The organism is Brevundimonas sp. (genome assembly GCF_035935935.1).
Lineage (GTDB): Bacteria > Pseudomonadota > Alphaproteobacteria > Caulobacterales > Caulobacteraceae > Brevundimonas.
Genome location: NZ_DASYWO010000004.1, coordinates 215,487 through 270,702 on the forward strand (window position 1 = coordinate 215,487; position 55,216 = coordinate 270,702).

53 protein-coding genes and 1 riboswitch (2 of these 54 only partly in view) are annotated in these 55,216 nt (G+C 69.8%); of the genes, 31 read left to right on the forward strand and 22 right to left on the reverse strand.

What is annotated here, in order from left to right; genetic code table 11:
- Window positions 1-1,438 carry the 3' portion of a S46 family peptidase gene (locus VGR32_RS04450; RefSeq protein WP_327448448.1) on the forward strand. The gene continues 629 nt to the left of window position 1, outside the view, so 1,438 of the gene's 2,067 nt are visible here — the last part of the coding sequence; its start codon lies off the left edge, out of view; its stop codon occupies window positions 1,436-1,438.
- A 62-nt stretch (window positions 1,439-1,500) separates the two neighbouring features.
- Window positions 1,501-1,875, forward strand: a complete 375-nt coding sequence (locus VGR32_RS04455) for a four helix bundle protein (protein WP_327448450.1) — start codon at window positions 1,501-1,503, stop codon at window positions 1,873-1,875.
- A 46-nt stretch (window positions 1,876-1,921) separates the two neighbouring features.
- Here the strand turns inward: VGR32_RS04455 and pgsA are convergent, their stop codons facing one another.
- Genes pgsA through VGR32_RS04480 form a run of 5 tightly spaced genes read right to left on the reverse strand, consistent with a single transcriptional unit; the run spans window position 1,922 to window position 5,897 of the window.
- Entirely contained in the window at window positions 1,922-2,560 is a 639-nt protein-coding gene (gene pgsA / locus VGR32_RS04460) for a CDP-diacylglycerol--glycerol-3-phosphate 3-phosphatidyltransferase (protein ID WP_327448452.1), read from the reverse strand.
- A gap of 43 nt (window positions 2,561-2,603) precedes the next feature.
- The gene (locus VGR32_RS04465; protein ID WP_327448454.1) at window positions 2,604-3,224 is read right to left on the reverse strand and encodes a carbonic anhydrase; all 621 of its coding nucleotides are present in this window, start codon (window positions 3,222-3,224) and stop codon (window positions 2,604-2,606) included.
- The gene (locus VGR32_RS04470; RefSeq protein WP_327448456.1) at window positions 3,221-3,523 is read right to left on the reverse strand and encodes a YdeI/OmpD-associated family protein; all 303 of its coding nucleotides are present in this window, start codon (window positions 3,521-3,523) and stop codon (window positions 3,221-3,223) included. Before VGR32_RS04470 ends, VGR32_RS04465 begins: the two co-directional genes overlap by 4 nt.
- A gap of 9 nt (window positions 3,524-3,532) precedes the next feature.
- A complete protein-coding gene (gene uvrC, locus VGR32_RS04475) occupies window positions 3,533-5,428 on the reverse strand; it encodes an excinuclease ABC subunit UvrC (protein WP_327448458.1) in 1,896 nt (631 codons plus the stop codon).
- A 22-nt stretch (window positions 5,429-5,450) separates the two neighbouring features.
- Window positions 5,451-5,897, reverse strand: coding sequence for a DMT family transporter (locus VGR32_RS04480; RefSeq protein WP_327448460.1), 447 nt, complete (start codon window positions 5,895-5,897; stop codon window positions 5,451-5,453).
- A 150-nt stretch (window positions 5,898-6,047) separates the two neighbouring features.
- Here VGR32_RS04480 and VGR32_RS04485 point away from each other — a divergent pair, with 150 nt between their 5' ends.
- Genes VGR32_RS04485 through VGR32_RS04495 form a run of 3 tightly spaced genes read left to right on the forward strand, consistent with a single transcriptional unit; the run spans window position 6,048 to window position 7,838 of the window.
- Window positions 6,048-6,800: an SDR family oxidoreductase gene (locus VGR32_RS04485; protein WP_327448463.1), complete on the forward strand. Its 753-nt coding sequence runs from the start codon at window positions 6,048-6,050 to the stop codon at window positions 6,798-6,800.
- A 3-nt stretch (window positions 6,801-6,803) separates the two neighbouring features.
- The gene (folB, locus tag VGR32_RS04490; RefSeq protein WP_327448465.1) at window positions 6,804-7,175 is read left to right on the forward strand and encodes a dihydroneopterin aldolase; all 372 of its coding nucleotides are present in this window, start codon (window positions 6,804-6,806) and stop codon (window positions 7,173-7,175) included.
- Between the two features lie 57 nt (window positions 7,176-7,232).
- Window positions 7,233-7,838, forward strand: a complete 606-nt coding sequence (locus VGR32_RS04495; protein WP_327448467.1) for a hypothetical protein — start codon at window positions 7,233-7,235, stop codon at window positions 7,836-7,838.
- Window positions 7,839-7,851: 13 nt separating this feature from the next.
- Here the strand turns inward: VGR32_RS04495 and VGR32_RS04500 are convergent, their stop codons facing one another.
- The 3 genes from VGR32_RS04500 to VGR32_RS04510 form a co-directional block, all read right to left on the reverse strand.
- On the reverse strand, window positions 7,852-8,412 hold the full coding sequence (locus VGR32_RS04500; RefSeq protein ID WP_327448469.1) for an HNH endonuclease: 561 nt from the start codon (window positions 8,410-8,412) through the stop codon (window positions 7,852-7,854).
- Between the two features lie 104 nt (window positions 8,413-8,516).
- Window positions 8,517-9,161, reverse strand: coding sequence for a trimeric intracellular cation channel family protein (locus tag VGR32_RS04505; RefSeq protein ID WP_327448471.1), 645 nt, complete (start codon window positions 9,159-9,161; stop codon window positions 8,517-8,519).
- Window positions 9,158-9,799, reverse strand: coding sequence for a DNA-3-methyladenine glycosylase 2 family protein (locus tag VGR32_RS04510; RefSeq protein ID WP_327448473.1), 642 nt, complete (start codon window positions 9,797-9,799; stop codon window positions 9,158-9,160). Before VGR32_RS04510 ends, VGR32_RS04505 begins: the two co-directional genes overlap by 4 nt.
- A gap of 94 nt (window positions 9,800-9,893) precedes the next feature.
- Here VGR32_RS04510 and gluQRS point away from each other — a divergent pair, with 94 nt between their 5' ends.
- A complete protein-coding gene (gluQRS, locus tag VGR32_RS04515; RefSeq protein WP_327448475.1) occupies window positions 9,894-10,748 on the forward strand; it encodes a tRNA glutamyl-Q(34) synthetase GluQRS in 855 nt (284 codons plus the stop codon).
- On the opposite strand, the gene VGR32_RS04520 is transcribed toward gluQRS, so the two are convergent.
- From VGR32_RS04520 to VGR32_RS04535, 4 genes are read right to left on the reverse strand one after another with little or no spacing between them, the layout of a single operon-like run.
- Window positions 10,745-11,404 (reverse strand): aspartate/glutamate racemase family protein, encoded by a 660-nt coding sequence (locus tag VGR32_RS04520; RefSeq protein ID WP_327448478.1) that lies wholly within the window; start codon window positions 11,402-11,404, stop codon window positions 10,745-10,747. The genes gluQRS and VGR32_RS04520 overlap by 4 nt on opposite strands.
- Window positions 11,405-11,441: 37 nt before the next feature.
- The gene (locus VGR32_RS04525) at window positions 11,442-11,960 is read right to left on the reverse strand and encodes a hypothetical protein (protein ID WP_327448480.1); all 519 of its coding nucleotides are present in this window, start codon (window positions 11,958-11,960) and stop codon (window positions 11,442-11,444) included.
- Between the two features lie 10 nt (window positions 11,961-11,970).
- Entirely contained in the window at window positions 11,971-13,116 is a 1,146-nt protein-coding gene (locus tag VGR32_RS04530) for a zinc-dependent alcohol dehydrogenase (RefSeq protein ID WP_327448482.1), read from the reverse strand.
- 55 nt (window positions 13,117-13,171) lie between these two features.
- Complete coding sequence (locus VGR32_RS04535; RefSeq protein ID WP_327448484.1) at window positions 13,172-14,188, reverse strand: D-cysteine desulfhydrase; 1,017 nt, start codon at window positions 14,186-14,188, stop codon at window positions 13,172-13,174.
- Window positions 14,189-14,273: 85 nt separating this feature from the next.
- Here VGR32_RS04535 and VGR32_RS04540 point away from each other — a divergent pair, with 85 nt between their 5' ends.
- The 4 genes from VGR32_RS04540 to VGR32_RS04555 all read left to right on the forward strand — a co-directional run bounded on the left by VGR32_RS04540 (window position 14,274) and on the right by VGR32_RS04555 (window position 19,310).
- Window positions 14,274-15,089 (forward strand): TIGR02587 family membrane protein, encoded by an 816-nt coding sequence (locus VGR32_RS04540; protein ID WP_327448486.1) that lies wholly within the window; start codon window positions 14,274-14,276, stop codon window positions 15,087-15,089.
- Window positions 15,089-15,478, forward strand: coding sequence for a hypothetical protein (locus tag VGR32_RS04545; RefSeq protein ID WP_327448488.1), 390 nt, complete (start codon window positions 15,089-15,091; stop codon window positions 15,476-15,478). Before VGR32_RS04540 ends, VGR32_RS04545 begins: the two co-directional genes overlap by 1 nt.
- Before the next feature lie 16 nt (window positions 15,479-15,494).
- Window positions 15,495-15,601, forward strand: a riboswitch (TPP riboswitch).
- A 54-nt stretch (window positions 15,602-15,655) separates the two neighbouring features.
- Complete coding sequence (thiC, locus tag VGR32_RS04550) at window positions 15,656-17,566, forward strand: phosphomethylpyrimidine synthase ThiC (protein WP_327448490.1); 1,911 nt, start codon at window positions 15,656-15,658, stop codon at window positions 17,564-17,566.
- A gap of 175 nt (window positions 17,567-17,741) precedes the next feature.
- Entirely contained in the window at window positions 17,742-19,310 is a 1,569-nt protein-coding gene (locus VGR32_RS04555) for a reverse transcriptase domain-containing protein (RefSeq protein WP_327448492.1), read from the forward strand.
- A gap of 315 nt (window positions 19,311-19,625) precedes the next feature.
- Here VGR32_RS04555 and VGR32_RS04560 read toward each other — a convergent pair whose 3' ends face one another.
- Window positions 19,626-20,315, reverse strand: coding sequence for a DsbA family oxidoreductase (locus VGR32_RS04560; RefSeq protein WP_327448494.1), 690 nt, complete (start codon window positions 20,313-20,315; stop codon window positions 19,626-19,628).
- A 27-nt stretch (window positions 20,316-20,342) separates the two neighbouring features.
- Window positions 20,343-20,741 (reverse strand): very short patch repair endonuclease, encoded by a 399-nt coding sequence (locus VGR32_RS04565; RefSeq protein WP_327448496.1) that lies wholly within the window; start codon window positions 20,739-20,741, stop codon window positions 20,343-20,345.
- A 41-nt stretch (window positions 20,742-20,782) separates the two neighbouring features.
- On the opposite strand from VGR32_RS04565, the gene ligD reads away from it, so the two are divergent.
- Window positions 20,783-23,374, forward strand: coding sequence for a DNA ligase D (gene ligD / locus VGR32_RS04570; RefSeq protein WP_414642892.1), 2,592 nt, complete (start codon window positions 20,783-20,785; stop codon window positions 23,372-23,374).
- Here the strand turns inward: ligD and dapF are convergent.
- Window positions 23,371-24,201 carry a diaminopimelate epimerase gene (gene dapF / locus VGR32_RS04575; protein WP_327448500.1) on the reverse strand — a complete coding sequence of 277 codons (831 nt, stop codon included), beginning with the start codon at window positions 24,199-24,201 and terminating at the stop codon, window positions 23,371-23,373. The genes ligD and dapF overlap by 4 nt on opposite strands.
- A gap of 58 nt (window positions 24,202-24,259) precedes the next feature.
- Here dapF and VGR32_RS04580 point away from each other — a divergent pair, with 58 nt between their 5' ends.
- The 6 genes from VGR32_RS04580 (at window position 24,260) to VGR32_RS04605 (ending at window position 32,798) form a co-directional block, all read left to right on the forward strand.
- Window positions 24,260-25,063, forward strand: a complete 804-nt coding sequence (locus VGR32_RS04580) for a potassium channel family protein (RefSeq protein ID WP_327448502.1) — start codon at window positions 24,260-24,262, stop codon at window positions 25,061-25,063.
- Window positions 25,064-25,123: 60 nt separating this feature from the next.
- The gene (locus VGR32_RS04585) at window positions 25,124-27,283 is read left to right on the forward strand and encodes a prolyl oligopeptidase family serine peptidase (RefSeq protein WP_327448504.1); all 2,160 of its coding nucleotides are present in this window, start codon (window positions 25,124-25,126) and stop codon (window positions 27,281-27,283) included.
- A 64-nt stretch (window positions 27,284-27,347) separates the two neighbouring features.
- A complete protein-coding gene (locus tag VGR32_RS04590) occupies window positions 27,348-29,564 on the forward strand; it encodes a prolyl oligopeptidase family serine peptidase (RefSeq protein ID WP_327448506.1) in 2,217 nt (738 codons plus the stop codon).
- 84 nt (window positions 29,565-29,648) lie between these two features.
- Window positions 29,649-30,377: a DUF1223 domain-containing protein gene (locus VGR32_RS04595; protein ID WP_327448508.1), complete on the forward strand. Its 729-nt coding sequence runs from the start codon at window positions 29,649-29,651 to the stop codon at window positions 30,375-30,377.
- Between the two features lie 76 nt (window positions 30,378-30,453).
- Complete coding sequence (locus tag VGR32_RS04600; protein ID WP_327448510.1) at window positions 30,454-31,089, forward strand: hypothetical protein; 636 nt, start codon at window positions 30,454-30,456, stop codon at window positions 31,087-31,089.
- Window positions 31,089-32,798 carry a CHAT domain-containing protein gene (locus VGR32_RS04605; protein WP_327448512.1) on the forward strand — a complete coding sequence of 570 codons (1,710 nt, stop codon included), beginning with the start codon at window positions 31,089-31,091 and terminating at the stop codon, window positions 32,796-32,798. The genes VGR32_RS04600 and VGR32_RS04605 overlap by 1 nt, the downstream gene beginning before the upstream one ends.
- A gap of 18 nt (window positions 32,799-32,816) precedes the next feature.
- On the opposite strand, the gene VGR32_RS04610 is transcribed toward VGR32_RS04605, so the two are convergent.
- Window positions 32,817-33,896, reverse strand: a complete 1,080-nt coding sequence (locus VGR32_RS04610) for a phosphotransferase family protein (RefSeq protein WP_327448514.1) — start codon at window positions 33,894-33,896, stop codon at window positions 32,817-32,819.
- Window positions 33,893-35,383 (reverse strand): glycerol kinase GlpK, encoded by a 1,491-nt coding sequence (glpK, locus tag VGR32_RS04615; protein WP_327448516.1) that lies wholly within the window; start codon window positions 35,381-35,383, stop codon window positions 33,893-33,895. Before glpK ends, VGR32_RS04610 begins: the two co-directional genes overlap by 4 nt.
- A gap of 45 nt (window positions 35,384-35,428) precedes the next feature.
- Here glpK and VGR32_RS04620 point away from each other — a divergent pair, with 45 nt between their 5' ends.
- The 3 genes from VGR32_RS04620 (at window position 35,429) to VGR32_RS04630 (ending at window position 38,577) form a co-directional block, all read left to right on the forward strand.
- Complete coding sequence (locus tag VGR32_RS04620) at window positions 35,429-36,415, forward strand: threonine/serine dehydratase (RefSeq protein WP_327448518.1); 987 nt, start codon at window positions 35,429-35,431, stop codon at window positions 36,413-36,415.
- A complete protein-coding gene (locus tag VGR32_RS04625) occupies window positions 36,412-36,864 on the forward strand; it encodes a MaoC family dehydratase (RefSeq protein WP_327448520.1) in 453 nt (150 codons plus the stop codon). Before VGR32_RS04620 ends, VGR32_RS04625 begins: the two co-directional genes overlap by 4 nt.
- A 63-nt stretch (window positions 36,865-36,927) precedes the next feature.
- The gene (locus VGR32_RS04630) at window positions 36,928-38,577 is read left to right on the forward strand and encodes an MHYT domain-containing protein (RefSeq protein WP_327448522.1); all 1,650 of its coding nucleotides are present in this window, start codon (window positions 36,928-36,930) and stop codon (window positions 38,575-38,577) included.
- Between the two features lie 77 nt (window positions 38,578-38,654).
- Here the strand turns inward: VGR32_RS04630 and VGR32_RS04635 are convergent, their stop codons facing one another.
- The 3 genes from VGR32_RS04635 to VGR32_RS04645 are packed head-to-tail and all read right to left on the reverse strand — an operon-like array spanning window position 38,655 to window position 41,311.
- A complete protein-coding gene (locus VGR32_RS04635) occupies window positions 38,655-39,146 on the reverse strand; it encodes a hypothetical protein (RefSeq protein WP_327448524.1) in 492 nt (163 codons plus the stop codon).
- A 50-nt stretch (window positions 39,147-39,196) separates the two neighbouring features.
- Window positions 39,197-40,129, reverse strand: a complete 933-nt coding sequence (locus tag VGR32_RS04640; protein ID WP_327448526.1) for a Gfo/Idh/MocA family oxidoreductase — start codon at window positions 40,127-40,129, stop codon at window positions 39,197-39,199.
- Between the two features lie 9 nt (window positions 40,130-40,138).
- Window positions 40,139-41,311, reverse strand: coding sequence for a DegT/DnrJ/EryC1/StrS aminotransferase family protein (locus tag VGR32_RS04645; RefSeq protein WP_327448528.1), 1,173 nt, complete (start codon window positions 41,309-41,311; stop codon window positions 40,139-40,141).
- 139 nt (window positions 41,312-41,450) lie between these two features.
- Here VGR32_RS04645 and VGR32_RS04650 point away from each other — a divergent pair, with 139 nt between their 5' ends.
- Together VGR32_RS04650 and VGR32_RS04655 are read left to right on the forward strand one after the other, a co-directional pair.
- Window positions 41,451-41,984 (forward strand): D-glycero-alpha-D-manno-heptose-1,7-bisphosphate 7-phosphatase, encoded by a 534-nt coding sequence (locus VGR32_RS04650; RefSeq protein ID WP_414642890.1) that lies wholly within the window; start codon window positions 41,451-41,453, stop codon window positions 41,982-41,984.
- Window positions 41,985-42,016: 32 nt separating this feature from the next.
- Complete coding sequence (locus VGR32_RS04655; RefSeq protein WP_327448532.1) at window positions 42,017-42,892, forward strand: alpha/beta hydrolase; 876 nt, start codon at window positions 42,017-42,019, stop codon at window positions 42,890-42,892.
- On the opposite strand, the gene VGR32_RS04660 is transcribed toward VGR32_RS04655, so the two are convergent.
- On the reverse strand, window positions 42,889-44,943 hold the full coding sequence (locus tag VGR32_RS04660) for an NAD(+) synthase (RefSeq protein WP_327448534.1): 2,055 nt from the start codon (window positions 44,941-44,943) through the stop codon (window positions 42,889-42,891). The two genes, VGR32_RS04655 and VGR32_RS04660, sit on opposite strands and share 4 nt — an antisense overlap.
- Before the next feature lie 86 nt (window positions 44,944-45,029).
- Between VGR32_RS04660 and ftsY the strand changes: the two genes are divergently transcribed.
- From ftsY to VGR32_RS04675, 3 genes are all read left to right on the forward strand, one after another.
- Window positions 45,030-45,971: a signal recognition particle-docking protein FtsY gene (gene ftsY, locus VGR32_RS04665; RefSeq protein WP_327448536.1), complete on the forward strand. Its 942-nt coding sequence runs from the start codon at window positions 45,030-45,032 to the stop codon at window positions 45,969-45,971.
- The gene (locus VGR32_RS04670; protein ID WP_327448537.1) at window positions 45,968-46,600 is read left to right on the forward strand and encodes an inner membrane-spanning protein YciB; all 633 of its coding nucleotides are present in this window, start codon (window positions 45,968-45,970) and stop codon (window positions 46,598-46,600) included. Before ftsY ends, VGR32_RS04670 begins: the two co-directional genes overlap by 4 nt.
- Before the next feature lie 77 nt (window positions 46,601-46,677).
- Window positions 46,678-47,283 carry a MarR family winged helix-turn-helix transcriptional regulator gene (locus tag VGR32_RS04675; RefSeq protein WP_327448539.1) on the forward strand — a complete coding sequence of 202 codons (606 nt, stop codon included), beginning with the start codon at window positions 46,678-46,680 and terminating at the stop codon, window positions 47,281-47,283.
- A gap of 1 nt (window position 47,284) precedes the next feature.
- Here the strand turns inward: VGR32_RS04675 and VGR32_RS04680 are convergent, their stop codons facing one another.
- On the reverse strand, window positions 47,285-48,001 hold the full coding sequence (locus VGR32_RS04680) for a TetR/AcrR family transcriptional regulator (protein ID WP_327448541.1): 717 nt from the start codon (window positions 47,999-48,001) through the stop codon (window positions 47,285-47,287).
- A gap of 176 nt (window positions 48,002-48,177) precedes the next feature.
- On the opposite strand from VGR32_RS04680, the gene VGR32_RS04685 reads away from it, so the two are divergent.
- The 6 genes from VGR32_RS04685 to VGR32_RS04710 all read left to right on the forward strand — a co-directional run.
- Window positions 48,178-50,376: a TonB-dependent receptor gene (locus VGR32_RS04685; RefSeq protein ID WP_327448543.1), complete on the forward strand. Its 2,199-nt coding sequence runs from the start codon at window positions 48,178-48,180 to the stop codon at window positions 50,374-50,376.
- A 114-nt stretch (window positions 50,377-50,490) separates the two neighbouring features.
- Complete coding sequence (locus tag VGR32_RS04690; RefSeq protein WP_327448545.1) at window positions 50,491-52,002, forward strand: MFS transporter; 1,512 nt, start codon at window positions 50,491-50,493, stop codon at window positions 52,000-52,002.
- A gap of 88 nt (window positions 52,003-52,090) precedes the next feature.
- A complete protein-coding gene (sucC, locus tag VGR32_RS04695; RefSeq protein WP_327448547.1) occupies window positions 52,091-53,287 on the forward strand; it encodes an ADP-forming succinate--CoA ligase subunit beta in 1,197 nt (398 codons plus the stop codon).
- A gap of 59 nt (window positions 53,288-53,346) precedes the next feature.
- Window positions 53,347-53,904, forward strand: coding sequence for a hypothetical protein (locus VGR32_RS04700; RefSeq protein ID WP_327448549.1), 558 nt, complete (start codon window positions 53,347-53,349; stop codon window positions 53,902-53,904).
- On the forward strand, window positions 53,901-54,545 hold the full coding sequence (locus tag VGR32_RS04705) for a hypothetical protein (protein ID WP_327448551.1): 645 nt from the start codon (window positions 53,901-53,903) through the stop codon (window positions 54,543-54,545). Before VGR32_RS04700 ends, VGR32_RS04705 begins: the two co-directional genes overlap by 4 nt.
- Window positions 54,546-54,642: 97 nt before the next feature.
- On the forward strand, window positions 54,643-55,216 hold the 5' portion of the coding sequence (locus VGR32_RS04710; RefSeq protein ID WP_327448553.1) for a hypothetical protein. The gene runs 38 nt beyond the window's last position; 574 of the gene's 612 nt are visible here — the first part of the coding sequence; the start codon lies at window positions 54,643-54,645; its stop codon lies off the right edge, out of view.

Below are 55,216 nucleotides of genomic sequence, written 5' to 3' on the forward strand. Positions count from 1 at the left end.
CTTCCCCCGCTTCGCCATCGATGCGGCCTTCATCCGCCTGTATGAGAACGGCGCCCCGGCCGCGACCCCGATCCACTTCAAATGGAATGCGTCGAAGCCCGTCGAGGGCCAGCCCATCTTCGTCACCGGCAGCCCCGGCGCGACCCAGCGCCTGCTGACGCAGGACCAGCTCTACACCGTCCGCGACGTCATCCTGCCGATGGACCAGCTGATCAGCTCCGAGCTGCGCGGCCGCATGATCCGTTATGGCGAGGAGAGTCCGGATCACGCCTTCCAGGTCATGGATCCGCTGGTGTCGCTGGAGAACACCTACAAGCGCGGCATCGGCCGCATGCGCGCCCTGATCGACGTCGACTTCATGGCCAAGCGCGCGGCGGACGAGGCCGACTTCCGCGCCCGCGTGGCCGCCAATCCGGCGCTGGCCGCCGACGTCGGCGATCCGTGGGGCGAACTGGCGGCCATCCAGCCGATCCAGCGCGCGCTCTATCCCTCGTACACGATGCTGGAGGCGCGGGCCGGCGGCGGCTCGGTCCTGTTCGGCTATGCCTGGACGCTTGTCCGCGCGGCGCAGGAGCGGGCGAAGCCCTCGGCCGAGCGCCTGCCGGAATACGTCGACGGCCGCCTGGGCGCCGCCCAGAGCCGCATCACCGCCGAGCGGCCGATCTATGCCGAGCTTGAGGAGATGCAGGTCAGCTGGTGGCTGTCCAAGACGCGCGAATGGCTGACGGTGGACGATCCGCGCGTGCGCGGCCTGCTGGGCCGTGAGTCGCCCGAAGGTCTGGCGGCCCGCGTCATCGGCGGCACGAAGCTGGCCGATCCGGCCGTGCGTCGCGCCCTGTGGGACGGCGGGCTGGCGGCGATCGAGGCCTCGGACGACCCCCTGATCCGGTGGGTCCTGTCGATCCAGGACGAGAGCCGCGCCGCCCGCGCCGAGTGGGAGGAACGCGTGGTCGGCCCGACCGACCGCGCCTCGGAAACCCTGGCCCGCGCCCGCTTCGGCGCCTATGGCGACAGCGTCTATCCCGACGCCACCGGCACGCTCCGGCTGACCTGGGGCCGGGTCGAGGGCTGGACCTATCAGGGTCAGACCGTGCCGGCCTTCACCACCTTCGCCGGCCTGTGGGACCGCATGACGGGCGCCGCGCCCTTCGACGTCGCGCCGAAGCTGCTGGCCGCCCGCGACCGCATCCCCGGCGACACGGTCATCAACATGGCGGCGTCCACCGACACCATCGGCGGCTCGTCGGGCTCGCCCGCCGTCAACGCCGCCGGCGAGATCATCGGCGCCAATTTCGACTCCACCATCCTGACCCAGCGCAACGCCTACGGCTACGACCCGAACGTCAACCGCTCGGTCATCGTCACCACGGGCGCGGTGACGGTGGCGCTCCGCGACGTCTACGGGATGGACCACCTGCTGGCCGAGCTGGGGGTCTGAAGGCGAGGCAGTAGTGAGTAGGCAGTAGGCAGTAGGGAAGCGGCGGCGCGTCAGACGACGGCATGGATCAGATCAACAGCTATCGCGACTTGAGAGTTTGGCAGCGAGCGATGGACGTGGCACAGGCCGTCTACGAGCTGACGCGCTCGTTTCCGAGAGAAGAGCAGTTCGGCATGACCGCTCAGGCCAGACGGGCTGCAGCATCCGTTGCCGCCAACATTGCGGAAGGCTACGGGCGCTCATCGAAAGGCTCGTACCTGAACTTCCTCAGGATTGCCCAAGGCTCACTCAAGGAGGCGGAGACCCACCTGCTGCTGGGGGTTCGGGTCGGACTCGTGACCGAGACTGCATCGGCACCCATCCTCACTCAGGCCGACGAACTCGGACGGATGCTGCGGGCACTGATCGTGAAGCTTGAATCCCACGCCTCCGATTGAGCCGCTAATCCTTACTGCCTACTGCCTACTGCCTACTGCCTACCGCCTAGATCGCGCTCATCTTCTGGCGCGCCTTCTCGAAGTACTGCCAGCCGGTCCACACCGTGATGACGGCGGCCAGCCAGATCAGGACGTCGGCGAACAGCTGGAAGTGCGGCAGCCAGTCGAACTCCAGTCCGAAGCCGTCCCAGTTGCGCGCGAACAGCTGGGCGCCCAGCGCCACCAGCTGCAGGGTCGTCTTCCATTTGGCCAGCAGGGTGACCTGCAGCTTGACCTTGCCGGCCACCGTTTCGCGCAGGGCGGACACCGCGAACTCGCGGAACAGGATCAGGCCGCACGGGATGGCGATCTGCGGCACCGATCCGCTGGTCAGCACGCCCAGGATGGCGCCCGTCACCAGCACCTTGTCGGCGATCGGGTCCAGAATGGCGCCCCAGCGCGTCGTCGCGTGCCAGCGCCGGGCCAGATAGCCGTCGACCCAGTCGGTCGACGCCGCCACCACGAAGATGAAGAAGGCGGCGCGGTACAGGGCGAACTGGTCCTCGGGGCTCAGATAGCTCGACAGATAGGGCACGCCCCCGGTCGCCCCGGCCAGGATCAGGAACATCACCACCCCCGCCGCCAGCCTCAGGCCGGTCAGGATGTTGGGGATGGGATTGGCGTGGGGATGCGGGGCGGGGGTCATGGCGTCCTCGGGCTGATGACCTGAGATGCCACGCTTCGTCGGATCAGGCGAGCGGCTGGAACGGCCCCGCGCCCGTCAGCCTGCGCAGCAGTCCTTCGGCGATTCCGAAATGCAGGCCGACCAGTTCCAGTTCACCTGCGGCCTCCCGCTCGGCGATCCATGGAAAGGTCCGCAGGTTGTCCAGCGACAGCCGCACCACCGCCTCCTCGCTGGCCTGTTCGACCTGATCCTGCGTCACGGCGTCGGCCACACGCCGCACGGTGGGCTCGCCCTGCGCGATCCATGGCTGCAGGAAGTCGCGGCAGCTGTCCGGCGCGCCCTTGCGCATCGCCGCCACCCCGCCGCAGTGGGCGTGCCCCATCACCACGATGCGGCGGACCTTCAGCACCTTGACCCCGAACTCCAGCGCCGCCGATACGCCGTGCAGGTCGCCGTCAGGCGCATAGGGCGGCGCCAGGTTGGCCACATTGCGCACCACGAACAGCTGGCCCGGCGCGGCGTCGAAGATCAGCGCCGGATCGGCCCGGCTGTCGGAGCAGGCGATGACCAGGGTATGCGGCGTCTGGCCGTCGGCGGCCAGCGCCTCGTATTCAGCCTTCGCCTCCGGCCAGCGGTCCTTGCGGAAACGCCGATAGCCGGCGAACAGCGGGTCGGCGTCGGTCATTTCGCGGATTTCCTCGAGGCGATGAACAGCTGCGACGGGCTGGGCGCCTTGTCGTCGCGGTGGACGCAACCGGACCAGCAGCACGGCCTGCGCTTGCCCTCCTGCATCTCCTCAAGGGTGCGGGCGATGCGGCGCGCGCGCGTCTTAGCCTGCTTCGCGTCCTCGACCCAGCAGATGAACTCATTGCGGCCCAGCGGCGTCAGGCCCTGCCACAGCGCCAGAGCGGCGGCGTCGGCGCGGATGGCCGACTTCATGTCGTCCGCCGCCCGATGGACCGTGCCTTCCGCGAAATCGCTCATGCCGTCACCCTACCCCCGGCCGGCCGGGTGGAAAAACGCGTGAATGCGTTCCGCCAGCGCCCGGTTGATGCCCTCGACCTTCTCCAGATCCACCACGGACGCCCGGCCCACGCCCTTGGCCGAGCCGAAGGCGTGCAGCAGCGCCTTCTTGCGCCCGGGGCCGACGCCCTCGATCTCGTCCAGCGGATTGCGCTTGATGTCCATCGACCGCCGCTTGGCGTGCGCCCCGTTGGCGAAACGGTGCGCCTCGTCGCGCAGCCGCTGGATGTAATACAGCGCCGGCGATTTCAGCGGCAGCATGAACGGCGCCTTGCCCGGGATGATGAACTTCTCCAGCCCCGCGTCGCGGTCAGGACCCTTGGCCACGCCGACGGCCAGGATGTCCTCCAGCCCCAGCTCGTCCAGCACCGACCGCACGGCGGACAGCTGGCCCAGCCCGCCGTCGATCAGCAGCAGGTCGGGCCGTTCGGGCGCCTCGCCTTCGTCCTCTTCCTTCACCAGACGGCTGAAGCGGCGGCGCATGACCTCGCGCATCATGCCGAAGTCGTCGCCCGGGCTCAGCTCCTCGCCGCGGATGTTGAACTTCCGGTACTGGTTCTTTCGGAAGCCCTCGGGCCCGGCCACGACCATGGCGCCGACCGGGTTGGAGCCCTGGATGTGGGCGTTGTCGTAGATCTCGATCCGCTCCGGTCGTCCCTCCAGACCGAAGGCCTCGCAGACCTCGTCCAGGATCTTCCCCTGCGCCGAGTTCTCCGCCAGCCGTCGCGCCAGCGCCTCGCGTGCATTGGTCAGGGCGTGGTCCACCAGCGCCTTGCGGTCCCCGCGCTGCGGCCGCTCGATCGAAACGACCCGTCGCCCGTCGTTCCGCCTGGCCATCATGGAAAAGGCCTCTTCCAGCAGTTCCTTCTCGAACGGGACGACGTTCGACAGGATTTCCCGCGGGACCGGCTTGTCCTCGTAGAACTGTCCGAGGAACGAGCCCAGGATGTCGGCGTCCGTGTCCGACCGGTCCACGCGCGGGAAGTAGGCGCGTCCGCCCCAGTTCTGGCCGCCCCGGTAGAAGAAGACCTGCACGCAGGCCTGGCCGCCGTCCGCGTGCAGGGCGAAGACGTCCGCCTCGGCGACCCCCTCGGCCGACACCGAGTTCTCCATCGAGATCGCCGACAGCGCCCGGATCCGGTCGCGCACGCGCGCGGCCGTCTCGAAATCCATGTCGTCGCTGGCGGCCTGCATCTCCTTCGACAGCCGGCCGATGACCGCCCGCGACTTGCCACGCAGGAAGGCCTCGGCCTCGTCGACCAGCCCCGCGTACGCCTCCAGCGAGACCAGTCCGGTGCAGGGCGCCGAACATCTCTTGATCTGATGCAGCATGCAGGGCCGCGTGCGGCTCTCGTAGACGCTGTCCGAGCACGACCTCAGCAGAAAGGCCTTCTGCAGCGTCGTCAGGGTCCGGTTCACCGCCCAGGTCGAGGCGAACGGGCCGAAGTAATCGCCCTTGATCGTATGCGCGCCGCGATGCTTGCGCACCTGCGGCGCCCGGTGATCGCGCCGGATCATCAGCTCGGCGAACGATTTGTCGTCGCGCAGGACGACGTTGAAGCGCGGCTTCAGCTTCTTGATGAAGTTGGATTCCAGCAGCAGAGCCTCGGTCTCGGTCGCCGTGACCACCAGCTCCATCGACCGGGTCAGCGACACCATGTGGGCGATCCGCTGGGTGTGGAAGCGCCCCTGCGCGTACTGCACGATCCGTTTTTTCAGCGACCGCGCCTTGCCGACGTACAGGCACGTGCCGTCCTCGCCGTACATGCGATAGACGCCGGGCCTGTCAGGGGCCCGACGCGCCTCGTCGCGGATCAGCTCGGCGGCCTTCAGGTCGGTTTCAGGGGCCGGAATCGCCTCGGTCATCGTCGGCGAATATAGGCGGACCTCAGCCGCGCCGCACCAGCAGCATGCCGCCGATCACCATGGCCGTGCCTCCCAGCCGCGACAGGCTGATCGGCTGACGCGGCACGCCCATCAGGCCGAAATGGTCGACGATCAGGCCCAGCACGAGCTGCCCCGCCACCACCGCCGCCAGCGACGTGGCCACCCCCAGCTTCGGCGTGGCCCATGCCAGCACGACCACGAACAGCGCGCCGTACAGGCCGCCGATCCAGGCCCAGCCGGGCACCTCCCGCACCGCCTGCCCCTCCGGCCGGTGCTGCATGGCCAGTGCCAGCACCAGCAGTGCCGCCGTCCCCACGGTGAACGACACCAGAGCCGCGTTCAGCGGCGTGCCCAGCCCCTGCGCCAGCCGGGCGTTGGTCGGCCCCTGAACCGCCGCGGCGGCTCCCGCGGCGAAGACGGCGAACATGGCGAAGAGGTTGGCGTTCATTCAGTCATCCTTCGGCGTCCGACTTGAACGCACGAAGCGCCGCCGGTATGCCCGCCCGACCCTTCGGAGTTTTTTCCATGCTCGCCCTCTACGTCATCCTCGGCTTCGTCGCCGTTCTGGCCGCGATCAACTTCTTCGAGTTCGGCCGGGTTGACTGAGCCCGCCCGCGGGGTCGCGCTCGTCACCGGCGCGGCCCGCCGCATCGGGCGCGAGATCGCCCTGCGCGCCGCCCGCGCCGGCTGGGACGTGGCCGTGCACCACGGCTCTTCCGTCGAGGAGGCCGAGGCCGTCGCTGCGGACGTCCGGAACCTCGGCCGTCGCGCCGCCGTGTTGCAGGCGGACCTGACCGACGTCGCGGCCGCCCATGCCCTGATCGGCCGCGCCGCCGAGGCGCTCGGGCCGGTCAGCCTGCTGGTGAACAACGCCTCCGTCTTTCAGGAAGACCGGCTCGAGACCGTCACCGGCGACAGCTGGTCGACCCACATGGACGTCAACCTGCGCGCCCCTGTGTTGCTGGCCCAGGCCTTTGCGGCCCAGGCGCCCGACGGCGCGGCGATCGTCAACCTGCTGGACCAACGCGTGTTGAAGCCCGATCCGCGCTTCTTCTCCTACGCCCTGTCGCGCGCCGGCCTGCACTGGGCGACGACCACGATGGCGCAGGCGCTGGCGCCGCGCATCCGCGTCAACGCGGTCGCGCCGGGACCGACGCTGCAGTCGACGCATCAGTCGGCCGCCGAGTTTGAAGCCGAGTGGTCCAATGTTCCTCTGGAAAAGGCGGTGGATCCGCGGGCCGTCGCCGACGCCGTGATCTGGCTGGCCGTCGCCGTCCACGTCACCGGTCAGACGATCGCCGTCGATTCCGGTCAGCGGCTGGCCTGGCGCACGCCCGACGTGCAGGACTGACCGATGAGCGAAGATTTCCGCCGCGACGGCCTGACCGTCTTCGTCCGCGGCCTGTCGCTGGCCGCCGAGATCGGCGTCCATCCCCATGAGCGCGGCATCACCCAGCCGCTTGACGTCGACGTGACGCTGGAGCTGACGCCCGGCCCGGTGGAGCATCTGTCCGACACGTTGAACTACGAGACGGTGCGCGCAGCCGCGCTGGATCTGGTGGCCCAGGGCCACATGGAGCTGATCGAGACCTTTGCCGAGCGGCTGGCCCGAGCCTGTCTGATCGACGTCCGGGTCCGCGCCGTCGCCGTGCGCGTCGAAAAGCCGGGCGCCCTGCGCGGCGCCCAGGCGGCGGGCTGCGAGGTCAGGCTGTCGCGCGCGGGCTGAGCGGCGTTGCGCCTGACCGGCCCGCCCGGCATGATCGCGGCACTGCAAGGGTAGACGATGACCGACACCGGCGACCGCCAGCCTCCGAAAGATCCGACCCCGGATCACGATCCCGACGATCTGGTCGGCTTCGCCTCGCCCGCCTCGCTGGCCGGTCGTCCCCGCGCGCCGGAACCGCGGCCGGCACCCGGGCCGGACCCCGACCCTGCCCCCCTGTTCGCGCCCCCCGAGCCCGCAGCGCCCGAGCCGGTCGACGCCCGCGCCGCCTTCGAGCCGACGCCGCCCGCCGCGCCCGAGCCCGCCTTTGGCCGGCGCGATCGCGAGCCGGCGCCGGAGGCGCCGATGGGCCTCTATGCGATCTACGCCCTGATCCTGTTCGCCGTGCCCACGCTGGGCGTCTCCGCCGTCGTCGGCCTGCTGGCGATCCTGTTCGGCGACGCGCCGACGGAGGAGCCGTTCGCGAGCCACCACCTCTATCAGCGCCGCACGCTCTGGACCGCGGCGATCGCGGCCGTGGTGGGCGTGATCCTGATCGTGATCAACCTGGGCGTCTTCGTGCTGTTCGTGCTGGTCGGCTGGCTGGTGATCCGCGGGGCGTGGGGCGTCTTCCTGCTGACCCGCGGCCGCCCGGTGCCCAACCCCCGCGGCTGGTGGGTGGGCTGATCCGGGCGAAGCCTCAGGGCTCCAGCTCGATGTCCCAGTACAGGTAGTCCAGCCAGCTCTGGTGCAGATAGTTCGGCGGGAAGCGTCTCCCCGCGTCCTGGAGCTGCCAGGCGTTCGGCCGGTGCGGGGCGCGCAGGATCGGCATCCCCGCCTGGGCCGGCGTCCGCCCGCCCTTCCTCAGGTTGCAGGGGCCGCAGGCGGCGACGATGTTTTCCCAGGTCGTGCGACCGCCCCGGCTGCGCGGCACCACATGGTCGAACGTCAGCTCCTTCGTCTCGCCGCAGTACTGACAGCGGAAGTCGTCGCGCAGGAAGACGTTGAACCGCGTGAAGGCCGGCGCCCGATCCTGATCGACGTAGCTCTTCAGCGAGATGACGCTGGGCAGCCGGATCTCGTGCGACGGGCTGCGCACGACCTTGTCGTAGACCGAGACCACGTCGACGCGGTCCTGCCACACGGCCTTGACGACTTCCTGCCAGGGCCAGATCGACAGCGGATAGTAGGAGAGCGGCCGGAAATCGGCGTTCAGCACCAGGGCCGGCCAACCGGACGGCGGTCGCTCCGAGACCCGCATCTCAGGTCCCCGGACTTCTTCGGACGTGTGGGCGTGCGTGACTGAAGACGCGTCTCCTCCGACGTCTCCAGCCTACGCCTGATTCGACGACGCCGTCATGACGCTCAGCCGCGGGCCGGAAAGGCCGGCAGGCTCCACCCCTTGCGCAGGGCGCCGGCGCGCAGGCCGAACCCGAGCAGGGAGCCCAGTATCGCCGCCGGCCAGTCCCCCAGGCCCAGCCGCGTGGCCGCGACGTAGACGGCCGCCGCCAGAATGGCCGCCGACACCGTGATCTCGCGGCGCAGCAGGATCGACGGCTGGCCCGCCAGCAGGTCCCGCACAACGCCTCCGAAGCAGGCGGTCAGGGCCCCCATGACCACGCAGATCAGGGGCGGCACGCCCCAGGCCTCGGCCTTGGCCGCCCCCAGCACGCCATAGGCCGCCAGCCCGATCGCATCCAGCCACAGCAGGGCGCGGAACCGCCACTCGCGCGCGCCGATCAGCCAGACGGCCACCGCGGCCGCGATGCAGACGGCGACGTAGCGCCAGTCGGTCACCCAGAACACCGGCGCCCCGATCAGCAGGTCCCGCAGCGTGCCCCCGCCCACGCCGGTGATCGCGGCGAAGAAGGCGGCGGTCACCAGATCCTGCTTCAGCCGCGCCGCCGCCAGCGCTCCGGTGGCCGCGAACACCGCCACGCCGGCGAAATCCAGCACCGCCAGCAGCCTCTCGGGCGCGACGATTTCCGGCGTCAGAACGGTCGCGGTCATACGGTAGCGTCTCCCCGTTTCACCAGCCCGTACCACGCCCACAGCAGATGCGCCGCCACGGCGCGATGCGGCCGCCACGCCTCGGCCCGGGCATAGGCAGCCTTCGCGTTCGGGCGCGCCGCAAGGCCGTCCGCCCACTTCATCGCCTCCTGAAGCGCGATGTCCCCACCCGGAAACACGTCCAGCCGGCCCTCGCAGAACATCAGGAAGGTCTCGGCCGTCCACAGACCCACGCCCTTGATGGCCGTCAGCCGCGCCACCGCCTCCGCGTCCGACAGCCGTTCCAGATGATGAAAGTCGATCCGGCCCTCCACCTGCGCCCGTGCGATCTCGTGGGCATAGGTCGCCTTCTGGATCGACAGTCCCATGCCGCGAAGCGCGGCGACGTCTCGCGCCATGACGGCTTCGGGGGTCAGCACGCCGTCCAGCCCCTCGACCACGCGCTTCCAGATCGCGGCGGCGGAGGCCAGCGACACCTGCTGCTCCACGATCATCCGCAGCAGCCCTGCGAAGCCGCCCGTGCGGGCGCGCCATTCGAACGGCGGCACGACGGCGTCCGCCTTGGCCAGCGCCGGGTCGTCGGCCACCAGCGCGGCGCGCGCGGCGGTCAGATCGGTGGGCGTGGGCGGGGCGGGCATTGCCCCAGCCTTACGCCCTGGCCGCCGGCCCGCAAGCGTCGGCCCGCGCTTTGCGGACCTCGTCGCCCGGCGCGCGGACTGGCATCATCGCGGAATGAGCGCCTTCACCACCCGCTTCGCGCCCTCGCCGACCGGACGGCTTCATCGTGGCCACGCGCTGTCGGCCCTGACGGCGTGGACCGCCGCGCGGGCCGGGGGAGGGCGCTTCATCCTCCGTATCGAGGACATCGACCCGACGCGGTGCAGGCCGGAGTTCGAGGCGGGGGTCGTCGAGGACCTGACGTGGCTCGGTCTCGACTGGGACGGTCCGATCCGGCGGCAGTCGGATCATCTGCAGGACTATGCCGGGGTGGTCGACGTGCTGGGCCGACGGGGTCTGCTCTATCGATGCTTCCGTACACGGAAGGACATTCTCGACGCCATCGGCGACGCCCCGCACGGCCCGGCGGAGGCTGCACGACCCGGTCCGCATCCCGCGGAGGAGGAGGCGACGCTGCTGGCCGAGGGGCGTCCCTTCGCGTGGAGACTGTCGCTGGACCGCGCCCGCGCCGCCCTCGGCGTCCGCGCCTGGTCGCAGCTGGCCTGGGTGGAGGAGGGCGCCGGGCCGGACGGCGAACGCGGCCTGATCCCGGCACGGCCCGAAACCGCCGGCGACGTCGTGCTGGCGCGCAAGGACGCCGGCACGGCCTATCATCTCGCCGTCACGCACGACGACGCCCTGCAGGCTGTGACCCACGTGATCCGCGGCCATGACCTGTTCGAGGCCACGCATGTCCAGGTCCTGATCCAGGCCCTGATGGGCTGGCCCACGCCGACCTACCGACACCACCCCCTTCTGCTCGACGCCTCGGGCCGCCGCCTCGCCAAGCGCGACAAGGCGGAGACGCTGCAGTCGATCCGCGAACGTGGTGTGGACCCGGCGCGGGTGCGGGCGGAACTCGGGTTCTAGGCGCACTCCCTCACGCACGCGCGCGCCAGCACCTCGGCGGAGTCGACCAGCGGCACGCCCACGTCGCCCGGTCTCATGACCAGCGGAATTTCCGTGCAGCCGGCGATCAGCGCCTCGGCCCCGTCGTCGATCAGCGCCTGCGCCAGCGCCCGCATGTCGGCACGCCGATCCTCGCCAAGGTCGCCGGCCTTGATCTTGAACACCAGATCCAGAAACGCCCGCCGTCGCCCGACCGCGGGCACGACCGGCGTCAGCCCGCGCCGTTCCAGCTCGGCCACATACAGGTCCTGCCCTCCGGGCGTGGCCAGCACGCCGACCTTCGTCGCGCCTTGCCCCGCCGCCTCAGCCGCCGTCAGTTCGATCATGTCCAGGAACGGCGCCCCCGCCGCGCGGATGGCGTCGGCATGGGCGTGCGCCGTGTTGCAGGGCATGGCCAGAACTTCCGCCCCCATGTCGCGCAGCCGCGCGGCCATGGCCCCCAGCGCCTCCTTCGCGCCGGGCGGATCCCGATGCCGGTTCGGCACCTGCGGGTTCATGTCCATCAGAACGCGGACGTGGTCCTCATCCTCGCGCGCGGGCGTCAGCTCAAGGACGCGCTGAAGAAAGGCCACCGTCGCCGCCGGCCCCATGCCGCCGAGAACCCCCAGAACCTTCATTCGCCTCGCCCCGATCCGCCTGTCGCCTCATGGCGCGCTATCGGCGTCGCCGCGACAGTCCATAGCCGATCAGAACGCCGACGCCGACCACTGCCGCAAGCGTGCCGATCGCCGCCTCCCGCGCGCGGGCGCGCGGAACCAGGCCCATCTCCACCAGCGGGTTCGGCATCCGTCCGCCCCGCACGTCGTCGATCAGGCCTTCCACAGTGTCGACGCGATCCGCGGCCATCAGCATCAGCCAGTGGCCCCACTGGCTCTCGCTCAGCCGGAAGGCCCGCCGTCGCATCAGTCCGCTCAGGCCGCGTGGCGGCAGGGTGGTGCCGACCGAGGCCGGCCGCCGCTGATGCTCGACGGACTGCAGGATTTCGACGTCGGCCGTCTGCGTTTCGGGAGGCGTCCAGTTCATGCCCGGCCCGTCGTCGCGCGTACGGTCGCGCATCGGCCATGTCGGGTCATTGTCGGGATCCGCGTCCACGCCCCAGCCGGGCACCGTCGCCGGATCGATGCGCGGGACGGCCGCTGCGGCCGCGGCCTTCGCCTGATCGCTTTGGGTCATCGTCGTCTCCTCAGGCGGCGTTCGGGATGAGCACGGGCTTGATGCAGCCGTCCAGCTTCGACGAGAACAGGTGATAGGCCTCGGCGGCCTCTTCCAGCGGCATCCGGTGGGTGATGATCCCCTTGGGATCGATGCGCCCTTCCTTCACATGCTCGATCAGGCGCGGCAGCAGCCGCTTCACCGACGCCTGATTGGCCCGGATGGTGATGCCCTTGTTCACGACGTTCCCGATCGGCACGACGTTGCCCGTCGGGCCATAGACGCCGACGATGGAAACGACGCCGCCCTTCTTCACCGAGTTGATCGCCCAGTGCAGGGGCACGGCATTGCCCGCCTCCAGCTTCAGTTTCTTGCCGAAGACGGTGTGCCAGGCGTTGCCGGACGCGTCCGCTCCCACCGCGTCGATGCAGACGTCGGCGCCGATGTCGGTGATCTTCTTCAGGAACACCACGGGGTCGCCGATTTCCCGGAAGTCGTACACCTCGGCCGGGCAGGAGGTGCGGGCGAACTCCAGACGGTACTCGTGGTGGTCGATCACGATGACCCGGCCTGCGCCGAACAGCCAGGCGCTTCGGGCGGCCAGCAGGCCGACGGGTCCGGCGCCGAACACCACCACGGTGTCGCCCGGCTGGATGCCGCCCATCTCCGCGGCCTGATAGCCGGTCGGCACGACGTCGGTCAGAAGGACGGCGTCCTCGGGGTCCATCCAGTCGGGGATGATCGTCGGCCCGACGTCGGCATAGGGCACGCGCACATACTCGGCCTGTCCGCCGTCATAGCCGCCGGCGGTGTGCGAATAGCCGAAGATGCCGCCGACCGCCGTGGTCTGGGGATTGCTCTCGTGGCAGTTGCCGAACAGGCCCTGCTTGCAGAAGTGGCACTGGCCGCAGGCGATGTTGAACGGCACCAGCACGTGGTCGCCCTTCTGCAGCGTCTCCACCGCCGACCCGACCTCCTCGACCACGCCGCAGAACTCGTGCCCGAAGGTCGTCCCCACCCGGGTGTCCGGCACCATGCCATGATAAAGGTGCAGGTCCGATCCGCAGATGCAGGAGCGGGTGACCCGCACGACGGCGTCGCGCGGATGCTCGATCCGCGGCATCGGCTTCTCCACGACGCGCACGCGTCGCGGCCCGCGGTAATCGGTGGCCAGCATCTCGGCTCTCCTGTGCGAGCCGGTCTAACCCGAGGCCTGCGCGGCGGTTCCTACGTCAATTTTCGACCGTGCCGCCGTGACCGAGCGCCCCCTCCAGCACGCTCTGGTAGCCGAACAGCCCCTGCGCCCCGCCGGTGTGCAGGAACACCACCGTCTCGCCCCGGAACTCCGCGGTTCGCGCGATCAGGCCCTTCATCGCCTTGGCGGAATAGACGGGGTCCAGCACGATGCCGTCCGTCCGCGCGGCCAGGACCAGGGCGTCGATCACCCCCTGATCCACCAGCCCATAGCCTTCGCCGACGTAGTCGCAGTCGGCCACCACCATGTCGTCGGTCACCGCGTCCGGCCGGCCCAGAAGGGCGGCGGTCTCGCGCGCCAGCTTCAGGACCATGGCTTCCTGCCGGGCCTTGGGCGCGCGCACGCCGAAGCCCAGCACCGGCACGTCGGCGCCCATCACCGCCAGCCCCGCCACCAGTCCGCCGTGCGTGCCCGCGCTGCCCGTCGCCGTCACGATGCGGTCGATCGCCAGATCCAGATCGTCCGCCTGCGTCACGATCTCGCGCGCGCAGTCGACGTAGCCCAGCGCCCCGATCGGGTTCGAGCCGCCGCCGGGGATGACGTAGGGCCGGCGTCCCTCGCCGCGCAGCCGCGCCGCCTCCGTCTCCAGCTCGGCGTTCATGTCCGTGCCGGCGTCCACCGTGCGGATCGAGGCCCCGAACAGCTTGTCCAGCAGAACGTTGCCGTTGCCGACGTAGTCCGGCGCCGTCGAGCCCGTCCGGGCCTCCAGAATGATGGCGCACCCCAAGCCGTGCGCCGCCGCCGCCGCCGCCGTCTGACGCACGTGGTTGGACTGCACGGCCCCCTGCGTCACCAGCACGTCGGCCCCCTTCTCGAAGGCGTCGCCCAGCAGGAACTCCAGCTTGCGCGTCTTGTTGCCGCCGCCCGCCAGTCCGGTGGCGTCGTCGCGCTTGATCCAGAGATCGAGGCCCAGTTTTTCACCCAGTCGGGGCAGGGGCTCCAGCGGCGTCGGCAGATGGGCCAGGCGGACGCGGGGAAAGCGGGCGAGGTGCATGGGGGCTCCTTGGGATCAGGCGTCCCGCTTAGCACCGTGCCGGACGGGACGGGAGCCTCCGGCGCCCTTCAAGCGTTGCCGTCGGATGACCGCCGTCGCCGCCCCGCGCGTCCCGTCCGACCTCGCCTTCGCCCGCGATCTGGCGCGCGGGGCGGCGGGCGCCCTGATCTTCGCCGTGCCGCTGCTGATGACCATGGAGATGTGGGCCCTGGGCCATGCCATGGACCGGCCGCGGCTGGCGCTGTTCGTGGCCTCGGGCCTGCCGCTGCTGTTCGGCCTGTCGTGGTCGGTCGGCCTGCGCGAGGGCGGCGGCTGGCTGGACCACGCGCTGGAGACCCTGACCGCCGTGGCGCTGGGCTTTCTCGTCTCCACCGCGGTGCTCTTCGGCGTGGGGGCGCTCAGGCTGGACCTTCCCGTCGACGCCTGGCTGGGGCAGGCGGCGCTGCAGAGCGTGCCGGCGGGCATCGGCGCCCTTCTGGCGCGTCGACAGCTGGGCGCCTCGCGCGCGGGGGAACCTCGGGGCTATGCCGCCGAACTGTTCCTGATGATCGTCGGCGCCCTGTTCCTCGCGCTGAACATGGCCCCGACGGAGGAGATGCTCCTCATCGCATGGCGGCTGAACGCGGTGCAGAGCGTCGCCCTGCTGGCCGCGACCCTCGGCCTGATGCACGCCTTCGTCTACGGCGTCGGCTTCGCCGGGCAGCACGCGCACGACCGCCCCTTGCTGGCCTTCTTCCACTTCACGGTCGCGGGCTACGGGCTGGTGCTGCTGACCTGCCTCTACGTTCTGTGGCTGCTGGGCCGCACGGACGGGCAGGGCGCGCACGAGATCGCTGCGCTGGCCGTCGTGCTCGGCTTTCCCGCCGGTCTGGGGGCCGCCGCCGCGCGGCTGCTGGTCTGATGGCCCAGGCTCCGAAGTCCAGGGCGCGCGCGAAGTCGAAGTCGCCCCCGCCCCGCCCGCCGGTGCTGGAGTGGATCATGGCCGCGCTGGGCGCCGCCGTGATCCTGCTGACCCTGACCCTGCTGCTGAAGGACGCCAAGGGCGAGGAAACGCCGCCCCAGCTGACCGCCCACGTCGTCGAGGCGCGCCCCCTGGCCGACGGCTGGGCGGCCGAGGTCGAGGTCGTCAACCGCGGCGACGAGACGGCCGCCCGCGCCCGCGTCGCCCTGATGGGGTCCGAGGCCGAGACCGACTACGTCCCCGGCCATGGCAAGGCGCGCCTGACCCTGATCGTCCCCGCCGATCCCGCCGCGACGTTGCCGGTGGTGAAGGGGTGGTCGGAGCCCTGACGCTCCGCTATCGTCCGGCCGTTCTCCCGGGGGCGGCCTGAGCCGCTGAGATAGAGGTGTCCCTCTGACCGGCCGAACCTGATCCGGGTCATGCCGGCGAAGGGACGAGACACGCTCCGGAGCACGTCCGGAGTCTCACACCGCGCCGGCGGTCCCTCTTGCGAGAAGAGGCCGCCAATGAACGTCCACGTCCCCACCGCCGCGCCGGTCGAGCCCGAGTCCTCGACCCTTCCCTTGGCCGAGGCCCGCCGCAAGGTGGCGGAAAAGGCCGGCCGTGTGCCCGTCGGTCCGCGCGAGGGCGGACGCAAGGTCTACGTCTCCGGCGAGCTCTACCCTGACATCCGCGTGCCCTTCCGCGAGGTCGCGGTGCACCCCAGCGCCAATGAGCCGCCGGTGACGATGTACGACTCCTCCGGCCCCTACACAGACCCGGACGCGGCCATCGACATCACCCGGGGCCTGCCCAGGGTCATGTCCTCCTGGCGGCTGGACCGCGGCGACGTCGCCCCCGTCGCCAACCCGCGCGAGGTGAAGCCCGAGGACAACGGCCACGCGTCCGGCAAGCATCTGGCCCCCCGCTTCGACGTCAGCCGGCATCAGGTGTTCAAGGGCGTCCCCGGCCGCCCGGTGACCCAGCTGGAATACGCCCGCGCGGGCGTCATCACGCCCGAGATGGAGTTCGTCGCCATCCGCGAGAACCTGCGGCGCGAGCAGACCGCCCCCTGCGTCCGCGACGGCGAGGACTTCGGCGCCAGCATCCCCGACTTCGTCACGCCCGAGTTCGTGCGTCAGGAGATCGCCCGCGGCCGCGCCATCATTCCCCAGAACATCAACCACCCCGAGGTCGAGCCGATGATCATCGGCCGCAACTTCCTGGTGAAGATCAACGCCAACATCGGCAACTCGGCGGTCCTGTCCTCGGTGGACGACGAGGTCGACAAGCTGGTCTGGGCCACCCGCTGGGGGGCCGACAACGTCATGGACCTGTCGACCGGCCGCAACATCCACAACATCCGCGACTGGATCATCCGCAACTCCAGCGTCCCCATCGGCACCGTGCCCATCTATCAGGCGCTGGAGAAGGTCGGCGGCGTGGCCGAGGACCTGACCTTCGACGTCTTCGCCGACACCCTGATCGAACAGGCCGAGCAGGGTGTGGACTATTTCACCATCCACGCCGGCGTGCGCCTGCCCTTCGTGCCGATGACGGCGAACCGCGTCACCGGCATCGTCTCGCGCGGCGGCTCCATCATGGCCAAGTGGTGCCTGGCGCATCACAGGGAGAGCTTCCTGTATGAGCGCTTCGACGAGGTCTGCGAGATCATGCGCGCCTACGACGTGTCGTTCTCGCTGGGCGATGGGCTCCGCCCCGGCTCCATCGCCGACGCCAACGACCAGGCCCAGTTCGCCGAGCTTCGCACGCTCGGAGAGCTGACGAAGGTCGCCTGGGACCACGGCTGCCAGGTCATGATCGAGGGCCCCGGCCACGTGCCGATGCACAAGATCAAGCAGAACATGGACGAGCAGCTGAAGTGGTGCCACGAGGCGCCCTTCTATACGCTCGGGCCGCTGACCACCGACATCGCGCCGGGGTACGACCACATCACCAGCGCCATCGGCGCGGCCATGATCGGCTGGTTCGGCACGGCCATGCTCTGCTACGTCACGCCCAAGGAGCACCTGGGCCTGCCCGACCGTCAGGACGTCAAGGACGGCGTCATCACCTACAAGATCGCCGCCCACGCCGCCGACCTCGCCAAGGGCCACCCCGCCGCCCGCGCCCACGACGACGCCCTTTCACGGGCCCGGTTCGAGTTCCGCTGGGAGGACCAGTTCAACCTCGGCCTCGACCCCGAGACGGCGCGCCAGTACCACGACGAGACCCTGCCGAAAGAGGCGCACAAGACCGCCCACTTCTGCTCCATGTGCGGCCCCAAGTTCTGCAGCATGAAGATCAGCCAGGACATCCGCGACGCCGCGCGCGTCCAGAACGACGCCGGGGGCTCGCTGGCCGAGGCCGAAGCGGGCATGGCGGCGATGAGCGAGAAGTTCAGGGCCGGGGGAGGGGAAATTGAGGTGAAGGTGTGACGAGGGCCAGCTTGACAACCACAGGTGCGCTGTCCAAGCTTAGCCTATGTGCGAGGTGCGCTAGCCAGCGTCGGGAAAATCACTTTGCAGGCCTGCAGCGAGATTAGCGGGTCGCCCTTTCGCAAAAGAAGCCCTGACTTGCCGACGCTGGTGCCTCCACATTGGGGGCTTGAGAATGCAAGAACTCATAGAAGAAGCGCTTATCCGTAAGGCGAGATCGGCACTACGTCGGCATCACGCGGGAATAGCGACGAGCCGAAAGTACGCCTCCAAGTATTCCAAGCGGACCGGCCAGGCTCCCGGCGCTCCCCGCATTACAGACCCGAGTGCTTGGGGCCTGCATCCCCACTTCGATCCAAAATACTGCATCAAGCACTCGCGTTTCTTGAGTCGCACGATCTGGCGCAAAATTCAGGCTGGGGAGTATGAACCAACCCCCGCTGTCCAATACGAAATTGAAAAGCCGGGCGGAGGCGCTCGCGTCATCATGGCGTTCTCCATTCCAGACGCTGCTGTTGCAAATGTCGTCCATCGCGCCGCTACGCGAAGAAACATCAATATTCTTTCGAGCAACAGCTTTGCTTACCGTCCAGACAAGTCCGTATTTGATGCTATCATAAACCTCAAGCGCTCCGTTACTGGGAGTAAAGTTTATGTCGTCCAGTACGACTTTTCGAAGTTCTTCGATACTATCGATCAGGACTACATCTCGAAAATCATATCGGATCGGCGCAAATTTATCCTGTCCAACGCGGAGCGCACCGTCGCAAAGGCGTTCTTGCGTCACCGCTTTGCTCGCGTAGCAGATTACCCCGGCGGAACGTTTGAACAGCGAAGCGCGGGCGTTCCTCAAGGCAGCTCGATGTCCTTGTTCTTGTCAAACGCCACTGGCCACGCCCTCGACCTTTCACTGGAACAAATGAACGGGTCGTTTGTCCGTTTCGCGGATGACGTCGTCGCCGTCACTCAAACGTTCACTGATGCATTGCGTGTGGCCGAAGAGTTCCGCGCGCACTGCGCCGCGGCAGGCCTGCGGATCAACCGGGAAAAATCTCCCGGCATCCGCCTGTTAGGCGGAAGCAGTGAGCTTGAGAAACGCATCATGGCAATAGACGATGACGATATTGCCGACCTTAAAACAATTGATCATATCGACTATCTAGGACACCGAATCTGCCACGATAGGATTGAACTCCCTGACAAATCACTGCGGCGGATCAAGAAACGGATTTCATCCATAGTCCACAAACACCTCTTTCTTTACACGAGAGGCCCACACGGCATCATGGGTCAAAACAGGATTGGCGCGGATTTCTTCGATTGGGATTTCGTCACCTGCTTGAACGAGATCAGGAAATACATCTATGGCGGTCTCGGCGAGCGCCAGATCCAGCAGTTCCTGCTTCACAACCAGAAGCCACCTGGAATACGAGGGCTGATGGGCTTCATGCCCCTACTCACGAACCGTAGGCAGCTTGAGCAACTGGATGGCTGGCTTCTGAACATGCTGGTCCGTGCTCAGCGAGAGAGAGCCCGAGTAGCGACTGCTCATGGGTATCCGCTCCAACGACTCACCAGATCGCAGATCGTTGACGGTTCTTGGTATACATTTGGCGCAATCGCACAGGACTCTGCGGCCCCCAGTTTCGTGCGCGCTTGGCGCGCTGCACGGAAGTTTTATCTTAGATACGGCCTAATGGGGATCGAACCGCCTGCTTACTACTCGATGATCGACTACCAGTAGCGGCAGTGCAGGAGCTCAGCGGCGCTGGAACGCCTTTCTCACCGCCGACCTCGCCATATCGACGGATTGTTTTCGGACCGAAGCTCGGATTTCGGACATGGGTCCGAACGCTTCGCCGCAGTTCGAACAGGACGCCTGATCATCGTCGTCGACCGAGAGACTGGTCGGCTGATCGCACGCCGTGCACCGGAACGTGGCTGTGATTTCTCCGAGAGGTTTTGTCATTCGACTCGCTCCTGCTGAGATTCATCACACCACCGCTCGGGGCGATGTTCAACCTTTGTTCTGCAAAATTGGTATTAGGGCGCGACGCCCTCACCCCTCCCCTGCCATCCCCCGCAACGCCTCCTCGAACACCGCCGCCGGCTGGCCGCCGCTGATCAGCCACTTCCCCTCCACCACCACGGCGGGCACGCCGGTGATGCCGCGGGCGCGCCACAGGGCTTCTTCGGCGCGCACGTCGGCGGCGTACAGGTCGTCGGCCAGGACCTCGACGGCCCTGGCCCGGTCCAGCCCCGCCGCCGCGGCCGCGTCGGCCAGGACCTCGGGGTCGGTCAGGCGGCGCCCCTCGGTGAAGTGGGCGCGGAACAGGGCCTCCTTCAGCGCCCTCTGAGCCTCCGGCCCCACCGTCCCGGCCCACCACAGTAGCCGGTGGGCGTCGAAGGTGTTCCAGATGCGGCTGTCCTCGCCCATCCGCATCTGAAACCCGGGCCAGGCCTCGGCCGCGCGTTCGGTGATCATGGCGCGGTTGGCCGCCGACTGCTGCGGCGTCGATCCGTATTTGCGGCCGACATGCTCGACGATGTTCTCGCCCTCCGGCGCCATCTGCGGGTTCAGCTCGAACGGGCGGAAGGTGATCTCGGCCCCGATCCCCTCGGCCTTCAGCCGCGCCAGCGCCGCCTCCAGCCCGCCCAGCCCCACCACGCACCACGGGCAGACCACGTCCGAGACGAAGTCGATCTTCAGGGTGCGGGCGGCGGGGGCGGGGGGCGCGGCGTCGGTCATGGCGGACAGATGGGGGCAGGCGACGGCTCAGGAAAGCTCCGCCCGCAGCCGCGCCTCCAGCGCCGCGCGGTCTTTCGTCTCGCATTCCCAGACCGTGACCACCTTCAGCCCCCTGGCCGTCAACGCCGCCTCCACCCGCGCGTCGCGCGCCTGATTGCGCGCGAACTTGGCGGCCCAGTGCTCCGCGTTGTGCACCGGGGTGGTGGTCCGCCTGCAGCCGTGGCGATGCCAGAAGCAGCCGTGGACCAGCACGGCCCACCCCTGCGTCCGGTTGGCGAAGTCCGGCGTGCCCGGCAGGGCGCGCACGTGCTTGCGGTACTTCACCCCGATCGCGCGCAGCGCCTCGGCCGTGCGCGTCTCCGGCGTGGTGCCGGTCGAGCGCACGCGGCTCATGGTGCGGCTGGTCTGGGCGTTCAGCGGCTGCATCGGAAGGCTGAGCGATTCCGGAAATGGTGCGTTCCGCCCTCATGGCGAAGGGCGAACTGAAGACCTATCAGGCCAAGCGGCGCTTCGACGAGACGCCGGAGCCGAAGGGAAAGAAGGGCAGGGCGGGCAAGGCCGGCGGGTCCTATCTGATCCAGCGCCACGCGGCCACGCGCCTGCACTGGGACTTCCGCATCGAGGTCGACGGAGTGCTGAAATCCTGGGCCGTGACCAAGGCCCCCTCCCGCGACCCCGCGGTCAAGCGGCTGGCGGTGGAGGTCGAGGATCATCCGCTGGACTATGGCGGGTTCGAGGGGACCATCCCGTCGGGCAACTACGGCGCCGGCACGGTCCAGATGTGGGACCGCGGCACGTGGGAACCCCAGCACCCGGAGACCCTGTCGGACGACTGGGCGCGCGGCTCCATCAAGATGACCCTGTCGGGCGAGCGCCTGCAGGGCGGCTGGGCCCTGGTCCGGCTGAAGAGCGATCGGGGAAAACCGTCCAAACGGGCGAACTGGCTGCTGATCAAGGAGAAGGACGAGCATGCCGTGCCGGGCGAGGGCGACGCCAATCTGGAGATCGACGCCAGCGTGACCACCGGCCGCTCGCTGGCCGAGATCGCGGAGGGGAAGAAGAAGTGGACCTCGTCGAAGCCCGTGGCCCGGAAGGCTCCGAAGACGCCGGAGCCGAAGGCGCGCGAGGCGAAGCTGGGCAAGCCCCCCGCCTTCGTCCCGATCCAGCTCTGCAAGGTGGCCGACCACCCGCCGTCCGGCGCCGGCTGGGCGCACGAGATCAAGTTCGACGGCTACCGCGTGCAGGTCTCGACCGGCGGCGGCCAGGCAAGGGTCTACACCCGCCGCGGCCACGACTGGTCGGCGAAGTTTCCGGAACTGGCCGCCGACGCCGCGTCCTGGCCCGACGGCATCGTGGACGGCGAGGTCTGCGCCCTGGACGCCGACCACATGCCCGACTTCTCGGCCCTGCAGGCCGCCATCGGCGACGGGCGGACGGCGGGTCTGGTCTTCTTCGCCTTCGACCTGCTGGCCGAGGGGACCGAGGACCTGCGCAAACTGGCCCTTTCGCACCGCAAGGCGCGGCTTCAGGCCCATCTGGACCGCGTGCCGAAGGCGGCCGGCAAGCGCGTCCGCTACGTCGACCATTTCGCCACCACCGGTCAGGCCGTGCTGGACAGCGCCTGCCGCATGGATCTGGAAGGCGTCATCTCCAAGAAGCTGGACGCGCCCTACGCCGCGGGCCGGTCGGGCGCCTGGCTGAAGTCCAAGTGCCGCGGTCGCGACGAGGTGGTGATCGGCGGCTGGTCGTCCGAGGGCGGCACGCGCTTCCGCTCCCTGCTGGTCGGCGTGCGCGAGGCGGGCGGCCTGCGCTCGCTGGGCCGGGTCGGCACCGGCTACGCCCAGCCCCTGCTCAAGACCCTGCTGCCGCCGCTCAAGGCCGCCGCTTCGGACACCAGCCCCTTCGCCGGCAAGGGGGCGCCGCGGGGCGGCCGCGACGTCCACTGGGTGAAGCCGGTGCTGGTCGCCGAAATCGAACACGGGGGCTACACCGAGAGCGGCACCCTGCGTCATGCCGCCTACAAGGGCCTGCGCGAGGACAAGGCCGCCGCCGAGGTGACCGAGCGGCCGCAGGCGCCCACGCCCGCCGGGAAGTCAGGAAAACCTGACAGGGTCGCCGCCGCCCTGCACGTGCCCGGCGAGCCCGCGCCCGGCGGAAAAAGGGGCAAGCTGATCGTCGCCGGCGTGTCGATCTCCAACCCCGACAAGATCCTGTGGCCCGCCGTGGACGACCGCCCGGCGATCACCAAGGGCGAGCTGGTCCGCTATTACGAAATGGCCGTCGACCGCATCCTGCCGCACGTCGCCGACCGCCCCGTCTCCATCATCCGCGCGCCCGACGGCATCGCCGGCCAGAAATTCTTCCAGCGCCACGCCATGCCCGGCTCCAACCCCCGGCTGAAGCTGATGGACGTGAAGGAGCGCGCGCCCTACGTCGCCGTGTCGGACGTCGGGGGTCTGGTCGCCATCGGCCAGTCCGGCGGGCTGGAGCTGCATCCCTGGGGCTGCGCCCCTGACGATCCGGAGACGCCGGAGCAGATCACCTTCGACCTCGACCCCGACGAGGGCCTCGACTTCGCCGACGTCATCGCCGCCGCGAAGGTGATGAAGAAGGAGCTCGAGGCGCTGGGCCTCAACCCCTTCGTCAAGACCACGGGGGGCAAGGGCCTGCACGTCGTCGTGCCGATCCGGACCGACGCCCGCAGCCGCATCGAATGGGATCAGTGCAAGGCCTTCGCCAAGGAGGTCTGCGAGCGCGTCCGCAGGGACCAGCCCGACCGCTTCACCACCACCATCGCCAAGAAGGCGCGAGGCGGGAAGATCTTCCTCGACTACCTGCGCAACGGCCGCATGGCGACCGCCGTCGCCCCCTGGTCGCCCCGCGCGCGGCCGGGCGCGGGCGTCGCCTTCCCGCTGTCGTGGGGGCAGGTCAAATCCGGCCTGGACCCGCGCGCCTTCACCCTCCACGACGCCGCCGCCCTCCTCAAGAAACCCGACCCCTGGCCCGACTTCCGCGCGGGCGCGGTCAGCCTCAGGCCGATCCTGAAGAAGGTGCTCTAGAGCGTACCCGTCCCCTCCACCTCGACCGGCCCGGTCATCATCACGTGACCCGTCGCCTCGTCCCAGGCGATCTCCAGCTCGCCGCCGTCCACGGCGACCGTCGCGGCGCGCTCCGTCAGCCCTCTGCGCGCGCAGGCGACCAGGGCGGCGCAGGCGCCGGTGCCGCACGCCAGGGTCAGGCCCGCGCCGCGCTCCCACACCCTCAGCCGGATGCGGTCCCGCGCCTCGACGTGGGCGAAGCCGACGTTGACGCCCTCGGGGAACAGGGGGTGGTGCTCGATCAGCGATCCGGTCGCCCGCACGAAGGCGTCGTCCGGCACATGATCGATGAAGAAGACCACGTGCGGATTGCCCATGCTGACCGCGCCCGGCGTGTGCAGCACCGGCGCGTCGATCGGCCCGACCTGCAGCTCGATGCCGCGCGTGTCCATTTCCTCGGCCAGCGGCACGTCGCGCCAGTCCAGCCGCGGCGGTCCCATGTCCACGGTCACGCGGCGCGGCCCGGCGCGGGTGGCCGTCGTCCGCCCGCCCAGGGTGTCGATGGCGACCGCGTCGCGACCGCTGGCCTCCATCAGCATCCAGCCGACGCAGCGCAGGGCGTTGCCGCAGGTCTCGACCGGGCCGCCGTCGGCGTTCCACACGCGCATGAAGGCGTCGGCGTGGGCGGAAGGCTCGATGGCGATCAGCTGGTCGCAGCCCTGTCCGGTCGCGCGGTCGGCGATCGCCCGCGCCTCCGCCTGCGTCGGCGCGAACGGACGTGACAGCGCGTCGACGACGACGAAGTCGTTTCCGCAGCCGTTCATCTTGACGAAGGGACGCCCGCTCATGCCGGGGATATAGAGCGCGGCGGTTTCCGATGCGAGCGACGCGCGTTATGCCCGGACGATGACCAAGGCCGAGCCCGCGCCCCGGAATGAAGGCTTCCGCCTGAGGCCGCGCCTGCGGGCCCTGTATCACGGCACGTCGACGACGGCGGTGCGCTTCCGCCTGGCCGTGCTGGTCGTCGATCTGGCCATCGTGGCCTTCTTCATCGCGGCGCCGCTGCTGCGGCACCAGCCCATCGCCTTCTACGTCGTCGACTACGTCATCGCCTTCATCCTCGCGGCCGACCTGACGGCGCGGGCGCTCTGCTATTCCGATCTGAAGGACTGGCTGAAGAAGCCGATCGTCTGGATGGACCTGTTCATCCTGGCGACGCTGCTGTTCCCGGCCTGGCTGTTCAACCTCGGCTTCCTGCGCGTGCTGCGGCTCTGGACCCTGATCAACTCGGACTTCTTCTGGCGCACCGTCGGCCGCCGCTACGACGACACGCGGGTGGAGGAGATCACCAAGTCGATGACGGCCCTGATCACCTTCGTCTTCGTGGCCACCGGCTTCGTCTACACCTTCTTCCTCGAGAAGGCGGAAGGCATGATCGGCTGGATCGACGCCCTGTATTTCACCGTCACCAGCCTGACGACCACGGGCTACGGCGACATCCTGCTGCCCGGGGCGTGGGGCCGGATCGTCTCGATCGCCATCATGCTCATGGGGGTGACCCTGTTCGTCCGGCTGGGCCAGACCCTGCTGCGGCCGCACAAGGTCCGCTATCCCTGCGACCGCTGCGGCCTGCAGGTGCATGACCCGGACGCCGTCCACTGCAAGGCCTGCGGCAATCTGCTGTGCATCCCGGACGAGGGGAACCACTGATCGCGGCTTGCCGCCGGGCCTCGCGTCCTTAAGGTGCGCCCCAGTTCCGGGGAGACCTTCATGATCAAAACCAGGCTCGCGCTGCTCGCCATGACCACCGCCTTCATCCTGCCCGCCGCCGCGCCCGCCCTTGCGCAGGAGGCGGCCGCCGCCGGCTTCGCCCAGACCGACGCCGCCGACCCGTACCTGTGGCTGGAGGAGGTCGAGGGCGAGCGCGCCATGGCCTGGGTCAAGGCGCAGAACGAGACCAGCCTCGGAACGCTGCAGGGCGACCCCCGCTACCAGGGCCTCCACGACCAGGCGCTGGCCATCCTCGAGGCCCGCGACCGCATCCCGGCGCCGGGCTTCGCCATGGGGCTGGAGGGCGAGGCGCAGGGAATTTCCAACTTCTGGCAGGACGGCACGAACGTGCGCGGCCTGTGGCGGATGACCACCGTCGACGGCTACCTGGGCGACCAGACGCAATGGACGACAATCATCGACGTCGACGCCCTGTCGAAGGCCGAGAACGCCAACTGGGTCTGGCGCGGCGCCAACTGCCTGTCGCCTGCGGAGACCCGTTGCCTCGTCACCCTGTCCGACGGCGGCAAGGACGCGGTCACGGTGCGCGAGTTCGACCGGTCGACCCGCACCTTCGTCGATGGAGGCTTCGTCCTGCCCGAGTCCAAGGGCGGCGCGACCTGGATCGACGAAAACACCCTGCTGATCTCGCGCGACTTCGGGCCCGGCACGCTGACGGACTCCGGCTATCCCATGGTGGTCAAGCGCTGGACGCGCGGCACGCCGATGGATCAGGCGGTCGAGGTCTTCCGCGGCCGGCAGACGGACGTCTCCGCCTCGGGCTTCACCCTGCGCGACGCCGACGGCGCGCTGCGGGCGACGTTGATCAACCGCGGCGTGACCTTCTACGAGACCGAGACCTACGTCCTGAACGACGACGGCACGACGACGAAACTGCCGCTGCCGGCCAAGTCGTCGATCTCGGGCTTCGTCGGCGGCAAGGTCATCATGACGCTGGAGCAGGACTGGAGCCACGGCGGACGCGACTTCAGGACCGGAGATCTGGTGGCCTGGGATCTGGACGGCCTGCTGGGCCGCACCCAGGCGCCGGTCGAACTCATCCTGCGCCCGACCGAACGTCAGGCCATCGAGGGCGTCGCCAACACCCGCAATCGCGTGGTCGTGGCGCTGTACGACAATGTCCGCGGCGGTCTGGTCTCGTATGCTCCCGACCGGAACGGCGGCTGGACCGCGACGAGGGTCGATCTGCCGGAGAACGTGTCCGTCAATCTGGGCTCGGCCTCCGATCAGGACGACCGCGTCTTCGCCTCGGTGTCCGGCTATCTGACGCCCCAGTCGCTGTGGCTGGTCGACGCCGCGACCGGGCAGGCGCGCAGCGTCAAGTCGCTGCCGGCCAAGTTCGACGCCACGGGGCTGGAGGTCCGCCAGTTCGAGGCGACCAGCGCCGACGGCACGAAGATCCCGTACTTCGTGGTGGGCCGCGAGGCCATCCCGACCGACGGATCGAACCCGACGCTGCTGTACGGCTACGGCGGCTTCCAGTCGTCGCTGCTGCCCGGCTATTCGGCCAACGTCGGCAAGCTGTGGCTGGAGCGCGGCGGCGTCTACGTCGTCGCCAACACCCGCGGCGGCGGCGAGTTCGGGCCCAGCTGGCACCAGTCGGCGCTGCAGCAGAACCGCCAGCGCGCGCATGAGGACTTCCAGGCCGTGGCGCTGGACCTGATCGCCCGGGGCATCACCAGCCCGCGTCGTCTCGGCGTCATGGGCGGCTCGCAGGGCGGCCTGTTCATGGGCGCCATGCTGACCCAGCGCCCGGACCTGATCAACGCGGCCGTCATCCAGGTGCCGCTGTTCGACATGCTGCGCTTCCACAAGCTGCTGGCCGGCGCCTCGTGGATCGCGGAGTACGGCAACCCGGACGTCCCGACCGAGCGCGAGTGGATCGCGGCCTACTCGCCGTACCAGAACCTGCGCGCGGGCCAGCCCTATCCGCAGGTCTTCATCCATACCTCCACCAAGGACGACCGCGTGCACCCCGGCCATGCCCGCAAGGCCGCGGCCCGGATGCAGGAGCTGGGCTACGACGTCCTGTTCTATGAGAACACCGACGGCGGCCACGCCGCCGGCGCCAACCTGCGCGAGACGGCCCGGCGTCTGGCGCTGGAATACACCTATCTGACGCGGCGGCTGATGGATTGAGCCCGGTAAGGTCTCCTCCGCCCGGCTTCTAGCAGAGGAAATCCAGATTGAACGGAGTACGACGATGCGCGCCCCCCTTCTGATCACCGCCTCGGCCCTGGCCCTGACCGCCTGCGCGCCTCAGTACGTGACGGTTACGGAAGTCATGTCCAATCCGGGCGGAACCTCGATTGAACTGCCGCCTCCGCACATGCCTGACGACCTCTCCCCCGAGGGCGTGGCCGCCGCCGACGACCATCTGGCGCTGGAGCAGGTGGACGGGGCCGAAGCCATGGCCTTCGTGCGGGCGTCGAACGAAACGGCGCTGTCGGCCCTGACCGGCGACCCTCGCTACGAGACCTTCCGGACCGAGGCCGAGGCGATCCTGACGGCCACGGACCGCATCCCCGCGCCGTCCTTCCTCGGCGACGGGATCGGCAATTTCTGGCAGGACGCGACCAATCCCAAGGGCGTCTGGCGCCGCACGACGCTGGAGTCGTATGCGTCGGCCGACACGCGGTGGGAGACGCTGCTGGACGTCGACGCCCTGGCCCGCGCCGAGGGCAAGGACTGGGTGTTCAAGGGCGCCTCGTGCCTGGCTCCGGACGAGACCCGCTGCCTGATCTCGCTGTCGGACGGCGGCAAGGACGCCGTGGTCGTGCGCGAGTTCGACCTGACGACCAAGACGTTCGTGGACGGCGGCTTCGTCCTGCCCGAGGGCAAGCACCGCCTCAGCTGGCTGGACCGCGACACGCTTCTCGTCGCCACCGACTTCGGCCCCGGCACGCTGACGGAGTCAGGTTATCCTTACATCATCAAGTCGCTGAAGCGCGGCCAGACCCTGGCGCAGGCGACCGAGGTCTATCGCGGGGCGCAATCCGACGGCGGCTACGGCGTCTCCGCATCCGTCTTCCGCGACGCCGGGGGGGCCGTGGAGGCGGTCGTGTTCAGCCGGCCCCTGGACACCTTCCGCTCCGAGACTGCGCTTCTGACGGATCAGGGCCCCACGCGCCTCGCCTTGCCGGAACGGGTGTCGATCTACGGCACCCAGGGCGGACGCCTGATCTTCTCCAACGACGAGGCCTGGGCGCTGCAAGGCGCCGACGTTCCGCCGGGGTCGCTTCTTTCCGTGCCCTTCATGGACCTGCGCGCGCCTGTGGAGGACCAGCCGTCCCCGCCTGCACTGATCTTTTCGCCGGGGCCGCGCCAGTCGTTGCAGGACGTCGCCGTCCTGGAGGACCACCTGATCCTCGCCATCTCCGACAACGTGTCGGGGCGGCTGATACATGTCGGTTCGACACCTGAGAGGGCGGCCCCGAACCCGCACTGGGTGCTCCGGGACATCGAGGCCCCGACCTCCAGTGCGCTGTCCCTGGGTGACGCGTCCAAGGGCTCCGGCCGCGTTTTCGTCTCCAGCCAGGGCTTCCTGACGCCGCCGACGCTCAGTCTGCTGGAACCTTCTGGCCGCTCGCTTTCGGCCCTGCGCGCCGCCCCGCCCAAGTTCGACGCCTCGACCCACGTGGTGCAGCAGTTCGAGGCCACGTCGTCGGACGGGACGAAGATCCCCTATTTCGTCGTGATGCCGCGCGGCCTGCGCATGGACGGCTCGGCGCCGACCATCCTGTTCGGCTACGGCGGGTTCCAGGCCAGCTTCCCGCCCGCCTACAAGCCCGAGATGGGCAAGCTGTGGCTGGAGAACGGCGGCGTCTTCGTCCAGGCCAACATCCGGGGCGGGGGCGAGTTCGGCCCCGGCTGGCACCAGGCCGTGCTGAAGGAAAACCGCCAGCTGGCCTTCGACGACTTCGCCGCGGTGGCCCGCGACCTGATCGACCGCGGCATCACCAGCCCGCGCCGGCTGGGCATCTACGGGCGCTCCAACGGCGGCGTCCTGACCTCGGTCTCGATCACCCAGCATCCGGAGCTGTTCAACGCCGCGGTGATCGAAAGCCCGCTGATCGACATGCTGCGCTACCACCTGCTGCCCGCCGGCGCCTCGTGGATCGGCGAATACGGCGACCCGCGCATTCCGGAGCAGGCGGCGTACATCGCCCGCTACTCCGCCTATCAGCAGCTTCGCCCCGACGTCCGCTATCCGCGCGTCTACATCACGACGAACACGCGAGACGACCGCGTCCACCCCGGCCACGCCCGCAAGTTCGCCGCGCGGCTGGCGGCCCAGGGCCACGACTACCTCTATTACGAGGAGACGGCGGGCGGTCACTCCAACGACGCCGACCCGGTCGCCAACGCGCGGCGCTGGGCCCGCCACTATGTCTATCTGGCCCAGCAGCTGATGGATTGATCCCCGGCTTCGTCCACAGGGGTCACGGCCTGCTCACGGGATTATGAGCGGCGCCGGCCGCGCGGGCCGATAGGCTCCGCCGCCATGAGGATCGGAGGAATCGTCGCCGCGGCGCTGGCCGCGCTGGTTATGGGCGGCGCGCAGACGTCGGCCCAGACGGGCGCGCGCCCGACGGTCGTCGCCGAAGAGCCGGTGGTGGTGGAGCTTTTCACCGCCCAGGGCTGCGCCGGCTGTCCGGAAGCCAATGGCGTGGTCGAGCGTCTGGCGGATCAGGCCGACGTCATCCTGCTGACCTGGCCCGTCGACTACTGGGACTGGCTGGGTTGGAAGGACACGCTCGCGCGCCCCTCGTTCAGCGCGCGTCAGAGACAGTACGTCGAGGCCCTGCGCCTGCGCGCGCCCGCCACGCCCCAGGTCATCATCGACGGCCGGCGCGTCGTCACGGCCGCCGCCGGCCCGCTGGACGTCGCCGTCACCGAGGCCGCCGCCCGTCGCGACTGGCCGCCGGAGGTCGAGTTCCGCGCCGATGGCGACCGCGTGGGCGTGGGCTCCGGCCGCGTGCCGCAAGGCGGCGCCGACGTGGTGGCCGTGATCTACACGCCCGGCGTCCAGAGCGTGCGCGTGGGCTCGGGCGACAACCGCGGCAAGACGGTGCGTCAGGTCAACGTCGTCCGGACCGTGGCGCGCCTCGGCGCCTGGACCGGCCGCCCCGAAGTCTACGCCCTGCCCGAGGCTCTGGGCGACCGCGACGGGGTGGCCGTGCTGGTCCAGTCCCGCGGCGACCGTCGCATTCTCGGCGCCGCCCGCCGCTGAATCAGCTTCCATCACTGGCCCGGCTTGCGCCGTTCCGCTGTCACGGCATGATGGTCGCTGAACGGGGAGTTGCGGGATGGGCGTGCGGGCGGGACTGAAGGCCGGTCTGACGGCGGTCCTGCTGTGGGCCGTCTCCGCCGTCGGGGTCTCCGCGCAGGAGGAGCCGGGGGCCGCGCGCGGCGTGGCGCGACTCGCCACGGCGGCCCAGCTGGCCGACTGGGGGCGCGAGCGCGACGATCCCGGCGCGTTGATCCTGGCCGCGCGCATGGTCGGCGAGGTGCCGGTGCGGGCGCAGGGCGAGGCCGCGCCCTTCTTCACCGCGGACGCCCTGCTGGACGAGGCCCTGGCCATGTCCGACGGCGATCCGGCCTATGCCGCCGCCATCGCCGTGGTCCGTCAGGATCCGAACCGGGGCGTGGTCTCCAGCCCCTACGGCGACGGCCCGATCGCCACGGTAAAGACCATGCGTGCGCGGGAGGCGTACGGCTTCGACGTCACGGCGCGCCCGAACGAGATCCTCCGCGTCGCCGGCATCGGCGACGGCGACGCGCCGCTCGATCTGGTGATCCGCGAGGGAAGCCGCGTTCTGTGCCGCAGCGGTCTGGTCGACCACTACCCGGTCTGCACCGTCCGCCCCCGCACGGGCCGCGTCCGCATCGAGGTGACCAATGGCGGAGCGATCTGGACGCGCGTCCAGATCCTGAGCAACTGATGCGCGCGCTTCGCCGGCTCGCCGCCGGACTGGCCGGTGTCGTCCTGCTCGCGTCTCCGGCCGGGTCGCAGGATCCGGACAACTCTCCCGAGGCCCTGCGCGCCGAGGCCTATGAGGCGGCCCAGTGGGCCATGGCGTCCGACGCCGCGGAGGCGTTGGCCCGGGTGTCCGCGCGGTATGCCGAGGGGCAGGGGGAGCTGGGCGAACTGGCCGAGCGCCGCGAGCGGCTGCTGGCCGGGCGCGACGCTCAGGAACGCGAGCTGGCGACCCTCTACGGCGCCGAAGGCGACGCCGCCCGCGCGCGCCGTGCCGAACTGACCGACGCCTATGAGGCCTCGCTGGACGGCCTCAAGGCCGTCGAGGCCGAGATCGACGTCCGCTTCCCCGCCTACGCCGAACTGGTCGCGCCGCGCGCCCTGTCGGTCGCGGAGACCCAGGCCCTGCTGAACCCCGACGAGGCCCTGCTGCTGGTCCTCGTCAATCCGGAAGCGACCTATGTCTGGGGCATCTCGCGCGAGCGTGTGGTCTGGGCCCGCGCTGCGGACCTGGGCGAGGCGGAGATGACGCGGTCCGTCGGCCGTCTGCGCTCCACCCTGACGACCGCCGGCGCCCGCCGCGACGAGGGCGACCCGACCGTCGATCCGATGATCTGGGCCGGCCGCGGCGGCCTGACCTTCGACCGGGCCGAGGCGCATCGTCTGTACAAGGCCCTGATCGAACCGGTGGAAAGCGCCTTCGCCGGCAAGACCACCCTGATGTCGGTCGTGTCCGGCCCCCTGACCGGCCTGCCGCTGGCCGTGCTGTCGCCGGCGCCCCCGGGATCCGCCGACGACGCCGGCTGGCTGATCGACCGCTATGCCCTGGCGACCCTGCCGGCGGCGTCCAGCCTGAAGTCGCTGCGCTGTCATCTGGTGGTCGGCCCGGCGCGGCACCCCGGCTGTCCCCCCGCCCTGACCGCGCGCGCTGAAATGCGTGAGGCGGGGGCCCGTCTGCCGCTGGTCGCCTACGGCGCGCCGACGCTCGGCGGCGCGGCCGTGTCCGGGCCGCGCGGGGCGCCGACCGATGCGGACGCCGTTCGCGGCGAAGGCGCCCTGGCCGATCCGGCCAAGCTGCGCGCCCTGCCTTCCCTTCCCGGGTCCAGGGCCGAGCTTGAGGCCCTGTCCGCCAGCTACCCCTCCGGGATCGTCCGCATCGGGGCCGACGCGACCGAAACCGCGGTCAAGGCGACCGACGCCGACGCCCTGTCGCGCGCCCGCTTCGTCGTCTTCTCGACCCATGGATTGATGGCCGGGTCCGCCTTCGCCGAGCCGGGCCTGGTGCTGACGCCGCCCGACGCGGCCAGCGCGGTCGACGACGGCTACCTGACGGCGTCGGAGGCGGCGGGCCTGCGCCTGAACGCCGACCTCGTGGTCCTGTCCGCCTGCAACACCGCCGCGCCCGACGGCCGTCCGGGGGCCGAGGGTCTGTCCGGTCTGGCCCGCGCCTTCTTCTACGCGGGCGGTCGCGCCGTGCTGGTGTCGCACTGGGCGGTGTCGGATCAGGCCACCCGCACCCTGACCGGCCGCACCTTCTCCGGACTGGACGCCTATGGCGCCGACCCCGCCGCCCGCGCCCGCGCCCTGCGCGACGCGTCTCTGGCGGTGCGCGCCGAAACGCGTTGGCGGCACCCCGCATACTGGGCCGCGTTCACTCTGGTGGGCGCGCCGTAGCCCCCATCGGCCGGGCGATCAGGCCCCCGCCTTCTTCGCGAAGCTCCACGCCCCTTCCGCCAGCAGCGGCACCTGCGCGGCCATAGACTTCGCGTGGGCGCTGGCGGCCGTGCCGTCGCGGACGCGGCCGGCGATGCCCTGGCAGATGGCCGCCAGCCGGAACAGGTTGTAGGCGAACAGCCAGTCGAGATTGTCGGGGGCGGCGATCCCGGCCTTGTCCGCATAGCGGGCCGCCATCTCCTCCATGGAGGGAATGCCCAGAGCGGCGACGTCGACGCCCGCCAGCCCGTTCCTCTGCGTCGCCGGGATGACCCAGGCGATCAGCAGGTAGGAGAAGTCGGCCATGGGATCGCCCAGCGTCGACAGCTCCCAGTCCAAGACCGCCCGCACCTCGGGCGCCTCAGGGGCGAGGATCAGGTTGTCCAGCCGGAAGTCGCCGTGGACGATTCGCGTCGGCCCCTGCGGCGGCAGGGTCGCGGGCAGAAAGTCGATCAGCCGGTCCATGGCCGGGATCGGCTCGATCTCGGACGCCCGGTACTGCTTGGTCCAGCGCCCGACCTGCCGCTCGAAATAATTGCCGGGCTTGCCGTAGTCGGACAGACCGATGGCCTCCGGGTCGAAGGCGTGCAGGCGCGCCAGCACGTCGACCTGCGCCTCATAGATCGCGCGGCGCTGCGCCGGCTCCATCCCCGGCAGCTTCAGATCCCACAGGACCCGGCCCTCCACCTTCTCCATGACATAGAACATGGAGCCCACGACCGTATCGTCCGTGCACAGAGCATAGGGCTTCGCCACGGGAAATCCCTGCGCGTGCAGGGCCGAGATGACGGCGAACTCGCGGTCGACCGCATGGGCGCTGGCCAGCAGCACGCCCGGCGGCTTGCGGCGCAGGACGTAGGTCCGGCCGGGCGTCGTCAGCTCATAGGTCGGATTGGACTGGCCCCCCTTGAACTGACGGATGCTCAGGGGCCCGACATAGGCGTCCACGTTTCTGGCCATCCAGGCGTCCAGCGCGGCGGCGTCCAGCGCGTGACGCGGATCGACCTCGCGCGTGCCGGAAAATGTGCTCTGGGCGTCGGCCTGGGATGCGTCGGTCATGGCACGGCGACGATGGCCGCCTTCACCGCCGCGCGCCAGCCCTTCAGCAGCCGCTCGCGTTCGCCGGCGTCCATGCGGGGCGTCCAGCGTGCCGGCGCCTCCACCGGGTGGTCTTCCAGATCTCCGATCAGGCCCACCCCCAGCGCCGCCAGCTTGGCCGCGCCCAGCGCGGTCATTTCCTGGAACGCCGGCCGCTCGACCGTCACGCCGCACACATCGGCGACGAACTGCATGGCCCAGGCGTTGGCCGTCACCCCGCCGTCCACCTTCAGCACCTCCAGCGGCGGCGCCCCGTCGGCCTCCAGCGCGTCCAGCAGGTCGCGGGTCTGGTAGGCCAGGCTCTCCAGCGCGGCCCGCACGAAATGGGCCGGGCCGCTGTCGCGCGTCAGGCCGACCACCGCGCCGCGTACGTCCGGCGCCCACCACGGCGCGCCTAGGCCCGTGAACCCGGGCACCAGATAGACTCCGCCGTTGTCCTTCAGACCCTGCGCCATGGCTTCGGACCGCCGGCTTTCCTCCAGCACCCCCAGTCCGTCGCGCAGCCACTGGATCGCCGACCCGGCGGAAAAGATCGATCCCTCCAGCGCATAGGCCACCTCGCCCGCGTCGTAGCCCAGCGTCCCCAGCAGCCGGCTGGTCGAAGCCACCGGCGCGGCGCCCACATTGGCCACCAGGAAGGCCCCGGTTCCGTAAGTGATCTTGGCCTCGCCCGCCTTCAGCGCCCCGTGACCGACCAGGGCCGCCTGCTGGTCTCCCGCCGCGCCATGGATCGGCAGGGCGGCGCCCAGCGCCGACGCCTCGCACGTGCCCAGCAGATCGGCGCAGCCGCGGATTTCGGGCAGGGCGGCGATGGGCACGCCGAACAGCGCCGCCAGATCCGGTCGCCACCGGCGCGTCGTCAGATCCATCAGCGAGGTGCGGCCGGCGTTGGTGGCGTCGGTGACGTGACTGGCCCCGCCCGTCAGCTTCCAGATCAGCCAGCACTCGATCGTGCCCAGCTTGACCTCGCCCCCCTCTGCCCGCGCGCGCGCGCCGGGCACGGCGTCCAGCAGCCAGGCGTATTTCGAGGCGCTGAAATAGGGGTCCAGAATCAGTCCCGTCGCCGCCTGGACCTCGGGCTCGTGGCCCGCGGCGGCCAGCGCGCCGGTCGCCTCGGCGGTGCGGCGATCCTGCCAGACGATCGCCCGGTGCAGGGGCTCGCCCGTCGCGGCGTCCCACATGACCGAGGTCTCGCGCTGATTGGTGATCCCGACCGCGGCGAAGCGGCCGACGCCGCCGGCCTTGCGGATCACCTCACGGCACGTCTGCAGCGTGGCGTTCCAGATCTCGCCCGCGTCGTGTTCGACCCAGCCGGGATGCGGGAAGTGCTGCGCCAGCTCGATCTGACTGACGGCGACGGGCCGCAGTCCGCCCTCGGGCGCGGTCTCGAAGGCGATCGCGCGGGTCGAGGTCGTGCCCTGGTCGATGGCGAGGATCAGTTTCGACATGGCCCGCACCTTACGCGCAGCGCCGCGGTCGGGTTAAGTGGCGCCATGCATGTCGCCTCCTTCGACGGCGTCCGCGACGCCGCCCGCCAGCTGTCCGGCGTCGCGGTCCGGACGCCGCTCGTCGAATCGCCCGCCCTCAACGCGCGCCTCGGCGGCCGCGTGCTCATGAAATGCGAGAACCTGCAGCACGCGGGCGCCTTCAAGTTCCGCGGCGCGTGGAACCGCATCAGTCGGCTGACGCCCGAGGAGCTGACGCGCGGCGTCGTCGCCTATTCCTCCGGCAACCACGCCCAGGCGGTCGCCGCCGCGGCGCAGATGATGGGCACGAGCGCCGTCATCGTCATGCCGGCCGACAGCCCGCGCGTGAAGGTCGAAGGCGTTCTGTCCTTCGGCGGTGAGGTGCGCACCTACGATCGTTACGCGGAAAGCCGCGAGGCCATCGGCGAGGAGATCGCGGCCACGCGCGGCAGCGTGCTGGTCCGCCCCTTCGACGATCCCTTCGTCATCGAGGGGCAGGGGACCACCGGGCTGGAGATCGTCGAACAGGCGCAGGCGATGGGCGCCGAAATCGACCAGCTGCTGTGCGGCGCTTCCGGCGGCGGTCTGATCGCCGGGATCAACCTGTCTATGGCCGCGCTTCGTCCCGACGTTCCCGTCATCGGCGTGGAGCCGCAGGCCTACGACGACACGCGTCGCTCGCTGGCCGCCGGTCAGCGTATGACCCACCCGCCGGTGCAGAAGCCCTCCATCTGCGACGCCCTGATGACCGACCGCCCGGGCGAGCTGACCTTCCCCATCAATCGCCGTCTGCGCGAGGTCGTCACCGTGTCCGACGCCGAGGTGGCCGAGGCGGTGCGCCTCGCCTTCCGCACGCTGAAGCTCGTCGTCGAGCCGGGCGGCGCGGTGTCTCTGGCCGCCCTGCTCACCGGCAAGGTCGACGCCCGCGACCGCACCACCGCGATCGTTCTGTCCGGCGGCAACGTCGACCCCGGCCTGTTCTCCGACATCATCCAGGAGCGCTTCGTCCCATGACCGAGCCCAGCCAGCTTCAATCTCTGATCGGCCAGGAAGTCGGAGTCTCGAGATGGTTCGAGATCGATCAGGCGCGCATCGACGCCTTCGCCAGGATCACGGAGGACGAGCAGTTCATCCACGTGGATCCCGAGGCGGCGAAGGCCACGCCCTTCGGCGGCACGATCGCTCACGGCTTCCTGACGCTCAGCCTGGCCTCGGCCATGAGCTACGACGCGGTGCAACCGCTTCAGGGCGTCGTGATGGGCGTCAACTACGGCTTCGACAAGCTGCGCTTCCTGGCCCCCGTGCCCGCCGGATCGAAGGTGCGGGGACGCTTCAGGCTCCTGTCCGCCGAGGACAAGGGCGGCGGCCGCTGGCTGCTGAAACACGAGCTCACGGTCGAGATCGACGGCGCCGACAAGCCGGCCCTGATCGCCGAATGGCTGGGCATGCAGGTCGTCGCCTGAGGGTGGACGGACCCTTCGCCATGTGATCGATAGCGTACGCTGTTTCTGGTTCCGGTAACGCCTTTGCACTCCCATCACGGCGTCTTCGTCCTCCTGTCCTACGTCGTCGCGGCCTTTGCGGCGTGGACGGCGCTGGATCTGTTCGGACGGGTCAGGGACCGCGACGGCGGCGACCGCCTGCGCTGGCTGGCGGTGGCGGCGCTGGTCATGGGCGGCGGCGTCTGGGCCATGCATTTCATCGCCATGCTGGGCTTCGATCCCGGCGCGCCCGTCAGCTACGAGCCCGGACTGACCGCGCTCAGCTTCCTGCTGGCGGTGGTCGGAACCGGCGGCGCCTTCTTCGCGGCGTCGCGCACGCGTCTGGGACGGGTCCGGCTGCCGGTCGCCGCCACGGCCATGGGGCTGGCGATCGCCGCCATGCACTACGTCGGCATGTCGGCCCTGCGCACGGCCGCCACGGTCGGGTGGCGCCCGGAACTGGTCGCCCTGTCCGTGGCCATCGCCGTGGCCGCCTCCTTCGCCGCCCTTTGGGCTGCAGGGCGCGAGACGACGGCCGTCTGGCGTCTGGGCGCGGCGCTCACGCTCGGCGTCGCGGTCGTCGGCATGCACTACACGGGCATGGCCGCGCTGATGCTGCAGCCGACCGCCGCGGCCGCCGCGGGCGGAGCGTCTCCGCTGGCGCTGGCCGTCGGCGTCGCCGCCGTCACGGCCGCCATCCTGTTCATGGCCCTGGGCGCGTCCATCGCGGATCAGAAGTCGCGCCTGCTGGACGTGATCGAGGCCGGCGGCGTCGGCTATTGGGAAATCGCCCTTCGCGATCGCTCCATCCGCCTGTCCGAGGGCGCGCGGCAGATGATGGGCCTCGCGCCCGGGCAGACGACCTACGCCTACCACGACCCGCCGTGGCTCCGCCCGGAGAACGCCGCGCAGCGCGCCGCCGCGCTGGAGCGCGCCCTGGCCGGCGAGGCGCCCTACGACGTCGAGTTCCGCATGGGCGACGGCGACCGCTGGGTGCAGGCCTATGGCACGCTGGTGCGGTCGCGCTCCGGCAGGCCGATCAAGCTGGCGGGCGTGGTGCGCGACGTCACCGACCGCAAGCGCGCCTTCGACGATCTGGAAACCAGCGAGCGGCGCCAGAAGCTGCTGATCAACGAGTTGAACCACCGGGTGAAGAACACCCTCGCCACGGTCCAGTCGATCGCCGCCCTGACCGCGCGGCGCGCCACCTCCGTCGAGGCCTTCGGCGCCCAGTTCCAGGCGCGGCTGATGGCCCTGTCGGAGACGCACAACCTGCTGACCGCCACCGGCTGGGAGCAGGCGGGCCTGCGCGATCTGCTGGAGAAGGAACTGCGCCCCTATTCCCCCGACCAGTTCCGCCTGCAGGGACCGGAAGTGATCCTCGGCCCGTCGCAGGCGCTGGCCATGGGCATGATCGTCCACGAACTGGCCACCAACGCCGCCAAGCACGGCGCCCTCAGCGTCGACGGCGGGTCGGTGGTGGTGGCGTGGACCGGGGCGGGGCCGGACGGCCGCCACGCGCTGGACTGGCTGGAGCGCGACGGTCCCGCGGTGTCCGCCCCGACCCGCAGCGGCTTCGGTTCGCGCCTGATCTCGACCAGCGTGAAGGGGGACCTCGACGGCGCCGCCGACATGGACTGGACCCCGGGCGGGCTCAGGGCCCGGCTGACGTTCCGCGCGCGCGGCCGGGCCTGACGCCGGTCGGCTTCAGCCGAAGGCCGCCAGTCAGTCGTCCGCCAGTAGCGGTTGCACGGGTACGCCATCCCGCGCGATCACCGGATCATCCGCTTGCTTGTCTGCGACCCGTGAGGGTTCGTCGAACCCCTACGGCCCTGCGTCAGGATCGCTGGAATAATCTCTGGGCCGAGCGGACGGATGGCTAGCGCGAGAATGCCGCTGGCCAGCGCAGCAACAGCCCCGATCCCTCCCATCAGGAGACCGGTGGACGGCGAAAGAAAGACATACACCACGCCGGAGACCAGTCCGACCGCCGTCACTGCCAACAGCCAGAGACGGTCGTTGAATATTCGGGGCGAGAGGGCCATTGCCGCGACCCCTGTGAAGAACGCCGGCAGCAGTCCGAAGATATATGCCGCCACGGCGAGCAGCGGCAGTGTCGTGATCGCGCCCCAATGGAACTGACCGCCGTCGAGGATGTCGAGCGCAATGAACCAAAGGCCCAAGGCAGTGCCGCCGATTGCGGGGCCAAATGCCACGAACATCAGGAGCGTTCTACCGCTTGAGCGTTTGCTGGCGCGCTGCATCCCAAAAGCCTAGGCTTTGACCTCGCTGGAAGCCAAGCACTCGAACGCGGCTACTCCCCCAGACACCTCAGCGCCACTTCCAGATTTCTCAGCCCGTCCTCGCCGGTGACCGCCGGCGTCTCACCGGTGCGGATGGCGTGGGCGAAGGCCTCCAGCTCCTTCTTCAGCGGCTCGTTCGGCCAGCTCATCACGCCGCGCGTGGAATAGCTGCCGTCCGGCTGCTGGCCGAAATACTCCGTCACCTGTCGCGTCATCAGGTCGGCGACCACGAACTTGTTCGGCGTGGCGACCTGCAGGGTACGGGTCTTGTAGGGCGTGACCCAGTTCGTCGTGATGTGGGCGATCGTCCCGTCGGCCAGACGGAACTGCAGCAGGGCGGTGTCCTCGCGGTCCGCCTTGGTGCGGGCCAGCTGCGGCTGGACCTCGACGATCTCGCTGTCCGTCAGATGACGGATGATGTCGATGTCGTGCACCGCCAGGTCGATCACCACGCCCACCTCGCCCATGCGCGGCGGGAAGGGGCCGACGCGGGTGATCTGGATGGAGATGATCTGCTCGTCGGCGACGGCGCGTTTGACCGCCTCGACGGCCGGATTGAAGCGCTCCACCTGCCCGACCATCAGCACCCGGTCGTTCGCCCGGGCCGCGTCGATCAGGCGCTGCGCGTCGGCGACGGTGGCGGCGATCGGTTTTTCCACCAGCACGTGGACGCCGCCCTCCAGCAGGGCCACGCCGACGTCGCCGTGGGTCCGGTTGGGCGTCGCGATCACGGCCGCGTCCAGGCCCGCGCCGGCGAAGGCCTCGACCGTGTCGACGCCGACCGCCTCATAGACCCCGGCCACGCCTTCGGCCGTCACGGCGTCGGCGTCGAACACGTGCGTCAGGCGGAAATCGCGGATGTCGGACAGGACACGCGCATGGTTGCGGCCCATGACGCCGGCGCCGGCGACGCCGACCTTGAGGGGGGCGGGATGTGCGCTCATGCGACCGTTCTAGGCGCGCCCGGCGAACGAGGCCACCGCCGCGATCACGCGATCCTGCGTCGCCTCGTCCAGATCGGCGTGCATGGGCAGGCTGATCACCACGTCCTTCAGACGCTCGGTCACCGTCAGACCGCCCGCGCCGCGCGGGAAGTGGGCATAGGCCGGCTGCAGGTGCATCGGCACGGGATAGTAGACGGCGGTCGGCACGCCCTGATCCTTCAGGTGCGCCGCCAGCCCGTCGCGATCGGCGTGTTCGATCGTGTACTGGGCCCAGTTGGACACGTTCCCGGCAGGCACGTCCGGCACTGCGGCGACGTGGGGCCGCAGGCCGTCGTTGTATCGGGCGGCGATGCGGTTCCGCCATTCGATCTCGTCGGCGAAGACTTTCAGCTTCTCGATCAGCACCGCGGCCTGAATGGTGTCCAGCCGGCTGTTCATGCCGATGCGCATGGCCAGATATTTCGGATCGTGGGCGAACTCTGCGGCGCCGGCGGCCAGGTCCTTGGCCACGACCTTTCCGTGCACGCGATAGGAATCCATCTCCTGCGCCAGATCGTCGTCGTTCGTCAGCACGGCGCCGCCGTCGCCGTAACAGCCCAGCGGCTTGGCCGGGAAGAAGCTGGTGGTGGTCACGTCCGCCCACTTCAGCGGATGCGCGCCGCCGATCGTGCAGCCGAATCCCTGCGCCGAATCGGAGATGAGCTTCAGCCCGTGGCGGTCGCAGACGGCACGGATGGCCGGATAGTCCGCCGGCTGGCCGAACAGGTCCACGGCGATGACCACGCGCGGCGTCAGCCGGCCCTCGGCCTTGACCGCCTCGATCGCCGCTTCCAGCTTCACCGGGTCGAGATTGTAGGTGCGCGCGTCGACGTCCACGAACACCGGCGTGGCCTGGACCCACGGCACGATCTCCGCCGTCGCCGTGAAGGTGAAGCTGGGACAGAAGACCGCGTCGCCGGCGCCCACGCCCCACGCCATCAGCGGCAGCACCAGGGCGTCGGTGCCGTTGGCGCAGCCCAGGGCGTGCTTCGCCTGTCCGAAGGCGGCCAGATCCGCCTCGAACTGCCGCACCTGCGGACCCATGACCCAGGCTCCCCCGGTCACCGCTTCGGCGACCGCCGCCTCGATCTTGCCGTTCAGACGCTTGCGCTGGGCCTGAAGGTCGATGAACGCCATGCTCATGGACGCCTCCTGAGAAAATCGCGCGGCCTTACCGCGAACCGTCCGGACACGCCAAATCGCGGCGGGTCACTTCGCGTTGCGGGTTGCAACGGCGCACGCTAGGAGCGGACAGGGGCGCGCCCCAGGTTTCAAAGGGATAGTGTTGGATCAGTCGTCCAGCGTCGCGCCGGTGGTGCCCGCGGCATTTCTGGATCGGGACGGCGTCCTGATCGAGGACGTGGGCTATCCGCACCGCGAGGATCAGCTTCAGCTCATGCCCGGCGCGGCCGAGGCCGTTCGCCGCCTGAACCGGCTGGGCTATCTCTGCGTGATCGTGACCAACCAGTCTGGCGTCGCGCGGGGCATGTTCTCGCTGGACCAGATGCACGCCTTCAACGCGCTGCTGGTGCGCCGTCTCGCGGCGAAGGGCGCGATCATCGGGGCCGTCTACGCCTGTCCGTATCACGCCGACGCCACCGTCGATCAGTGGCGCCACCCCGACCACCCCGAGCGCAAGCCCAACCCCGGCATGATCCTTCGCGCCATGGCCGAGCATCGCATCGATCAATCCCGCAGCTTCCTGATCGGCGACCAGCCGTCGGACGTCGAGGCCGCGCGACGCGGCGGCATCCCGGGCTTCCGTTTCGACGGCGGAAACCTGGACGACTACGTCCACGAATTGTTCGGCGGCTAGATTTCAGCGGACGATGAAATAGGGTGGTGGCCATGACCCAGCCCTACGTCGATCGCCGCTTCAACAGCCCGGACGGCCTCAGCCTCCACGCCCGCGATTACGCCCCCGGCGCCGGCGCCGCGAAGCTGCCGGTGATCGCCATTCACGGCCTGACGCGCAACTCGGCCGACTTCGGCGGGATCGCGCCGGATCTGGCGCGGGCGGGACGGCGCGTGCTGGCCGTCGACGTGCGCGGTCGCGGCCTGTCCGACCGGGCGCCCGATCCCATGACCTACCAGCCCGCGGTCTATGCCAGGGACGTGCTGGCCCTGATGGAACAGACGGGGATCGAGCGCGCCGTCTTCCTCGGCACATCCATGGGCGGACTGATCACCATGGCCCTGGCGGCGATCCGGTCGAAGGCGATCGCCGCCGCCATCATCAACGACGTCGGCCCGGAGGTGGCCAGGGAAGGCCTTGCGCGCATCGCCGCCTATGCCGGGCAGCCGGTCGACACCCCCACCTGGGCCGCGGCGGCCGAGTATGCCCGGCGGCACAACGCCGTCGCCCTGCCGCACTATTCCGACGCCGACTGGGACGCCTTCGCCCGCCGCGTCTTCCGCGAGGGACCGGACGGCGCCCCGATCCTCGACTACGACCCGGACATCTCCGTCCCGATACGCGCCATGGGCGCCAAGGGTCTCGTTCCCGATCTCTGGCCGATGTTCGGCCGTCTGGCGAAAGGTCGCCCGACGCTGCTGATCCGCGGCGCCACCTCCGACCTGCTCAGCGCAGAGATCGCCGCGAAGATGCGCAAACGCGCGCCCACCATGCAGTTCGCTGAAGTGCCCGGCGTCGGCCATGCGCCGATGCTGGATGAGCCGGAGGCGAAGGCGGCGATCTTCGAATTTCTGGCTGACGTGCCCTAGTCCGGCACGTTCGCGTCCAGCTCGTCCAGCCAGACGCGGGCGGCGGAATCCGACGGCGCGCGCCAGTCGCCCCGGGGGCTCAGGCTGCCGCCCGTCACGACCTTGGGCCCGTTCGGCAGGGCCGACCGCTTGAACTGGCTGGTCTGGAAAAAGCGGATCAGGAACTTCCGCAGCCACTGCTTTATGACGGGCAGGTCGTAGGCGACCCGTTCCTCCTCCGGCGTGCCCGCGGGCCAGTCGCCGCGCGCGGCGTCCCGCCAGGCCTCGTGCGCCAGATAGACCACCTTCGACGGCTTCAATCCGAAGCGGGTGAGGTAGAACAGGAAGAAGTCGTTGAGCGCGTACGGCCCGACCGTGCCCTCCGTGGATTGCAGCTTGCCGTCCTTCGCCGGCACCAGCTCCGGCGAAATCTCGGTCGACAGTATGCCCCGCAGCACCGGCACGGCGTCGGCGCCCACCACTTCCCGGTCGGCGACCCATCGGATCAGATGCCGGATCAGCGTCTTAGCCACCCCGCCGTTGACGTTGTAGTGGCTCATGTGGTCGCCCACCCCATAGGTGGCCCAGCCCAGCGCCAGCTCCGACAGGTCGCCGGTGCCCAACACGAAGGCGCCGTTCTGGTTGGCCAGCCGGAACAGATAGTCCGTCCTCAGCCCGGCCTGCACGTTCTCGAAGGTCACGTCATAGACCTCCTCGCCGCGGGAGACGGGATGGCCGATGCCTTTCAGCATCTCCGTCGCGGCCGGGCGGATGTCGATTTCGGCGCCGGTCACGCCCAGCGCCGTCATCAGCGCCCAGGCGTTCGACTTCGTCCCCTCGCTGGTGGCGAAGCCCGGCATCGTGAAGCCCAGAATGCCGGTCCGCGGCAGGCCCAGCCGGTCGAAGGCCCGGCAGGCGACCAGCAACGCCTGCGTCGAATCCAGTCCGCCCGACACGCCGATGACGATGCGCCGGCCGTTCGTCGCCTTCATCCGGCGCATCAGTCCCTGCACCTGGATGTTGAAGGCTTCGTAGCAGTCCTGGTCCAGCCGTGCCGCGTCGTCCGGCACGAAGGGAAAGCGGTCGAGCCGGCGCAGCAGCGGCCCGTCGCCGGCGTCCTCGCGCGCGGCGAAGCGGCACAGGCGGAAGTCGAACCCGGCCAGCTCCCGCCGGGCGCAGTCGGCGAAGGTCCCGGTGCGCAGCCGCTCCAGCCCGATGCGGTCGACGTCGACGTCGGCGACGGTCAGATGACTCTCCATCGCGAACCGCTCCCCGTCCGCCAGCCGGGCGCCCAGCTCGTGGATCGTCGCCTGTCCGTCCCACGCCAGATCCGTCGTGCTTTCGCCCCAGCCCGAGGCGGTGAAGACGTAGGCGGCCATCGCCCTCGCCGACTGGCTGGCGCACAGCAGGGCGCGGTCGTCGGCCTTGCCGATGACCACGTTCGAGGCCGAAAGATTGAGCAGGATGCGCGCCCCCGCCATGGCCTGGCGCGTGGAAGGGGGCAGGGGCGCCCAATAGTCCTCGCAGACCTCGACGCCGAACGTGAAGCCCGGCCGGTCCTCGGCTTCGAAGATCAGGTCCGTTCCGAACGGCGCGACGCCGCCCGCCAGTTCGATCAGCGCCTCGTCCTGTCCCGGTTCCGAGGCCGGCGAGAACCAGCGCTTCTCGTAGTACTCGCGGTAATTCGGCAGGTAGGTCTTGGGCACGACCCCCAGAACGGCGCCCTCGGCCAGCACCACCGCGCAGTTGTACAGGCGGTCGCGCAGGCGCAGCGGCGCGCCGACCACGGCCACCACCCCTGCGTCCCGCGCCGCTTCCGCCAGCCGCGGCAGGGCGCGCTCGACCTGATCCAGCAGCGCCGCCTGCATGTGCAGGTCGTCCACGGCGTAGGCGCTCAGGCTCAGCTCCGGAAACACGATCAGGTCGACGCCCCGGGCGCCGGCCTGCGCGATGAGCCCCGCGTGCTCGTCGGCGTTGGCGACCGGGTCGGCGACGTGGACCACCGGCGTGGCGGCGGCCACGCGGACGAAGCCGTGCGTGCGGGGGCTGTGGAAGGGATGAAGCTTGGCCATGGACGCGTTCATACAGGCTTGAACGAACGGCAAGAAGAACCGGTCCCGCCTTTCGCGCCGCAGAGCGGTGCGTTAAGCCCGTCCCCATGACCGACGCGACCAAGAAGGGCTGGTTCTCCCGTCTGACGGAGGGCCTCAGCCGCTCCTCGAAGCAGATGACCGACCAGGTCGTCTCCGCCTTCGTCAAGGAGCCGCTCAGCGAGGCCGCGCTGGAGGGGCTGGAGGAGCACCTGCTGGAGAGCGACCTCGGTCCCGCCGCGACGGACCGCATCGTCGCCCGCTTCCGCGAGCTGCGCTTCAACGCCGGGGCGAACGCGCGCGAGGTCAAGGAGGCGCTGGCCGACGCGGTGCACGCCGAGCTGGCGAACCACGAGGCGCGCTATGAGCCGCTGTCCGGACCCAAACCCTTCGTGACCCTGTTCGTCGGCGTCAACGGCTCGGGCAAGACCACGACGCTGGGCAAGATCGCCGCCGACCTGACGGGGCAGGGCGCCAAGGTGATGATCGTCGCCTGCGACACCTTCCGCGCCGCCGCCCGCGAGCAGCTGAAGGTCTGGGCCGAGCGCTCCGGCGCCGCCTTCGAAAGCCGCCGGGACGGCGCCGACGCCGCCGGTCTGGCCTTCGACGCCTTTACCCGGGCGAAGGCGGAGGGCTTCGACGTCGTGCTGATCGACACCGCCGGCCGTCTGCAGAACAAGTCCGCCCTGATGGACGAGCTGCTGAAGATCGTGCGCGTGCTGAAGAAGGTCGATCCGGACGCGCCGCACGAGACCCTGCTGGTGCTGGACGCCACCGTCGGCCGCAACGCGCTGGAGCAGGAGAAGATCTTCGGCCGCACCGCCTACGTGTCCGGTCTGGTCATGACCAAGCTGGACGGCACCGCGCGCGGCGGCGTTCTGGTGCCCGTCGCCCAGGCGTCCGACGCGCCCATCAAGCTGATCGGCGTGGGCGAGGGCGTCGAGGATCTTCAGGCGTTCGACGCGCGCGCCTTCTCGCGGTCGCTGGTGGGTCTGGAGGAGGCGGCATGAGCGGTTCGGCGAACAGGACGGCCACGACCGTCCGGCAACTGGTCGATTTCGGCGCCCTGCTGGCCTTCATGGCCGCCTATGCGGTGAACCGGTTCGTGCGCGGGCTGGAGGGAGATCAGGCGCTGGTCCAGGCGACCTGGGTGCTGGTGGCCGCCTCGGCGATCGCCCTGCTGGTCGGCTGGATCGTGGAAAAGCGGCTGGCGCCCCTGCCGCTGCTGGCCGGCGGCTTCGCCCTGCTGTTCGGCACGCTGACCCTGATCTTCAACGATCCGGTCCTGCTGAAGATCAAGCTCACGATCCAGAACGGCCTGCTCGCCGCCGTGCTGCTCGGCTCGCTGCCCTTCGGCAGATATCCCTTCAAATATCTGCTGGAGAGCGCCTTCCGCCTGACGGAAGCCGGCTGGCGGGGGCTGACCTTGCGGTACGGCCTCTATTTCGCGGCCGTGGCGATCGCCAACGAGGTCGTCTGGCGCACCCAGACCGACGACGTCTGGGTCGCCTTCCGCGGCGGGCTCTGGATGGCGTCGGCCGCCTTCGGCGTCTGGCAGGTCTTCTTCATCATGAAGCACCTGATCAAGGACGAGGACGACGACGGGGTCGAACCCGCCTCGCCCGATCCCGGTCTCTGACGCTTTCCGGATCGTCCGTCGTCAAACCGTAAAACGGCGCTGCTAGCCCTGCCCGGGTCAGTATGGGGAGCGGTCGCATGGTGAAGTCCGGCAAGCAGGCGCGACGGCAGGGGGCCCTGGCCGATTCGCCCAGCCATCAGATGCACCGCGCGCTGCAGCTGGCGCTCGACGTCTACGCCGAAGAGGTGGGATCGGACGGCCCCACCCAGAGGCAGTTCGCCGTGCTCGAGGCCGTGTCGGTCCAGGCCGGCCTGACCCAGACCGATCTGGTCAAGGCCACCGGCATCGACCGCTCCACCCTGGCCGACCTCGTCTCGCGCATGACCGCCAAGGGCCTTCTGCAGCGCGAACGCTCGACGCTGGACGCCCGCGCCATGGCCGTGCGCCTGTCGCCCGAGGGCGCGGCCATGCTGGAGGCCGCCCGCCCCCGCGTCCAGGCCGCGGACAAGCGCATCATGGGGATGCTCCCCAAGGGCCGCCGCGAGGCCTTCCTCGAAACCCTGTCCGAACTCGCCGCAGCGGCCGACGCCGCGCCGGAACAGGCGAAGCTGCAGGCCAAGGCCGAGAAGAAGCGGCAGAAGGAGCTCCGCAAGGCGGAGAAGGCGGCGAAGAAGGCCGACAAGCCGGTCAAGGGCGGCAAGAAGCCGAAGAAGTCCCAAGTCCCGGCCGACGAGGCGGCCTGACTCAGCCCTTCTCCGGCGGCGCGCAGACGGCCCGGAATCCCGCCGCCGCGAACCGCACCATGTAGTCGCAGGCGCTCTCCAGATCACCCGACCGGCACAGGCCGCCCGACAGCCTGTCCAGCCGCCCCGTCTCGCCCAGCGTCAGCGTCAGGGCGCCCGACAGGTTGTGATAGGCCCAGTAAAGGTCGACCTCGCGCGCCTCGGGCAGGACCTGCTTGATCAGCTCGATCAGCCGACGGATGGCCGGGTCGAAATAGCGGGCCATGGTCTCCCCGCCGAAGGTGGGGTTGGCGTTGGTCTGCGCCACCAGCGCCGAATAATGCTTCCACCCCGGCCCGCCCTTCAGCGACCATTGGAACGGCGGCCGCAGAAAGGCTTCCAGCAGCCCCTCCAGCGTCATGCCGTCCGGCCCCGCTTCCCGCGCATAGCGGTCGACGGCCGCCACCCGCTCGCCGTTCCAGATCTCCGCGCGGCGCAGGAACACCGCGTCGAACAGCTCCCGCTTCGAGCCGAAGTAGTAGTGCACCAGCGCCGTGTCGACGCCGGCCTCGCGCGCCACCTCGCGGATGGTGACCCCGTAGAAGCCGTGCTTGGAAAACAGATCTTCGGCCGCGTCCAGGATCGAGGCCGAAGTGTCGCCGCTCGCGCCGGCCTGGGCCTTCCTCGGCCGGCCGCGTCTCGGGGCGGCGTCTGCGGGCGGGGCGTCAAGCTTGGTCATGGGCCATCCTTGGCCCGGCGAACCCCGGTGTGCAACGGCGCCACACCCGCAAGGCGCCACGCGCGGGACCAAGCCTCACCGTTTGACAGGCCCCTGAAAGCGGTTACCTTCCGCGAAAATCATTGAACGCTGAATAAAAGCGTCTTGGGCTGAAACATCAGGAATTGGGGTTCATCATGAAGAAATTCGTCAAAGCCGCCTTGCTGGCGGGCGCCGCCTGGAGCGCCATGGCCGGAATGGCCGCCGCCCAGGATGCTCCGGCCCAGGAGCCGGAGGCCACCACCGTCGACGAGATCGTCGTCACCGCCCGTCGCCGCGACGAAGCGCTGAAGGACGTGCCGATCGCGGTGTCCGCCCTGTCCGAAGAGCGTCTGGAACAGACGGGCGCCGCGGACATCACCGCCCTGCAGCAGCAGACCCCCAACGCCACCGTCCAGGTCGCACGCGGCTCCAACTCCACCTTGATCGCCTTCATCCGCGGCGTCGGTCAGCAGGATCCGCTGTGGGGCTTCGAGCCCGGCGTCGGCCTCTACATCGACGACGTCTACGTGGCCCGTCCGCAGGGCGCGGTGCTCGACGTGTTCGACGTCCAGCGCATCGAGGTGCTGCGCGGTCCTCAGGGCACGCTGTATGGCCGCAACACGGTCGGGGGCGCCATCAAGTACGTCACCCAGCGGCTGTCGCCCGAGACCGAGCTGACGCTCAAGGGCTCCTACGGCAGCTTCAATCAGGTCGACGTGCTGGCCATGGGCAGCGGCTCCCTGACCGACAACTTCCGCATCGGCGGGGCCTTCGCCAAGTACACGCGCGACGGCTACGGCACCAACATCAACACCGGCGCCGAACACTATGACAAGGACGTGGAAGCGTTCCGGTTCTCGGCTGAGTTGACGCCCAACGACGACGTGTTCGTGCGTTTCGCCTATGACCTGATGAACGACGATTCCAATCCGCGTCATGGTCACCGCGAGGTCGCGGGCGCCCTGCCGGACGGCGCCGTGCTGAACAACGTCTATGACACCAACGCCGGCGTCGGCGACGAGAACTCCGTGCAGACCGAGGGCTGGTCCATGACCGTCCAGGGCCGCCTGAACGACAACTGGACCCTGAAGTCGATCGTCGCCCGTCGGGACGGCCGCACCGACACGGTCATCGACTTCGACAACACCCCGCGCCCGACGCTGGACATCCCCGCCTATTACGAGGACCAGCAGACCACGCTCGAGTTCCAGGGCCTGTTCGACTACGACCGCGTGCAGGGCGTCATGGGCCTGTTCTATCTGGACGGCCGCGCCGAAGGCGCGTTCGACACGATCATCGGCGGCGCGGGCATCGTGACCGGCACGGGCGGCTATGTAGAAACCACGTCGATCTCGGCCTACGTCGACGTCAATCTGGACCTGACCGATCGGCTCCACCTCTCGCTGGGCGGCCGCTACACGCTGGACGACAAGACGGGCGACGTGTTCCGCGCGAACTATCTGGGGGCGACGCGCTCGCCGCTGACGGGGGGCACGCCCCGGCCGGTCCTGGGCGCGGTGCGCACCGACTACACGCGCTCGAACTCCTTCGATCAGTTCACGCCGAAGGTGGCCCTGTCGTATGACGTCACCGACGACGTGACCGCCTACGCCTCGTTCTCGCAAGGCTTCAAGTCGGGCGGCTTCGACATGCGCGGCGACGCCGTCGCCACGCCCCAGACGGTGAACGGCTATGATCCCGAGACGGTCGACAGCTACGAGATCGGCCTGAAGGGCCGCCTCGGCCCGCTGTCGTTCAGCTCGGCCGCCTTCTACAACGAGTACCAGGACCAGCAGGTGACCACCCAGGTGCCGTCGGGCGCCACGATCGCCAGCTTCGTCGACAACGTCGGCTCCTCGACCTTCTACGGGGCCGAGTTCGAGGGTTCGCTGTTCCTGACCGAGAACCTCACGGCCAACTTCGCGGTCGGCTACCTGAACTCCGACTTCGAGGAGTTCATCCGCTACAACCTGACGACCATGATGTTCGAGGACATCTCCGATCTCGTCGTCCTCCAGAACGCCCCGGAGTGGACCGGGTATCTGGGCCTGACCTGGAACAGCCCTCTGGCCGGCGGCGATCTCACGATCGTCCCGCAGGTCTCCTGGCGGGACGACTACAGCCAGTTCGAGTTCCCGAACCCGATCCTGGACCAGGAAGGCTTCGCCCTCGTCGATCTGTCGGCCACCTGGACCTACGACCGCTTCGTCGTCGGCATCTACGGCAAGAACCTGACGGACGAGCGGTATCGCGTGGGCGGCTACAACTTCCCGGGCGCGCTCCTGGACAACTCGATCATCGGCTACTACGGCCCGCCGCGCACCGTGACGGCGTCGGTGACCGTCAAGTTCTGATCGGTTCAAGTTCCTGAACGACTTGGGCGGCGCTCCTTCGGGGTCGCCGCCCATTTTTCTTTGCGGACCCGCTTGCTAGGGTCGCCTGAAGACGAGCCCGGGGAGGGGCCGACCATGACCGACGCCACGGTGAAGACCGAACGCCCCGGCTACCGCTTCTACGTTCTGGCGGTGCTGATCCTCGTCTACATGCTGAACTTTCTGGACCGCCAGATCATCGGCATCCTGGCCGCCCCGCTGAAGGAGGAGTTCCAGCTTTCCGACAGCCAGTTCGGCCTGCTCGGCGGCATCGCCTTCGCCAGCGTCTATTCCACGCTCGCCATTCCGCTGGCCTGGCTGGCCGACCGCTTCAGCCGCGTCTGGATCATGACCGGCGCGCTGGCGGTCTGGTCGGGCTTCACCGCCCTGTGCGGCACGGCGACCAGCTTCACCCAGCTGTTCCTCTACCGGATGGGCGTCGGCGTGGGCGAGGCGGGCGGCGTGGCCCCGGCCTATTCCCTGATCGCCGACTACTTCCCGCCGCACCAGCGCGCCCGCGCGCTTGCCGGCTTCGCCTTCGGCATCCCGCTGGGCACGGCGGCCGGCACGCTCGTCGGCGGCCTGCTGGCGGCGGAGTACGGCTGGCGCACCGCCTTCGTCGTCGTCGGCCTGCTGGGCGTGGTTCTGGCCCCCCTCATGCGGCTGACCATCCGCGATCCGAAGCGCGGCGCGACCGATGCGCCCAAGGCCGTCGAGAGCGGGGCGCCCGTCGACGCGGCGCCGGTCGCCGCGCGCGCTTCGGCCCGCGTGGGTCGCACGGCGGCCCTGATCATGCTCGGCCTCGGCCTCGGTCTGCTGACGCTCGCGGGGCTCAACCACTTCGTCGGCCTGGCCTTCGGCGACGCGCTGGTGCTGGCGTTCGGCGGCCTCTTGGCGCTGGTCATCGGCGTGTCCCTGCTGATCGCCCAGGTGACCGCCTCGGCGGTGATCCCCAAGAAGAGCTTCTGGCTGCTGGCCCTGGGCGCCGCCTCGTCGTCGGTCTGCGGCTACGGCGTCGCCGGCTGGCTGCCGCTGTTCTTCATGCGCAGCTTCGACCTGACGCTGAAACAGGTCAGCTGGTACTATGCCGGCATCGCCCTGATCGGCGGCGTGCTGGGCATCTGGCTGGGTGGAATGATCGCCGACAAGACGGCCAGGCGCGGCAAGGGCGCCTATCCGCTGGTGCCGGCCATCGCCTTCCTGATCTCGGCGCCCTGCTTCATCCTGGCCATGAACTCCGACTGGCTGATCGCCCAGCTGATCCCCGGCGGCGGCACGCAGGTGCAGGCCCTGACCGTGGCCTTCCTGATCTTCCTGATCCCGACCGGGCTGAACCTGGCATGGCTGGGGCCGATCACGGCCTCGGTGCAGCATCTGGTCGCCGCGCCCATGCGGTCGACGGCCTCGGCCCTGTTCCTGCTGATCAACAACCTGCTCGGCATCGCCGTCGGCTTCTACTATTTCGGCGCCGTGTCGGACCTGCTGCAGCCCCGCTTCGGCGAAGAGAGCCTGCGCTGGGCCATCTACACCGGCATGGGATTCTACGTGCTGGCCGCCCTGTTGCTCATCGGCGCCTCGCGCACGCTGAAGCGCGACTGGGTCGACTGAACCGGACCGGGTCGGGGGCGGTTGCGCCGCTCTCGACCCGCCGCCTATAAGCGCCCCGACTTCCTCCTCCCGATCGGCGGCGCTTCTCATGAACATCCACGAATATCAGGCCAAGCAGGTCCTCAAGGGCTTCGGCGTGCCCGTCGCCGAGGGCGTCGCCATCACCTCCGCCGACGAGGCCGAGGCCGCGGCGAAGCAGCTGCCCGGCCCGCTGTGGGTGGTGAAGAGCCAGATCCACGCCGGCGGCCGCGGCAAGGGCCGCTTCAAGGAACTCGGCGCCGACGCCAAGGGCGGCGTCCGGCTGGCCAAATCGATCGACGAGGTCGTCTCCAACGCCCGCGAGATGCTGGGGAACACCCTGGTCACCGCCCAGACGGGCGAGGCCGGCAAGCAGGTGAACCGCCTCTACATCGAAGACGGCGCCGACATCGCCCGCGAGCTGTATCTGTCCATCCTCGTCGACCGCGCCCACGGCCAGGTGGCCTTCGTCGTCTCGACCGAGGGCGGCATGGACATCGAGCAGGTGGCACACGACACGCCGGAGCGCATCCAGACCGTGGTGATCGACCCCACGGCGGGCGTGACCGACGCCGACGTGGCGACCCTGTCGGACGCCCTGCAGCTGGACGGCGCCGCCCGCGAGGACGCGAAGTCGCTGTTTCCCGCGCTCTACAAGGCCTTCGTCGAGAAGGACATGTCGATGCTGGAGGTCAATCCGCTGATCGTCATGGAAAATGGCCGCATGCGCGTGCTGGACGCCAAGGTCAGCTTCGACGGCAACGCCCTGTTCCGCCACAAGGACGTGCAGGCGCTGCGCGACGTCACCGAGGAAGACCCCAAGGAGATCGAGGCCTCGAAATACGACCTGGCCTACATCGCGCTGGACGGCACCATCGGCTGCATGGTCAACGGCGCCGGCCTGGCCATGGCGACGCTGGACATCATCAAGCTTTACGGCGCCGAGCCGGCCAACTTCCTCGACGTCGGCGGCGGCGCCTCGAAGGAGAAGGTCACCGCGGCCTTCCGCATCATCACCTCTGACCCGAACGTCGAGGGCATTCTGGTCAACATCTTCGGCGGCATCATGCGCTGCGACATCATCGCCGAGGGCGTGGTGGCGGCCGTGAAGGAAGTCGGCCTGAAGGTGCCGCTGGTGGTGCGTCTGGAGGGCACCAACGTCGAGCTGGGCAAGCAGATCCTTCGCGACAGCGGCCTGAACGTCATCCCGGCCGACGACCTGGCCGACGCGGCCGAAAAGATCGTCAAGGCGGTGAAGGCGGCCTGACGCCGCCTTTTCGCCCCCGGCGGCGGATTTGATCGCGCGACCCTCACGGAGCCGCCCGCATGAAGACCGTCCTCGCCCTGACCGCCCTGCTGCTGGCCACGCCGGCGGCGGCCGATCCCTATGACGACTTTCTGGAACTGTGCGTCGCGCCGTCCGGCGACGTCGCCGCGGCGCAGACAAAGGCGCGCGCGGCCGGTTTCGGCGACGCCCCGGCCGAGGTGGCGCGGACCTTCCGCCTGCCGGACTTTCCGGACGCGGTGCCCCTGACGCGCGGCGAGGGCGCGGCCATGGAGATCTTCATCGCCGGCACCGCCCCGCGCGAGGACTTCGGCGCCATGACCGGCACGACCTGCATCGTCGTGGCGCCTGCGCTGGACGCCGGGTCGGCCGAGACGCGGCTGGAGACGAAGCTGGGCTTCCCGGCCTTCACCGACGGCGCCGCGGGCGCTCCCATGTGGTATCTCACCGGCGGTCCCGACGTCTGGCGCTCGGAGCCCCAGCTGGTCGGTTCCTCCGACGCCCGCATCGCCGAGGTGGCGCGTGAACGCCCCGTCTCCATCTTCGCCGTCCTGCCGGTCGGCTCCGGCGCCGGCCTGATGTACGGAACCCTGAAATGAAGCGCATCGCCTGTCTCGCCCTCGCCGTCTCCCTGGTCGCCGCGCCCGCCTGGGCTCAGCTTGCGACGCCGCCGCAGCCCGTGGCGCCGGCCGCGCCGCCGACGTACGTGCCCGACGAAGCCGGGACCGCACGCTATGTCGCCGACTTCACGCGCCTTTGCCTGGACACGGGCGGCGAGCGCGCCGCCGTGCGCGCGGCGGCGGAGGAGGCCGGCTGGACGCCGGGGCAGGGCGGCCCCGAGGTCGCTTCCGCAATCGATCTGGCGGCGTTCGACAGCCCCGACGGCTATGGCGGGCAGCTTCTGACCTCGGCCTCTTCGCCCGGCGACCTCGAGGGCGGCCTCATTGTGCGGACCTGCATCCTGCAACCATACGGCGGTTCGGCCGGACCCCACGATCGACTGGAGCGGGCCGTGGCGGAGGTCATGGGCCTGCCGGGCCAGCCCACGGCGCAGGGGCCGGTCTGGCTGGTGTCCGGCTCGCGTCAGGCGGGCTTCACTGACGAGAAGGCGAGCTTCGCGGCGGCCGGTTCGCCCGAGGCCGGCTTCGCCATCGCGCTGGAACGCCCGCTGCTGATGCTGACGCTGGTGGGCGACGCCCGCAGCTCCGGCCTGGCCCTGCTGCGCGTCAGTCCGGAGTGATCGGCCGCCACGGCTCCGCTTTGCGACGCGGCCATGGACGGGTAAAGTCGGCCCGAGACCGGGGGGACCGGTTCCTGATCATCATCGAGGCTGTTCAATGTTCGCTTTCCGCTCGCCCCTGAAAACGGGCGTCCTGGCCGCCTGCGCCGTCGGCGCGATGGCTTTCGCCGCTCCCGCCCTCGCGCAGGACCCGGTTTTCGACGCCTTCAGCGAGATCTGCATCGCCGGCGACGGCGACGCGGGCAAGGCGGCCGCCGCGCTGTCGTCCGAGGGCGGCTGGGTGCCGCTGGATCCCGCCATGTTCGGCGACGAGGTTCCGTTCGAGAATCTCAAGGCTTGGATGAAGCCCGTCGGGGCCGGATTCCAGATGGCCATGACCGGCGACATGGTCGAGCCGATGCCGGGCATGGGCGCCATGTCGATGAACATGGGCGTCTGCGCCATCGGCGGTCAGCCGGCCGACGCCGCCTCGATCGAGGGCCAGATCAAGTCCTGGACCGGCGCCTCGGCGCCCGTGCCGGAAATGAACACGCCGGAGTTCCGCGGCTACGTCGTGTCCATGAAGGACGGTCGCCCCGTGCCCGTCGATCCCAACATCACTGACGAAGGCCTTGGGGCACGCATGATGACGGGCGAACTGCGCATGCTCATGGTCGGCGACCAGGGCGGCG

Bases quoted from the DNA above. Each gene is read 5' to 3' on its own strand.
- VGR32_RS04455 (WP_327448450.1), top strand. From the start codon at position 1,501: ATGGATCAGATCAACAGCTATCGCGACTTGAGAGTTTGGCAGCGAGCG.
- pgsA (WP_327448452.1), bottom strand. From the start codon at position 2,560: ATGACCCCCGCCCCGCATCCCCACGCCAATCCCATCCCCAACATCCTG.
- VGR32_RS04465 (WP_327448454.1), bottom strand. From the start codon at position 3,224: ATGACCGACGCCGACCCGCTGTTCGCCGGCTATCGGCGTTTCCGCAAG.
- VGR32_RS04470 (WP_327448456.1), bottom strand. From the start codon at position 3,523: ATGAGCGATTTCGCGGAAGGCACGGTCCATCGGGCGGCGGACGACATG.
- uvrC (WP_327448458.1), bottom strand. From the start codon at position 5,428: ATGACCGAGGCGATTCCGGCCCCTGAAACCGACCTGAAGGCCGCCGAG.
- VGR32_RS04480 (WP_327448460.1), bottom strand. From the start codon at position 5,897: ATGAACGCCAACCTCTTCGCCATGTTCGCCGTCTTCGCCGCGGGAGCC.
- folB (WP_327448465.1), top strand. From the start codon at position 6,804: ATGAGCGAAGATTTCCGCCGCGACGGCCTGACCGTCTTCGTCCGCGGC.
- VGR32_RS04495 (WP_327448467.1), top strand. From the start codon at position 7,233: ATGACCGACACCGGCGACCGCCAGCCTCCGAAAGATCCGACCCCGGAT.
- VGR32_RS04500 (WP_327448469.1), bottom strand. From the start codon at position 8,412: ATGCGGGTCTCGGAGCGACCGCCGTCCGGTTGGCCGGCCCTGGTGCTG.
- VGR32_RS04505 (WP_327448471.1), bottom strand. From the start codon at position 9,161: ATGACCGCGACCGTTCTGACGCCGGAAATCGTCGCGCCCGAGAGGCTG.
- VGR32_RS04510 (WP_327448473.1), bottom strand. From the start codon at position 9,799: ATGCCCGCCCCGCCCACGCCCACCGATCTGACCGCCGCGCGCGCCGCG.
- gluQRS (WP_327448475.1), top strand. From the start codon at position 9,894: ATGAGCGCCTTCACCACCCGCTTCGCGCCCTCGCCGACCGGACGGCTT.
- VGR32_RS04520 (WP_327448478.1), bottom strand. From the start codon at position 11,404: ATGAAGGTTCTGGGGGTTCTCGGCGGCATGGGGCCGGCGGCGACGGTG.
- VGR32_RS04525 (WP_327448480.1), bottom strand. From the start codon at position 11,960: ATGACCCAAAGCGATCAGGCGAAGGCCGCGGCCGCAGCGGCCGTCCCG.
- VGR32_RS04530 (WP_327448482.1), bottom strand. From the start codon at position 13,116: ATGCTGGCCACCGATTACCGCGGGCCGCGACGCGTGCGCGTCGTGGAG.
- VGR32_RS04535 (WP_327448484.1), bottom strand. From the start codon at position 14,188: ATGCACCTCGCCCGCTTTCCCCGCGTCCGCCTGGCCCATCTGCCGACG.
- VGR32_RS04540 (WP_327448486.1), top strand. From the start codon at position 14,274: ATGACCGCCGTCGCCGCCCCGCGCGTCCCGTCCGACCTCGCCTTCGCC.
- VGR32_RS04545 (WP_327448488.1), top strand. From the start codon at position 15,089: ATGGCCCAGGCTCCGAAGTCCAGGGCGCGCGCGAAGTCGAAGTCGCCC.
- thiC (WP_327448490.1), top strand. From the start codon at position 15,656: ATGAACGTCCACGTCCCCACCGCCGCGCCGGTCGAGCCCGAGTCCTCG.
- VGR32_RS04555 (WP_327448492.1), top strand. From the start codon at position 17,742: ATGCAAGAACTCATAGAAGAAGCGCTTATCCGTAAGGCGAGATCGGCA.
- VGR32_RS04560 (WP_327448494.1), bottom strand. From the start codon at position 20,315: ATGACCGACGCCGCGCCCCCCGCCCCCGCCGCCCGCACCCTGAAGATC.
- VGR32_RS04565 (WP_327448496.1), bottom strand. From the start codon at position 20,741: ATGCAGCCGCTGAACGCCCAGACCAGCCGCACCATGAGCCGCGTGCGC.
- ligD (WP_414642892.1), top strand. From the start codon at position 20,783: ATGGCGAAGGGCGAACTGAAGACCTATCAGGCCAAGCGGCGCTTCGAC.
- dapF (WP_327448500.1), bottom strand. From the start codon at position 24,201: ATGAGCGGGCGTCCCTTCGTCAAGATGAACGGCTGCGGAAACGACTTC.
- VGR32_RS04580 (WP_327448502.1), top strand. From the start codon at position 24,260: ATGACCAAGGCCGAGCCCGCGCCCCGGAATGAAGGCTTCCGCCTGAGG.
- VGR32_RS04585 (WP_327448504.1), top strand. From the start codon at position 25,124: ATGATCAAAACCAGGCTCGCGCTGCTCGCCATGACCACCGCCTTCATC.
- VGR32_RS04590 (WP_327448506.1), top strand. From the start codon at position 27,348: ATGCGCGCCCCCCTTCTGATCACCGCCTCGGCCCTGGCCCTGACCGCC.
- VGR32_RS04595 (WP_327448508.1), top strand. From the start codon at position 29,649: ATGAGGATCGGAGGAATCGTCGCCGCGGCGCTGGCCGCGCTGGTTATG.
- VGR32_RS04600 (WP_327448510.1), top strand. From the start codon at position 30,454: ATGGGCGTGCGGGCGGGACTGAAGGCCGGTCTGACGGCGGTCCTGCTG.
- VGR32_RS04605 (WP_327448512.1), top strand. From the start codon at position 31,089: ATGCGCGCGCTTCGCCGGCTCGCCGCCGGACTGGCCGGTGTCGTCCTG.
- VGR32_RS04610 (WP_327448514.1), bottom strand. From the start codon at position 33,896: ATGACCGACGCATCCCAGGCCGACGCCCAGAGCACATTTTCCGGCACG.
- glpK (WP_327448516.1), bottom strand. From the start codon at position 35,383: ATGTCGAAACTGATCCTCGCCATCGACCAGGGCACGACCTCGACCCGC.
- VGR32_RS04620 (WP_327448518.1), top strand. From the start codon at position 35,429: ATGCATGTCGCCTCCTTCGACGGCGTCCGCGACGCCGCCCGCCAGCTG.
- VGR32_RS04625 (WP_327448520.1), top strand. From the start codon at position 36,412: ATGACCGAGCCCAGCCAGCTTCAATCTCTGATCGGCCAGGAAGTCGGA.
- VGR32_RS04635 (WP_327448524.1), bottom strand. From the start codon at position 39,146: ATGCAGCGCGCCAGCAAACGCTCAAGCGGTAGAACGCTCCTGATGTTC.
- VGR32_RS04640 (WP_327448526.1), bottom strand. From the start codon at position 40,129: ATGAGCGCACATCCCGCCCCCCTCAAGGTCGGCGTCGCCGGCGCCGGC.
- VGR32_RS04645 (WP_327448528.1), bottom strand. From the start codon at position 41,311: ATGAGCATGGCGTTCATCGACCTTCAGGCCCAGCGCAAGCGTCTGAAC.
- VGR32_RS04655 (WP_327448532.1), top strand. From the start codon at position 42,017: ATGACCCAGCCCTACGTCGATCGCCGCTTCAACAGCCCGGACGGCCTC.
- VGR32_RS04660 (WP_327448534.1), bottom strand. From the start codon at position 44,943: ATGGCCAAGCTTCATCCCTTCCACAGCCCCCGCACGCACGGCTTCGTC.
- ftsY (WP_327448536.1), top strand. From the start codon at position 45,030: ATGACCGACGCGACCAAGAAGGGCTGGTTCTCCCGTCTGACGGAGGGC.
- VGR32_RS04670 (WP_327448537.1), top strand. From the start codon at position 45,968: ATGAGCGGTTCGGCGAACAGGACGGCCACGACCGTCCGGCAACTGGTC.
- VGR32_RS04675 (WP_327448539.1), top strand. From the start codon at position 46,678: ATGGTGAAGTCCGGCAAGCAGGCGCGACGGCAGGGGGCCCTGGCCGAT.
- VGR32_RS04680 (WP_327448541.1), bottom strand. From the start codon at position 48,001: ATGACCAAGCTTGACGCCCCGCCCGCAGACGCCGCCCCGAGACGCGGC.
- VGR32_RS04685 (WP_327448543.1), top strand. From the start codon at position 48,178: ATGAAGAAATTCGTCAAAGCCGCCTTGCTGGCGGGCGCCGCCTGGAGC.
- VGR32_RS04690 (WP_327448545.1), top strand. From the start codon at position 50,491: ATGACCGACGCCACGGTGAAGACCGAACGCCCCGGCTACCGCTTCTAC.
- sucC (WP_327448547.1), top strand. From the start codon at position 52,091: ATGAACATCCACGAATATCAGGCCAAGCAGGTCCTCAAGGGCTTCGGC.
- VGR32_RS04700 (WP_327448549.1), top strand. From the start codon at position 53,347: ATGAAGACCGTCCTCGCCCTGACCGCCCTGCTGCTGGCCACGCCGGCG.
- VGR32_RS04705 (WP_327448551.1), top strand. From the start codon at position 53,901: ATGAAGCGCATCGCCTGTCTCGCCCTCGCCGTCTCCCTGGTCGCCGCG.